General features: G+C 66.8%; 50 protein-coding genes and 7 pseudogenes (1 of these 57 running past the window's edge). 20 read left to right on the top strand and 37 right to left on the bottom strand.

Annotated elements, in window-relative coordinates; genetic code table 11:
* From dnaA to F1642_RS08755, 7 genes and pseudogenes are all read left to right on the top strand, one after another.
* Positions 1-612: the final stretch of a chromosomal replication initiator protein DnaA gene (dnaA, locus tag F1642_RS08780; RefSeq protein WP_194886022.1), read on the top strand. Its footprint begins 750 nt before the window's first position; 612 of the gene's 1,362 nt are visible here — the last part of the coding sequence; its start codon lies off the left edge, out of view; it ends in the stop codon at positions 610-612.
* An 84-nt stretch (positions 613-696) separates the two neighbouring features.
* Positions 697-1,815: a DNA polymerase III subunit beta gene (gene dnaN, locus F1642_RS08775; RefSeq protein ID WP_046000572.1), complete on the top strand. Its 1,119-nt coding sequence runs from the start codon at positions 697-699 to the stop codon at positions 1,813-1,815.
* Positions 1,812-2,888 (top strand): DNA replication/repair protein RecF, encoded by a 1,077-nt coding sequence (recF, locus tag F1642_RS08770; protein ID WP_194886021.1) that lies wholly within the window; start codon positions 1,812-1,814, stop codon positions 2,886-2,888. The genes dnaN and recF overlap by 4 nt, the downstream gene beginning before the upstream one ends.
* Positions 2,873-3,139 (top strand): annotated as a pseudogene (locus F1642_RS16510) (LysE family transporter); the annotation flags it as partial. The gene recF and the pseudogene F1642_RS16510, both read left to right, overlap by 16 nt.
* 73 nt (positions 3,140-3,212) lie before the next feature.
* Entirely contained in the window at positions 3,213-3,527 is a 315-nt protein-coding gene (locus F1642_RS16505; RefSeq protein ID WP_370582839.1) for a LysE family transporter, read from the top strand.
* 93 nt (positions 3,528-3,620) lie between these two features.
* A pseudogene (gyrB, locus tag F1642_RS16125) lies at positions 3,621-6,057 on the top strand (DNA topoisomerase (ATP-hydrolyzing) subunit B).
* Positions 6,058-6,230: 173 nt separating this feature from the next.
* Positions 6,231-6,968 carry an outer membrane protein gene (locus F1642_RS08755; protein ID WP_194886020.1) on the top strand — a complete coding sequence of 246 codons (738 nt, stop codon included), beginning with the start codon at positions 6,231-6,233 and terminating at the stop codon, positions 6,966-6,968.
* Positions 6,969-6,977: 9 nt separating this feature from the next.
* Here F1642_RS08755 and pdeM read toward each other — a convergent pair whose 3' ends face one another.
* The 7 genes from pdeM to F1642_RS08720 all read right to left on the bottom strand — a co-directional run bounded on the left by pdeM (position 6,978) and on the right by F1642_RS08720 (position 15,590).
* A complete protein-coding gene (gene pdeM / locus F1642_RS08750) occupies positions 6,978-7,676 on the bottom strand; it encodes a ligase-associated DNA damage response endonuclease PdeM (RefSeq protein ID WP_194886019.1) in 699 nt (232 codons plus the stop codon).
* A complete protein-coding gene (locus F1642_RS08745; RefSeq protein WP_370582838.1) occupies positions 7,673-10,048 on the bottom strand; it encodes a ligase-associated DNA damage response DEXH box helicase in 2,376 nt (791 codons plus the stop codon). The genes pdeM and F1642_RS08745 overlap by 4 nt, the downstream gene beginning before the upstream one ends.
* Positions 10,045-11,595 carry a cisplatin damage response ATP-dependent DNA ligase gene (locus F1642_RS08740; RefSeq protein ID WP_194886017.1) on the bottom strand — a complete coding sequence of 517 codons (1,551 nt, stop codon included), beginning with the start codon at positions 11,593-11,595 and terminating at the stop codon, positions 10,045-10,047. The genes F1642_RS08745 and F1642_RS08740 overlap by 4 nt, the downstream gene beginning before the upstream one ends.
* Positions 11,592-12,584: a ligase-associated DNA damage response exonuclease gene (locus tag F1642_RS08735; RefSeq protein WP_194886016.1), complete on the bottom strand. Its 993-nt coding sequence runs from the start codon at positions 12,582-12,584 to the stop codon at positions 11,592-11,594. Before F1642_RS08735 ends, F1642_RS08740 begins: the two co-directional genes overlap by 4 nt.
* A 59-nt stretch (positions 12,585-12,643) precedes the next feature.
* Entirely contained in the window at positions 12,644-13,534 is an 891-nt protein-coding gene (locus F1642_RS08730) for a DMT family transporter (RefSeq protein WP_194886015.1), read from the bottom strand.
* A 124-nt stretch (positions 13,535-13,658) separates the two neighbouring features.
* Positions 13,659-13,958 (bottom strand): HU family DNA-binding protein, encoded by a 300-nt coding sequence (locus F1642_RS08725; RefSeq protein ID WP_194886253.1) that lies wholly within the window; start codon positions 13,956-13,958, stop codon positions 13,659-13,661.
* A 147-nt stretch (positions 13,959-14,105) separates the two neighbouring features.
* Positions 14,106-15,590 carry an AMP nucleosidase gene (locus tag F1642_RS08720; protein WP_045982293.1) on the bottom strand — a complete coding sequence of 495 codons (1,485 nt, stop codon included), beginning with the start codon at positions 15,588-15,590 and terminating at the stop codon, positions 14,106-14,108.
* A 94-nt stretch (positions 15,591-15,684) separates the two neighbouring features.
* Between F1642_RS08720 and F1642_RS08715 the strand changes: the two genes are divergently transcribed.
* The 3 genes and pseudogenes from F1642_RS08715 to F1642_RS08705 all read left to right on the top strand — a co-directional run bounded on the left by F1642_RS08715 (position 15,685) and on the right by F1642_RS08705 (position 18,779).
* Entirely contained in the window at positions 15,685-16,536 is an 852-nt protein-coding gene (locus F1642_RS08715; protein ID WP_194886014.1) for an SDR family oxidoreductase, read from the top strand.
* 49 nt (positions 16,537-16,585) lie between these two features.
* Positions 16,586-17,811: pseudogene (locus F1642_RS08710) on the top strand (UbiH/UbiF/VisC/COQ6 family ubiquinone biosynthesis hydroxylase).
* Between the two features lie 55 nt (positions 17,812-17,866).
* Positions 17,867-18,779: pseudogene (locus F1642_RS08705) on the top strand (glutaminase).
* Positions 18,780-18,783: 4 nt separating this feature from the next.
* On the opposite strand, the pseudogene F1642_RS08700 reads toward F1642_RS08705, so the two are convergent.
* Both F1642_RS08700 and F1642_RS08695 read right to left on the bottom strand, forming a co-directional pair.
* A pseudogene (locus F1642_RS08700) lies at positions 18,784-20,206 on the bottom strand (UdgX family uracil-DNA binding protein).
* Positions 20,203-21,439, bottom strand: a pseudogene (locus tag F1642_RS08695) (putative DNA modification/repair radical SAM protein). Before F1642_RS08695 ends, F1642_RS08700 begins: the two co-directional pseudogenes overlap by 4 nt.
* 151 nt (positions 21,440-21,590) lie before the next feature.
* On the opposite strand from F1642_RS08695, the gene F1642_RS08690 reads away from it, so the two are divergent.
* The 3 genes and pseudogenes from F1642_RS08690 to F1642_RS08680 all read left to right on the top strand — a co-directional run bounded on the left by F1642_RS08690 (position 21,591) and on the right by F1642_RS08680 (position 24,273).
* Positions 21,591-22,181: an outer-membrane lipoprotein carrier protein LolA gene (locus F1642_RS08690; RefSeq protein WP_045982343.1), complete on the top strand. Its 591-nt coding sequence runs from the start codon at positions 21,591-21,593 to the stop codon at positions 22,179-22,181.
* A 90-nt stretch (positions 22,182-22,271) separates the two neighbouring features.
* Positions 22,272-23,514: pseudogene (locus F1642_RS08685) on the top strand (MFS transporter).
* An 84-nt stretch (positions 23,515-23,598) separates the two neighbouring features.
* Positions 23,599-24,273 carry a 5'-nucleotidase, lipoprotein e(P4) family gene (locus tag F1642_RS08680; protein WP_052715241.1) on the top strand — a complete coding sequence of 225 codons (675 nt, stop codon included), beginning with the start codon at positions 23,599-23,601 and terminating at the stop codon, positions 24,271-24,273.
* Here F1642_RS08680 and F1642_RS08675 read toward each other — a convergent pair.
* The 5 genes from F1642_RS08675 to F1642_RS08655 form a co-directional block, all read right to left on the bottom strand.
* Positions 24,270-25,700: a sulfotransferase gene (locus F1642_RS08675; protein WP_194886013.1), complete on the bottom strand. Its 1,431-nt coding sequence runs from the start codon at positions 25,698-25,700 to the stop codon at positions 24,270-24,272. The two genes, F1642_RS08680 and F1642_RS08675, sit on opposite strands and share 4 nt — an antisense overlap.
* A gap of 139 nt (positions 25,701-25,839) precedes the next feature.
* Positions 25,840-26,115, bottom strand: a complete 276-nt coding sequence (locus tag F1642_RS08670; RefSeq protein ID WP_194886012.1) for a hypothetical protein — start codon at positions 26,113-26,115, stop codon at positions 25,840-25,842.
* 34 nt (positions 26,116-26,149) lie between these two features.
* Complete coding sequence (locus tag F1642_RS08665; RefSeq protein WP_194886011.1) at positions 26,150-26,890, bottom strand: hypothetical protein; 741 nt, start codon at positions 26,888-26,890, stop codon at positions 26,150-26,152.
* An 82-nt stretch (positions 26,891-26,972) separates the two neighbouring features.
* Complete coding sequence (locus F1642_RS08660; RefSeq protein ID WP_194886010.1) at positions 26,973-29,546, bottom strand: rhamnan synthesis F family protein; 2,574 nt, start codon at positions 29,544-29,546, stop codon at positions 26,973-26,975.
* Positions 29,547-30,158, bottom strand: coding sequence for a hypothetical protein (locus F1642_RS08655; protein ID WP_194886009.1), 612 nt, complete (start codon positions 30,156-30,158; stop codon positions 29,547-29,549).
* Positions 30,159-30,237: 79 nt separating this feature from the next.
* Here F1642_RS08655 and F1642_RS08650 point away from each other — a divergent pair, with 79 nt between their 5' ends.
* From F1642_RS08650 to F1642_RS08640, 3 genes are all read left to right on the top strand, one after another.
* Positions 30,238-31,173, top strand: a complete 936-nt coding sequence (locus F1642_RS08650; protein ID WP_139598255.1) for an NAD-dependent epimerase/dehydratase family protein — start codon at positions 30,238-30,240, stop codon at positions 31,171-31,173.
* Positions 31,174-31,265: 92 nt separating this feature from the next.
* Positions 31,266-32,405 (top strand): UDP-galactopyranose mutase, encoded by a 1,140-nt coding sequence (glf, locus tag F1642_RS08645; protein WP_194886008.1) that lies wholly within the window; start codon positions 31,266-31,268, stop codon positions 32,403-32,405.
* 28 nt (positions 32,406-32,433) lie between these two features.
* Entirely contained in the window at positions 32,434-33,171 is a 738-nt protein-coding gene (locus F1642_RS08640) for a CatB-related O-acetyltransferase (protein WP_194886007.1), read from the top strand.
* A gap of 6 nt (positions 33,172-33,177) precedes the next feature.
* On the opposite strand, the gene F1642_RS08635 is transcribed toward F1642_RS08640, so the two are convergent.
* From F1642_RS08635 to rfbC, 8 genes are read right to left on the bottom strand one after another with little or no spacing between them, the layout of a single operon-like run.
* Positions 33,178-34,296 (bottom strand): hypothetical protein, encoded by a 1,119-nt coding sequence (locus tag F1642_RS08635; protein WP_194886006.1) that lies wholly within the window; start codon positions 34,294-34,296, stop codon positions 33,178-33,180.
* 42 nt (positions 34,297-34,338) lie between these two features.
* Positions 34,339-34,980, bottom strand: coding sequence for a hypothetical protein (locus tag F1642_RS08630; protein ID WP_255522291.1), 642 nt, complete (start codon positions 34,978-34,980; stop codon positions 34,339-34,341).
* Entirely contained in the window at positions 34,899-35,237 is a 339-nt protein-coding gene (locus F1642_RS15770) for a glycosyltransferase (RefSeq protein WP_255522290.1), read from the bottom strand. Before F1642_RS15770 ends, F1642_RS08630 begins: the two co-directional genes overlap by 82 nt.
* A complete protein-coding gene (locus tag F1642_RS08625) occupies positions 35,234-36,853 on the bottom strand; it encodes a glycosyltransferase (RefSeq protein ID WP_194886005.1) in 1,620 nt (539 codons plus the stop codon). The genes F1642_RS15770 and F1642_RS08625 overlap by 4 nt, the downstream gene beginning before the upstream one ends.
* Positions 36,854-36,886: 33 nt before the next feature.
* Positions 36,887-37,759: a glucose-1-phosphate thymidylyltransferase RfbA gene (gene rfbA / locus F1642_RS08620; RefSeq protein WP_046000549.1), complete on the bottom strand. Its 873-nt coding sequence runs from the start codon at positions 37,757-37,759 to the stop codon at positions 36,887-36,889.
* Complete coding sequence (gene rfbD / locus F1642_RS08615) at positions 37,756-38,616, bottom strand: dTDP-4-dehydrorhamnose reductase (protein WP_194886004.1); 861 nt, start codon at positions 38,614-38,616, stop codon at positions 37,756-37,758. The genes rfbA and rfbD overlap by 4 nt, the downstream gene beginning before the upstream one ends.
* The gene (rfbB, locus tag F1642_RS08610) at positions 38,616-39,653 is read right to left on the bottom strand and encodes a dTDP-glucose 4,6-dehydratase (RefSeq protein ID WP_046000547.1); all 1,038 of its coding nucleotides are present in this window, start codon (positions 39,651-39,653) and stop codon (positions 38,616-38,618) included. Before rfbB ends, rfbD begins: the two co-directional genes overlap by 1 nt.
* Positions 39,650-40,210 (bottom strand): dTDP-4-dehydrorhamnose 3,5-epimerase, encoded by a 561-nt coding sequence (gene rfbC / locus F1642_RS08605; protein WP_046000546.1) that lies wholly within the window; start codon positions 40,208-40,210, stop codon positions 39,650-39,652. Before rfbC ends, rfbB begins: the two co-directional genes overlap by 4 nt.
* 172 nt (positions 40,211-40,382) lie before the next feature.
* Here rfbC and F1642_RS08600 point away from each other — a divergent pair, with 172 nt between their 5' ends.
* Positions 40,383-41,369, top strand: coding sequence for a glycosyltransferase (locus tag F1642_RS08600; RefSeq protein ID WP_194886003.1), 987 nt, complete (start codon positions 40,383-40,385; stop codon positions 41,367-41,369).
* Here the strand turns inward: F1642_RS08600 and F1642_RS08595 are convergent.
* From F1642_RS08595 to F1642_RS08570, 6 genes are read right to left on the bottom strand one after another with little or no spacing between them, the layout of a single operon-like run.
* Positions 41,366-41,956: a hypothetical protein gene (locus tag F1642_RS08595; RefSeq protein WP_194886002.1), complete on the bottom strand. Its 591-nt coding sequence runs from the start codon at positions 41,954-41,956 to the stop codon at positions 41,366-41,368. The two genes, F1642_RS08600 and F1642_RS08595, sit on opposite strands and share 4 nt — an antisense overlap.
* Positions 41,953-42,777 (bottom strand): ABC transporter permease, encoded by an 825-nt coding sequence (locus F1642_RS08590; protein WP_045981879.1) that lies wholly within the window; start codon positions 42,775-42,777, stop codon positions 41,953-41,955. Before F1642_RS08590 ends, F1642_RS08595 begins: the two co-directional genes overlap by 4 nt.
* Positions 42,774-43,496: an ABC transporter ATP-binding protein gene (locus F1642_RS08585; protein ID WP_045981880.1), complete on the bottom strand. Its 723-nt coding sequence runs from the start codon at positions 43,494-43,496 to the stop codon at positions 42,774-42,776. The genes F1642_RS08590 and F1642_RS08585 overlap by 4 nt, the downstream gene beginning before the upstream one ends.
* Before the next feature lie 6 nt (positions 43,497-43,502).
* Positions 43,503-44,117, bottom strand: coding sequence for a hypothetical protein (locus F1642_RS08580; protein ID WP_255522289.1), 615 nt, complete (start codon positions 44,115-44,117; stop codon positions 43,503-43,505).
* A gap of 37 nt (positions 44,118-44,154) precedes the next feature.
* Positions 44,155-45,126, bottom strand: coding sequence for a YVTN family beta-propeller repeat protein (locus tag F1642_RS08575; protein ID WP_045981881.1), 972 nt, complete (start codon positions 45,124-45,126; stop codon positions 44,155-44,157).
* An 8-nt stretch (positions 45,127-45,134) separates the two neighbouring features.
* Positions 45,135-46,322, bottom strand: coding sequence for an ABC transporter substrate-binding protein (locus F1642_RS08570; protein ID WP_255522288.1), 1,188 nt, complete (start codon positions 46,320-46,322; stop codon positions 45,135-45,137).
* A 160-nt stretch (positions 46,323-46,482) separates the two neighbouring features.
* Between F1642_RS08570 and F1642_RS08565 the strand changes: the two genes are divergently transcribed.
* From F1642_RS08565 to F1642_RS16500, 3 genes are all read left to right on the top strand, one after another.
* Complete coding sequence (locus tag F1642_RS08565) at positions 46,483-46,989, top strand: DUF3280 domain-containing protein (RefSeq protein ID WP_046000541.1); 507 nt, start codon at positions 46,483-46,485, stop codon at positions 46,987-46,989.
* Positions 46,986-47,543 carry an SRPBCC family protein gene (locus tag F1642_RS08560; RefSeq protein ID WP_045981884.1) on the top strand — a complete coding sequence of 186 codons (558 nt, stop codon included), beginning with the start codon at positions 46,986-46,988 and terminating at the stop codon, positions 47,541-47,543. The genes F1642_RS08565 and F1642_RS08560 overlap by 4 nt, the downstream gene beginning before the upstream one ends.
* Before the next feature lie 66 nt (positions 47,544-47,609).
* Complete coding sequence (locus F1642_RS16500; RefSeq protein ID WP_194886001.1) at positions 47,610-48,473, top strand: YncE family protein; 864 nt, start codon at positions 47,610-47,612, stop codon at positions 48,471-48,473.
* Here the strand turns inward: F1642_RS16500 and F1642_RS08550 are convergent.
* The 9 genes from F1642_RS08550 to gfa all read right to left on the bottom strand — a co-directional run bounded on the left by F1642_RS08550 (position 48,448) and on the right by gfa (position 56,435).
* Positions 48,448-48,978 carry a PQQ-dependent catabolism-associated CXXCW motif protein gene (locus F1642_RS08550; protein ID WP_046000539.1) on the bottom strand — a complete coding sequence of 177 codons (531 nt, stop codon included), beginning with the start codon at positions 48,976-48,978 and terminating at the stop codon, positions 48,448-48,450. The genes F1642_RS16500 and F1642_RS08550 overlap by 26 nt on opposite strands.
* A complete protein-coding gene (locus F1642_RS08545) occupies positions 48,975-49,796 on the bottom strand; it encodes a quinoprotein dehydrogenase-associated putative ABC transporter substrate-binding protein (RefSeq protein ID WP_139598267.1) in 822 nt (273 codons plus the stop codon). Before F1642_RS08545 ends, F1642_RS08550 begins: the two co-directional genes overlap by 4 nt.
* Positions 49,793-50,455, bottom strand: a complete 663-nt coding sequence (locus F1642_RS08540; protein ID WP_046000537.1) for a c-type cytochrome, methanol metabolism-related — start codon at positions 50,453-50,455, stop codon at positions 49,793-49,795. Before F1642_RS08540 ends, F1642_RS08545 begins: the two co-directional genes overlap by 4 nt.
* 129 nt (positions 50,456-50,584) lie before the next feature.
* Entirely contained in the window at positions 50,585-52,387 is a 1,803-nt protein-coding gene (locus F1642_RS08535; RefSeq protein ID WP_046000536.1) for a methanol/ethanol family PQQ-dependent dehydrogenase, read from the bottom strand.
* Positions 52,388-52,556: 169 nt separating this feature from the next.
* A complete protein-coding gene (fghA, locus tag F1642_RS08530; RefSeq protein WP_046000535.1) occupies positions 52,557-53,390 on the bottom strand; it encodes an S-formylglutathione hydrolase in 834 nt (277 codons plus the stop codon).
* Positions 53,380-53,901, bottom strand: coding sequence for a GNAT family N-acetyltransferase (locus F1642_RS08525; protein ID WP_194885999.1), 522 nt, complete (start codon positions 53,899-53,901; stop codon positions 53,380-53,382). The genes fghA and F1642_RS08525 overlap by 11 nt, the downstream gene beginning before the upstream one ends.
* On the bottom strand, positions 53,898-54,530 hold the full coding sequence (locus tag F1642_RS08520) for an ATP-dependent Clp protease proteolytic subunit (protein ID WP_045981891.1): 633 nt from the start codon (positions 54,528-54,530) through the stop codon (positions 53,898-53,900). Before F1642_RS08520 ends, F1642_RS08525 begins: the two co-directional genes overlap by 4 nt.
* Positions 54,531-54,611: 81 nt before the next feature.
* Positions 54,612-55,742: an S-(hydroxymethyl)glutathione dehydrogenase/class III alcohol dehydrogenase gene (locus tag F1642_RS08515; protein ID WP_045981892.1), complete on the bottom strand. Its 1,131-nt coding sequence runs from the start codon at positions 55,740-55,742 to the stop codon at positions 54,612-54,614.
* A gap of 108 nt (positions 55,743-55,850) precedes the next feature.
* Positions 55,851-56,435, bottom strand: coding sequence for an S-(hydroxymethyl)glutathione synthase (gene gfa, locus F1642_RS08510; RefSeq protein WP_194885997.1), 585 nt, complete (start codon positions 56,433-56,435; stop codon positions 55,851-55,853).
* Positions 56,436-56,460 lie beyond the last annotated feature (25 nt).

Raw genomic sequence — 56,460 nt, 5'->3', positions numbered from 1 at the left:
CGCGCGCCCGCCGAGATCAAGGGCCTTGAGGAACGCATCAAGTCGCGCCTGTCATGTGGCCTGATCGTGGACCTGCACCCGACGACGTATGAGCTGCGCCTGGGCATCCTGCAGTCCAAGACTCAGGCCTTCCGCGCCCAGCAGCCCGACCTGGAGATCGGCGCGGGCGTGCTGGAGTTCCTGGCGCATCGCATCACCACCAACGTCCGCGTCCTGGAAGGCGCGCTGCAGCGCCTGTTCGCGCATGCAAGCCTGCTGCGCCGCGAGATCACGCTGGAGGTGGCGCAGGAATGCCTGGCCGACATCCTGCGAACCAACGACCGCAAGATCAACATCGACGACATCCAGCGCAAGGTGGCCGAGCATTACAACATCCGCCTGGCCGACATGATGGGTCCGAAACGCGCCCGCAACGTCGCCCGGCCCCGCCAGATCGCGATGTACCTGTCCAAGCAGCTGACCAGCCGCTCCCTCCCCGAGATCGGCCGCCGCTTCGGCGGGCGCGACCACACCACGATCATGCACGGCGTGCGCAAGATCGAGGAGCTGCTGGTCGAGGACAGCGCCATGGTCGAGGACATCGCCGTGCTGAAGCGGATGCTGGAAGCCTGATCACGAAAATCTTGTGACTGCCCGCGCGGGCGGCTACACATCAGGTCCGGCAGGGGCCGCAGAGCCATGGGACAGGGGAAACTGATGAAATTCTCGATCGAGCGCGCCGTTCTGGTCAAGGCCGTGTCGCAGGCCCAGTCGGTCGTGGAACGCCGCAACACCATCCCGATCCTGGCCAACGTGCTGATCGAGGCCACCCCCGAAGGCGTCAGCTTCCGCGCCACCGACCTGGACACCGAGGTCGTGGACCGCGCCGTGGCCCAGGTCGAACGCCCCGGCGCCACCACCGTCAGCGCCGTGATGCTGAACGAGATCGCGCGCAAGCTGCCCGACGGCGCCCTGGTCCAGCTGGCCAGCGACGACGCCTCGGGGCGGCTGTCGGTCCAGGCCGGGCGCTCGTCCTTCAGCCTGGCGACCCTGCCGCGGGCCGATTTCCCGGTCATGGCCACCAGCGAATACAGCGCGAACTTCAAGGCGCCTGCATCGGTGCTGCGCCGGCTGTTCGACAAGTCGAAATTCGCGATCTCGACCGAGGAGACGCGGTACTATCTGAACGGCGTCTACATGCACGTGGCCCAGTCCGAGGACGGCCCCGTCCTGCGCTGCGTGGCGACCGACGGGCACCGCCTGGCCCGGATCGACGCGCCCCTGCCCGCGAACGCGGATGCGATGCCCGGCGTGATCGTGCCCCGCAAGACCGTCGGAGAGCTGCGCAAGCTTCTGGACGACGACGAGGCCGAGATCGCCGTGTCGGTCAGCGAGACCAAGGTCCGCTTTGCCACGCCCACGATCACGCTGACCTCCAAGGTCATCGATGGGACCTTCCCTGATTACAGCCGCGTGATCCCGCAGGGCAACGCCCGCAAGCTGGAGGTGGACGCCGCCGACTTTGCCCGCGCCGTCGACCGCGTGGCGACCGTCAGCAGCGAACGTTCACGCGCGGTCAAGCTGTCGCTGGACGCGGACCGGCTGGTCCTGTCGGTCAACGCCCCCGATGCCGGCGCCGCCGAGGAGGAGCTGATCGTGGCCTATGCCGACGAACCGCTGGAGATCGGCTTCAACGCCAAGTACCTGCAGGAGATCGCGGGCCAGGTCGATCGCGACAACGCGGTGTTCCTGTTCAACGGCTCGGGCGACGCCGCCCTGATCCGCGAGGGCAGCGATCTCAGCGCGGTCTATGTCGTCATGCCGATGCGCGTGTGACACTGACGGCGCTGCGGCTGTCCCAGTTCCGGTCCTGGCCGCGGCTGGACCTGTCGCTGGACGCCCGCCCCCTGGCGATCCACGGGCCGAACGGGTCCGGCAAGACGAACATCCTGGAAGCACTGTCCATGCTGGCGCCGGGCCGCGGACTGCGCGCGGTGGCCGCCCCCGATCAGGCGCGGATGGGCCCCGATGCGGGCTGGCGCCTCCGCGCCACGCTTGGCGATCACGCGGTCGAGACCGCGGCGCCCCCCGGCCAGCCCCGTCATGTCATCCTGGACGACAAGCCCGTGACCCAGACCGCGCTGGCCCGGCTGGTTCGGGTCATCTGGCTGGTGCCCGCAATGGACCGGTTGTGGTCGGACGCACCCGAAGGGCGGCGGCGGTTCCTGGACCGGGTGACCCTGTCCCTGATGCCCGACCACGCGGACCTGGCGCTGGCCTATGACAAGGCCATGCGTGAACGCAACCGCCTGCTGCGCGATCAGATCGGCGATCCCGGCTGGTACCGCGCATTGGAGACGCAGATGGCCGAGGCCGGCGCGGGCCTGACCCGCAACCGCCGGGCGGCCCTGTCCGCCATCATGGCCGCGCAGGACGGCGGCACGGATTTTCCGGCCGCCCGCCTGACCCTGCTGGCCCAGGACGGCTTTGCCGACGATGCCGACCCCGCCAGCATCGCCGCGCGCCTGGCCGCGACGCGCCACCGCGACATGGCCGCCGGGCGGACGCTGACCGGCGCGCATCGGGCCGATCTGGGCGCCAGTTGGGGGCCGCAGGACATGCCCGCTGCCCAATCCTCGACCGGAGAGCAGAAGGCATTGCTGCTGTCGCTGATCCTGGCCAATGCGCGGGCGCTTTCGGACCAGCCGGTCCTGCTGCTGCTGGACGAGGTCGCGGCGCATCTGGACGCCGACCGGCGCGCGGCGCTTTACGACCGCATCACCGACCTGCCCGCCCAGACCCTGCTGACCGGCACGGGGCCGGAACTGTTCGACGCGTTCGGCCCGCGCGCGCGCAGCCTGGGCGTGACCAAGACCGACGGCGCCTCAGCGGCATGCGAGGCCGCATGACGCTGAGCGTGCAGGCGATCTGGCTGTATGCGGGCGCGCTGGCGGCGATCTGGCTGACGCCCGGCCCGGTCTGGGTAGCGATCATGGCGCGGGGCCTGTCGTCCGGTTGGGCGGGGGTCTGGCCGCTGGCACTTGGGGTGGCGATCGGGGACATGATCTGGCCTCTGATCGCCATCTTCGGCCTGACGCTGCTGGTGGGCGATCAGGCGGCCCTGCTGTCTATCCTGCGCTGGATCGCGGTCGCGGTCTTTCTGGGCATGGGCATCGGGCTGCTGCGCCATGCCGGACAGGCCGTGGACAGCGACAGCCGGCTGACCCGGCGTGGTGGATGGGCGGGCTTCAGCGCGGGGCCTGCTGGCCATCGCGGGCAACCCCAAGGCGGCGCTGTTCTATGTCGGCGTGCTGCCCGGTTTTTTCGACGTGGCGCGGCTGACCGGGCGCGATGTTGCGGTGATCGTGGGGATGTCGGGGGCCATTCCGTTCCTGCTGAACCTGGGCATGGGCGCCACGCTGGCCGCGCTGCGCGCCCGTCTGGCGACCCCCGCGGGGCTGCGGCGGATGAACCTGGCATCGGGCTGGCTGCTGATTTTCGTGGGGCTGGTGCTGGGTGCGGGCCAGATCTGGGCAGGCCGGGCATAAAACCCGCCGACGGGGCCGAAAAACCCAGCCAAAGCCGTGACTTTGCCCCTGCGAAGGCCTATATCAAGACATGACGAACAGAAAGCCCGACGCATGACCGACACCGCCGCCCAACCCGCTTTGTACGACGCCGATTCCATCAAGGTTCTCAAGGGTTTGGACGCCGTGCGAAAGCGTCCCGGCATGTATATCGGCGATACCGACGACGGGTCCGGCCTGCACCACATGGTCTATGAGGTCGTGGACAACGGCATCGACGAGGTCCTGGCCGGCCATGCCGACTTCGTGCAGGTCAAGATCCATGCCGACAGCAGCGTCAGCGTGCGCGACAACGGGCGCGGCATCCCGGTCGACATGCATGCCGGAGAAGGCGTCAGCGCGGCCGAGGTCATCATGACCCAGCTGCATGCGGGCGGAAAGTTCGACCAGAACAGCTACAAGGTGTCGGGCGGCCTGCACGGCGTGGGCGTGTCGGTCGTGAACGCCCTGTCCGACTGGCTGGAGCTGCGCATCTGGCGCAACGACAAGGAGCATTTCGTCCGGTTCGAGCGCGGCGACACCGTCAAGTCGCTGGTCGTGGTGGGCGATGCGCCGGGTGAGAGCGGGACCGAGGTGCGCTTCATGGCCTCGGCCAAGACCGTGCATCCGGACGGGACCTTCAGCAACCTGGACTATAGCTTCAAGACGCTGGAGAACCGCCTGCGCGAGCTGGCCTTCCTGAACAGCGGCGTGCGCATCATCCTGGAGGACGAGCGTCATGCCGAGGTCCAGAAGACCGAGCTGTTCTACGAGGGCGGCGTCAAGGAATTCGTGAAATACCTGGACCGGTCCAAGACCGCCGTCATGCCCGAGCCGATCTTCATCACCGGGGAGAAGGGCGGCATCGGCGTCGAGGTCGCGATGTGGTGGAACGACAGCTATCACGAGACCGTCCTGCCCTTCACCAACAACATCCCGCAGCGGGACGGCGGGCACGCACATGGCCGGTTTCCGCGGCGCCCTGACCCGCGTGATCGGCAAATACGCGCAGGACAGCGGCATCGCAAAGAAGGAAAAGGTCGACTTCACCGGCGATGACGCGCGCGAGGGGCTGACCTGCGTGCTGTCCGTCAAGGTGCCCGATCCCAAATTCTCCAGCCAGACCAAGGACAAGCTTGTCTCCAGCGAGGTCCGTCCTGCGGTCGAGGGGCTGGTCGGCGAGAAGCTGGCCGAGTGGTTCGAGGAGAACCCGACCGAGGCCCGTCAGATCGTGGGCAAGATCATCGAGGCCGCCTTGGCCCGCGAGGCGGCGCGCAAGGCGCGCGAGCTGACGCGGCGCAAGACGGCGATGGATGTCGCCTCCCTGCCCGGCAAGCTGGCCGATTGCCAGGAGAAGGACCCGGCGCTGTCCGAGCTGTTCATCGTCGAGGGCGACTCGGCCGGCGGGTCCGCCAAACAGGGCCGCTCGCGCCAGAACCAGGCCGTGCTGCCGCTGCGCGGCAAGATCCTGAACGTGGAGCGCGCGCGCTTCGACCGGATGCTGTCCAGCGACCAGATCGGCACGCTGATCACCGCGCTCGGCACCGGGATCGGGCGCGACGAGTTCAGCCTGAAGAAGCTGCGCTACCACAAGATCGTCATCATGACGGATGCCGACGTCGACGGCGCGCATATCCGCACGCTGCTCTTGACCTTCTTCTTCCGGCAGATGCCGGAGCTGATCGAGGGCGGGCATCTCTATATCGCGCAGCCGCCGCTCTACAAGGTCGGGCGCGGCCGGTCCGAGGTCTATCTGAAGAACGAGGCCGCGCTGGAGGATTACCTGATCCAGCAGGGCGTCGAAGGGGCATCGCTGCGCCTGGCCTCGGGCGAGGAGATCACCGGCAACGACCTGGCCCGCGTGGTCGAGGAGGCGCGGATGGCACGCCGCGTCCTGCGCGCCTATCCGACCCACTACCCGCCCCACATCACCGAACAGGCCGCGATCGCCGGGGCACTGGTTCCCGGCCGCATCGACCAGGACGCCCAGGGCGTGGCCACCGACATCGCCGCCCGCCTGGACCAGATCGCCGAGGAGTACGAGCGCGGCTGGCAGGGACGCCCGACTCAGGATGCCGGCATCCGCCTGTCGCGCACCCTGCGCGGGGTCGAGGAGAACCGCACCCTGGACGGCCAGATGCTGCGCAGCGGCGAGAGCCGCAGGCTGGGCGAGATGACCCAGGCCCTGCAGGATATCTATGGCAAGCCTGCGCGCCTGATCCGCAAGGATCGCGACCAGCCGATCCACGGCCCCCTGGGCCTGCTGCAGGCGGTGTTCCTGGAGGGCGAGAAGGGCCTGTCCCTGCAGCGCTACAAGGGACTGGGAGAGATGAACCCCGAGCAGCTGTGGGAAACCACGCTGGACCCCGTCGCGCGCACCATGCTGCAGGTCCGCATCGAGGACGTGGCCGAGGCCGAGGACCTGTTCACCAAGCTGATGGGCGACGTCGTCGAACCGCGCCGCGAGTTCATCCAGCAGAACGCCCTGAACGTCGAGAACCTGGATACCTGAACGGCCCATGTTGCCCAAAGGTCACTGTCCATGCCCGTCACCGCGTGCAGGGACAGGGGCCAATGCGCGTTTTAATTGATCTTGGGCCGATTCTCTGCGCTGGATTGACCGGACATCATTTGCAGATCGGGCGCAGCCGGTGGGCGTGCCCCAGCTTTTCAGGAGTATCCCCCATGCGCCTCTTTGCTCTCTCCTCCGTCTCGGCCCTGATCCTGGGGGCAGGCGCTGCCCTTGCCGGGGGCGTGGTGTCGCCCGTCGTCGACGTGGCACCGGTGACGGTGACACCCGTGGCGCCGATCGCCTCGGCCTGGGGTGGCGCCTATGTGGGCGGGTCGCTCGGCTATATCTTCGACACCGAGGATCAGGTGGGTTTCTCCGAGGTCATCGACGGCGAGGATGTGGGCCTGATCGGCGGGCTGGGTGATGTCGGCATCTCCGGCGCAACCGCAGGCCTGCAGCTGGGCTATCGCTGGCAGCGCGGCAACTGGGTCTTCGGTCCTGAACTGGGCGTCGAGTTCGGCTCGGTCGACGAAAGCATCGACATCGGCGATCCGCTGCTGGGCCGCGTCGAGAGCGAGATGAAGAACATCGCCACCCTGGTCATCAAGACCGGCTATGCGGTCAATCCGCAGACGCTGGTCTATGGCACCCTGGGCGTCGCCCGCGGTGATTTCGACTATACGCTGAGCACGGGCGACTTCTCGCAGACGCGCGGCTTCACCGCGACGGGTGCCGCGGGCGGCTTGGGCGTGGAGCGCATGATCAACCCGCGCACGTCGATCTTCGCAGAATACCAGTACCGCGATTTCGGCAACGAGCGGGTGGAGTTCTCGGACGGGGTCGACACCCTCTCGACCCGCGCCAGCATGACCATGAGCAGCGTCAAAATCGGCGCGAACTTCCGATTCTGATCCGACCACTCAGGATGACGGGGCCGGCCGCAATGCGTGCCGGCCCTTTTTCATGCGCGGCGACGCATGCCCACCGGCACCGGCAGGGCGCGCGCGCCGCAGGCGATTGCCAGCCCCCTGCGGCACCAGCGCGGCCAGCGCCCGGTCCGTGACCTCCAGCCCCCCAGTATAGGCACCGAACGCGGGCAGGATCAGATGGTCGCGGCCGACCAGGAAACACCGCCGACGCTGGCCCGCCAGCCGGATGCAGGGGTGGTAATGGCCCGACACGTCGGGCCCCTGACCCGCCTCGTGGCGCAGGATCAGGCCGTCATGCAGCTCCGCCGCGGTATCGCCGGGCAGGCGGGGACAGATCGCCCCGGGGTCGTGGTTGCCGCTGACCCAGATCCAGCGCCGGCCCTGGGCCATCGTGCGCAGCCGGTCGCAGACATCGTCGGGCAGCGCGCGCCCCGCCGCGTCGTCGTCGAACCCATCCCCCAGGCTGACGACCACCGCAGGATCGGTCGCTGCGATCTCCGCCTGAAGACGGTCCAGCGTCTCCAGCGTCTCATAGGGGGGCAGCAGGGCACCCCCACGCCGCGCCATGCGTTCGGATTTGCCCAGATGCAGGTCGGCCACGATCAGCCATCGCCGTTCCGGCCAGAACAGCGCGCCGGTAGCCCGCGCCTGCAACGCCTGACCGTCGAAATCAAAAGGGTGAAACGTCACGAAAGCCCTGCCTCTGCCATCAATGCCGCAGCCTCCGCCTCTGCCATGCGCTCGCGTCCCTGTCCCGCGATGGGCACGCGGCCCAGTTCCAGCATCAGCGGCGCGGCCAGGGGGGACACGCGCTCCAGCGTGCGGTGGTCCAGGCGGTCGGTGCGGTCCAGCATTTCCTCGATCCGGCCGAAATCCACAAGCCCCCGGCTGGCCTCGGCCGTGGTGATGCGAAGCATCAGGTGGTCCGGGTCATACTTGCGCAGCGTGTCATAGAGGATGTCGCTGGAAAACGTCGCCTGCCGCCCCGACTTGCGCGCGCCCGGCAGGTTGCGCTGGATCAGCCCCGCGATGGTCGCCACGTTGCGAAAGCTGCGCTTCATCACCGCATTGCTGGCCAGCCAGTCGCCCAGACCCTCTCGCAGACCGTCGCGGTCCAGCAAAGGCGCGGGGTCGGTCACCGGGTCCAGCGACCAGATCAGCAGCGCGTAATCGGTAGCCAGGAACCCCAGGGGGCCCAGCCCCGCCTCCTCCATCAGCCGCGTCATCAGCAGGCCCAGGGTCTGCAGCGCATTGCGGCCCGCAAAGCCATAGACCGCCAGATGCCAGCGTCCCTGGTGGGGGAACGCCTCGGTCAGCAGGGTGCCGGGGCGCGGCAGCGTGCTCACCCGCGCCTGCAGCGCCAGCCAGTCGCGGGTGTCAGCGGGCAGGCCGGCATGGGCTGCCGGATCGCCGATCAGCGCCAGAACCCGATGGGATAGTTGCGTCGATGTGGCCAGCTTCATGCCCGAGAATGTGGCGATGCGGGGCTCCTTGGAGGGCTGTTTCGTGACCTCGACCACCATCTCGCGCAGCGCGTCGTATCGCACCGTTTGTCCGCCGATCAGGAAGGTGTCGCCCGGCGCCAGGGTCGCGGCAAAGCCCTCCTCGACCTCGCCCAAGGGTGCGCCGCCGCGTCCGCGAAAGCGGACCTTCAGCATCTCGGCCTCGACGATGGTGCCGATGTTCATGCGCAGGTTTCGCGCCGCGCGCGGGTCGCGCAGGCGCCACCGCCCGTCGCGTTCCATCAGCCGCTGCCAGCGGTCATAGGCCCGCAGCGCATAGCCGCCGGTGGCTGCGAACGCGACGCAGTCATCGAAATCGGCGCGGGTGAGGTCACGATAGGGCCCGGCAGTGCGGACCTCCGCGAACAGGGCGTCGGCATCAAAAGGCCCCGCGCAGGCGGTCAGCAGGATATGCTGGCACAGCACGTCCAACGGCCCCGGCCCCCGATCATCGCCGTCCAGATCGCGTTCGCGCACGGCCTGCAGGGCGGCCACGCATTCGATCACCTCGAACCGGTTGGCGGGCACGATCCGCGCCCGTGACGGCGCATTATAGCGGTGGTTCGCCCGCCCGATCCGCTGGACCAGCCGCTTGACGTTCCGGGGCGCGCCGACCTGGATCACCAAGTCCACCGCGCCCCAATCGATGCCCAGATCCAGGCTGCCGGTCGCCACCACGGCGCGCAATTCGCCTGCCGCCATCGCGGCCTCGGTCCGGGCGCGGGCCTCGCGCGACAAGCTGCCGTGATGCAGGCCGATGGGCAGGTTCGCGTCATTCGCGGCCCACAGCGCCTGAAAGAACAGCTCGGCCTGGGCGCGGGTGTTGATGAAGATGATCGTGGTCGTGGCCTGCGCCACGGCGGCCAGCACGTCGGGCACGGCGTAATGCCCGCCCGCGCCCGCCCAGGGCGGGGCCTTGGCGGTGGGCAGCATGGCGATGTCGGGGTCGGGGCCGGGGTCGGCGTGGATCACGGTTGCGCCGCCCATGAAGCGGGCCAGCCGCGACGGGTCCTCGACCGTGGCGGAGAGGCCCGTGACCTGCAGGTCGGGCGCCAGCGCGCGCAGCCGCGACAGGGCCAGCATCAGCTGATCGCCGCGCTTGTTCTCGGCCAAGGCATGCAGTTCGTCCAGCACCACCCGGCGCAGGCCCCCAAAGATCGCGGGCGCCTGTTCATAGGACAGCATCAAAGCCAGCGATTCCGGCGTGGTCAGCAGGATGTCGGGCGGGTCCATGCGCTGGCGCGCGCGCTGGCTGGCGCGGGTGTCGCCGGTGCGGTCCTCGATGCGGATGTCCAGGCCCAGATCGGCGACCGGGCGCGACAGGTTGCGCGCGATATCCGCCGTCAGCGCCTTCAAGGGCGAGACGTACAGCGTGTGCATCCCCTTATGCGGCGCGGTCAGTTCGACCAGCGACGGCAGGAACCCCGCCAGCGTCTTGCCGCCCCCGGTCGGCGCGATCAGCAGGCTGTCCTCCTTGGCCTCCAGCAGGGCCATCTGATGCGGATGCGGCTGCCAGCCCTGCCGGGCGAACCAGTCCTGGAACGCGGGGGGCAGCGTCACGGGATCATGTCCTTCAGCGTCTGCAGCCGGTCGGCCTCGGCGGCGGGCTTGTCCCATCGGATGCGGCTGATGCGGGGAAAGCGCATCGCGACCCCGGATTTGTGGCGCGGAGAGGCGTTCAGCCCCTCGAACGCGACCTCCAGCACCAGCTTGGGTGCGACGGAGCGCACGGGGCCGAAGCGTTCGGTGGTGTTGTTCCGAACGAACCGGTCCAACTCGCGCAGTTCTTCGTCGGTGAAGCCGAAATAGGCCTTGCCCACAGGCACCAGCGCCGTCCCGTCCCATAGGCCGAAGGTGAAATCGCTGTAGAAGCCCGACCGCTTGCCATGCCCGCGCTGCGCATAGAGCATCACCGCATCCACCACCATCGGGTCGCGTTTCCACTTGAACCAGGGCCCGCGCGGGCGGCCGCCGACGTAAGGACTGTCGCGGCGCTTGATCATCACGCCTTCGATCACGATCGAAGGCGGGTCGGCGCGCAGGGCGGCCAAGTCGTCCCAGGTCCGGAAGGGCAGCAATGGCGACAGGTCGATCCGGTCGCTGCCGAAATCGGCGCCCTCCAGCACCGCGCGCCGCTCCTGATGCGGCAGGTCGCGCAGGTCGCGCCCCTGCCAGATCATCGCGTCATAGACCCTGAGGCCCGCCGGATGGCTGTCCAGCATCGCGCGCCCCACGACCTTGCGGCCCAAGCGTTTCTGCAGATCGCCGAAGGGCGCCACGTCGGCGCCGCGCCGCACCAGCAGCTCGCCATCCAGCGCACCGTCGAAGTTCAGCGCCTCCAGCAGGTCGGGAAAGGCCGCGCCCACATCCTCTCCGGTCCGGGAATAGAGGCGCCGGGTGCCGCCGTCGTTGATCGCCTGAACGCGAATGCCGTCCCATTTCCATTCCGCGATGTAATCGGCGGGATCGAAGGCGCGCAGCTGATCCAGATCGACCGGCGTGGACAGCATCACGGGCCGGAAGGGCGCGCGGGCCGCGTGTTCCGGGCGCGCACCCCCCGCGATCCAGTCGAACAGCGGCTGATAGGGGGGCGTCAGGCCGTGCCAGATCTCCTCGATGTCCTTGACCTCGGGGGGGCCCATCTCGGCCAAGGCCATGCGCGCCATGCGGGCGGACAGGCCCACGCGCATGTTTCCCGTGGCCAGCTTCAGGAAGGCCAGTCGTTGAGACGGACCAAGCCGGTCCAGCATCGCGGTGATCGCCGCAGGCAGCCCCGCGCGGCCCGTATCGCGCAGGAGCGCCACTGCGTCCCGCAGGGGCACGTCCTGATCCTGGTCGGTGTCCCACAGCAGCGCGATGGTCTCGGCCAGATCGCCCACGAAATCATAGGACATGGCGAACAGCTGTTCGTCCACTCGGCCCGCCATCAGCCCGCGCAAGAGGCCCGGCGTCACCGCCCTGAGCTTCAGATCACCGGTCAGCGCGGCCAGCGCATAGCCGCGGTCGGGGTCGGGCGTAGCCTCCAGGTAATGGCGCAGCAGGCGCAGCTTGGCGTTGCGCGCAGCGGTGAAGGCCAACCGTTCCAGCAGATGGGCAAAAGCCTTCATTCCGGCTCATCCTCGTATCCGATCAGGCGCAGGGGGCGGGACGCGAGGCCCTGCAGCGCGCACCAGCGCATCAGCCCGTCCTCGGTCCCGTGGGTGATCCAGACCTCCTGGGGGGCCAGCTCAAGAATGGTCTGTGTGACCTGCGGCCAGTCGACATGGTCGCTGATGACCAGGGGCAGCTCCACCCCCCGCTGCCGCGCCCGCGCCCGCACCGTCATCCAGCCCGAGGCAAAGCCGATCACCGGGTCGCGGAAGCGCTGGACCCAGGCACTGGCAAAGGCCGAGGGCGGCGCGATGACCAGCTGGGCATCGACCTGTTTCGCGGTGGCCGGAACCAGCGGACCCAGGTCGATCCCTTGTTCCACGTGAAAATCGCACAGCCGCTGCAGCGCGCCGTGGATGGCGATGGGACCGTCGATCCCGGCCTGTCGGGCCAGCGCGATGACCCGCTGCGCCTTGCCCAGGGCATAGGCGCCGATCAGGTGCTGGCGTTCGGGAAACTCTGCCATGCTGGCGATCAGCTTGGTCATCTCGGTCAGCGGGTCGGGGTGGCGGAAGACCGGCAGGCCGAAGGTCGCCTCGGTCACGAAGATGTCGCAGGGCACCGGCTCATAGGGGGCGCAGACCGGGTTCGGGGCGCGGCAGTAGTCGCCGGACACGACGATCTTGGGGCCGCGGTCGGGCATCACCGCGATCTGGGCCGAGCCCAGGATATGGCCCGCGGGGTGAAAGCTGACCCGCACATCGCCGATGCGGGCCACCCCTTCCGCGGCCTGGCGGGTGCCGGTGAAATCCTCGCCATAACGGATCGCCATGATGTCCAGCGTCTGCTGTGTGGCCATGACGGCCCCATGACCCGCACGAGCGTGGTCGCCATGCCCGTGCGTGATCAGCGCGCGGGGCACCGGGCGGACCGGGTCGATGTAGAAATCGCCGGGCGGGCAATAGAGCCCGGCCTCGGTCGGGTGCAGGATCTGGTCGGGACGCATGGCACCATCATTGCAGGGGTTGGCGCGGGTTCAACGCCGCCGATGGCCGCAGGGGTCCGTCAGCTGGGCGGCGGACGCTTGACCGGGGGCGCCTTGGACAGCTGCACCGCCAGGATGCCGGCCATGATGACCGCGACGCCGATCACGTCGCCCGCGCCCAGATCCTCGCCCAGGAACAGGGCGGCGGTGGCCACGCCGAAGAAGGGTGTCAGAAAATGGAATGTCGCCGCGCGCACCGCGCCGATGCGCCCGACCAGCATGAACCAAACCCAGGTCGCCACCAGCCCCGGCACGATCACCGTATAAAGGAACGCCACGACCAGGCGCGGGGTATAGGTGACGTCCCAGATCTCGAACCAGGGCGCGATCAGGCCCAAGGTCACGGCGCCGACCAGCATCTGCAGGCCCACGATCATCATCACGTTGCCGCCCGAGCTGGCTCCCCGCACCGTCAGGGTCGCCACCGCCAGCGCCAGCGCCGCGACGAAGCACATGACGATGCCGGTCAGGTCGCTGCCGCCCTGCAGGCGCGCGCCCATGATGATCGCCACGCCCACCACGCCCAGAATCAGGCCGCCCACGCCCATCGGGCGCAGGCGCTCGCCCATCAGGCTCCAGCCCAGGGCGGCCACCATCAGGGGCATGGTCGCGGCGATGATCGAGGCCAAGCCCGCCTCGATCCATTGCATCGCGGTCCAGTTGAGGCCAAGGTACAGCGCGTTCTGGCACAGCCCCAGGATCAGCACGGCGCGCCACTGCGCCCGCGTCAGGGTGCGCCAGGTCTGCCCCATGGCCAGCGCGATCATCACGCCCACCACGCCCGACAGCGCAAAGCGCAGGGCCAGCGCCATCAGCGGCGGCGCCTCGGTCACGATCATCCGGGTCGAGGTGAAGGCCGAGGCCCACATCACCGCGAAGGCCAGACCCATCAGCAACGCGCGAAGATCCATGGACCAGGCCTTTCTTGCAGGTGATGCAAAACGGCTAGCAGAGCACCGCCGTGGGGTGAAGACATAAAGAAAAGGGGCCGTGCCCGATGGCACGACCCCGATCCGTCATCGCAGCATCTGCGGATCAGCTGTTGACGCTGTCCTTCAGAGCCTTGGCGATGGTGACCTTGACCTGCTTGTCGGCCGGCTTGGTCATCATTTCCTGGGTCTGCGGGTTGCGGACCTGACGCTCGGGACGGGCGCGGCAGGCGATCTTGCCGATGCCCGGCAGGGTCACCGCGCCGCCGCTTGCGACTTCGCGGGTCACGATCGCCACGATCGCGTCCAGAGCGGCCGAAGCGGATTTCTTGTCCGAGCCCATTTCTTCGGCGATCGTCGCCACCAGTTGGGTCTTGGTCATCGGTTTTGCAGCAGCCGTAGCCATGGTCCGTCTCCTCTTGCCCTGTTGCACCGGGCCCACAAATTGCGCCTTTTGCGGCATATCGCCTGCTACACACGGTTTTGACGGGCAGATCAAGCCTTTTTCGCCCCGCGCGCGAAAACCCGCGTTTGCTGGTGTTTTGCCGCCGCGCTACAGGAACGCCGTCTCGCTGAAGGACCGCAGCTTGCGCGAATGGATGCGTTCCAACGGCATGTCGCGCAGCTTCTCCATCGCGCGGATGCCGATCAGCAGATGGTTGGCGACCTGCGTGCGATAGAAGTCCGTCGCCATGCCCGGCAGCTTCAGCTCTCCATGCAGCGGCTTGTCGCTGACGCAGAGCAACGTGCCGTATGGGACGCGGAACCGAAACCCGTTCGCGGCGATCGTGGCGCTTTCCATGTCCAGCGCGACCGCGCGCGACAGCGACAGGCGGTGGACCGGGCCGGACTGGTCGCGCAGCTCCCAGTTGCGGTTGTCGATGGTGGCGACGGTGCCCGTGCGCATGATGCGCTTCAACTCGTACCCGTCCAGTTGGGTGACCTCGGCCACGGCCTCCTGCAGGGCGACCTGGACCTCGGCCAGGGCCGGGATCGGCACCCAGACGGGCAGGTCGTCGTCCAGCACGTGATCCTCGCGCAGATAGGCGTGGGCCAGGACGAAATCGCCCAGGGACTGGCTGTTCCTGAGGCCCGCGCAATGGCCTACCATCAGCCAGACATGCGGGCGCAGCACCGCGATGTGGTCGGTCGCGGTCTTGGCGTTGGACGGGCCGACGCCGATATTGACCAGCGTGATCCCCTGCCCGTTCGCGCGTTTCAGGTGATAGGTCGGCATCTGCGGCAGCTTGGACAGCGGCACGATCGTGTCATGGCCGTCGGTGATCTGCTGGTTTCCGGGGGCGACGAAGGCGGTATAGCCGCTGTCCGGGTCCGACAGGACGCGCCGGGCAAAGGCCTCGAACTCGTCGACATAGAACTGATAATTGGTGAACAGGACGAAGTTCTGGAAATGCTCGGGCGCGGTCGCCGTGTAATGGGCCAGGCGCGCCAGCGAATAATCCACACGCTGCGCGGTGAACGCCGCCAAGTGCTGGCTGCCGTCGGGCATGGCGCCGGCCACGCCGTTCACGATGTCGTCGTTCATGGTGTTGAGGTCCGGCACGTCAAAGACGTCGCGCAGGCTGAAATCCAGAACGCCCTCCTGCGGGACGGCCAGATCGCTCTGGGCGGCGACCGCGAAATGGACAGGCATGGGCGTGTCCGACAGGCCGATGGTCACGGGTACCCCGTGATTCTTGATCAGCAGGCCCAGCTGCTCGGTCAGGTAATGCTGGAACAGGTCGGGGCGCGTCACCGTGGCCGCATAGACGCCGGGCGCGACCACATGGCCGAAGGACAGGCGGCTGTCGATCTTGCCATGCGTCGGGACGATCAGCCGCACCTCGGGGTAGAAGGCGCGATAGCGCGCGACGGGGGACGTGCCTTCCAGGATGGCGGTGAAATGGCCCAGCAGAAAGCCGGTCGCCTGGTCGTACAGCGCACGCAGATGGGCCACGGCCGCGGCCGCATCGGTAAAGTCGCGGGGCGCCGCGGCGTCGGGGGTCTGGACCGGCAGAAAGCGGGCGTCTGTCGTCATCGGATCTGTCCTTCTTGCTGCGCCGACCCTGCCAGCGCGGCAGGCGGCAGGCAAGCGTCTGGCGCAGCCACGCGCGCGCCGTTACGGTGCCGTCATGAAGATGCTCGTTTTCGGTCACGGCTACAGCGCCGGCTTCCTGACACCCCTGTTGACCGCCCGCGGCTGGCAGGTCACCGGCACCACCCGCGACGACCCTGACCGCGTCGCGGCCGCAGGCGCCGTGCCCCTGCTGTGGCCGGGGTCCGAGGATGCGCTGCGCACGGCCATCGCGCAGGCCGACGCGATCCTGGTCAGCACCGCGCCCGGACCGGACGGCGATCCGGTTCTGGCCGCGTTCCGCGACGACTTGGCTCGCGCCCGGCTCCGGTGGCTAGGCTATCTGTCGACCACTGGCGTCTATGGCGACCGCGACGGGGGCTGGGTCGACGAGGATTCGGTCTTGGACGGGTCGGGGCCGCGCGGTCAGGCCCGCATTACCGCCGAAGCCGCGTGGCAGGACCTGGCCCGCGCCCATGACCTGCCGCTGCACATCTTTCGGCTGGCGGGGATCTATGGTCCCGGTCGCGGTCCGTTCCAGAAGGTCCGCGACGGCACCGCGCGGCGCATCATCAAACCCGGCCAGGTCTTCTCGCGCATCCATGTCGAGGATATCGCCCAGGTCCTGCTGGCCTCGATCGACGCGCCCGACCCGATCGGCATCTACAACGTCTGCGACGACGACCCGGCCGCGCCCCAGGACGTGATCGCCCATGCGGCGACCCTGCTGGGCCTGCCCTTGCCGCCCGCGGTGCCCTTCGATCAGGCCGACATGACCCCGATGGCGCGGTCCTTCTATGGCGACAGCAAGCGGGTCCGGAACGACCGGATCAAGCGCGACCTGGGCGTGACGCTGCACTATCCCGATTACCGGACCGGGCTGGCCGCCCTGCTGGCCCAGGGCGCGTGAGGCCGCGCGCCGCATTGCCTTTGCCCACGGCCCGTGCAAGCTGCGGGCCATGACACAGGATTTCGACATCGTGGTGGCCGGGGGCGGGCTGAACGGCCCGACCTTGGCGCTGGCGCTGGCCCAGGCCGGGCTGCGCGTGGCCGTGGTCGATCCGCGCCCCGCGCGGGCGCGGTCGGGGACGGGCTTTGACGGGCGGGCCTATTCGCTGGCCATCGCCTCGGTCCGGGTGCTGAAGGCGCTTGGCCTGTGGGACCGGCTGGCCCCCGACGCCCAGCCCATCCACCAGATCAAGGCGTCCCAAGGCCAGCCCGGAGAGGGCGCGGGCCATTTCTTCCTGCATTTCGACAGCGCCGAGCTGGGCGAAGGCCCGGTGGGCCATATGCTGGAGGACCGCTTCCTGCACGCCGCCCTGACCGATGCGATGGAGGGCACGGTCACCACCCTGCCCGGCCTGTCCGTCACCGGCCAGGAAGCCGGCCCGGCGGGCGTCACCGCGATCCTGTCCGACGGGCAGCGGTTGACGGCCCGGCTGCTGATCGGTGCGGACGGGCGCGGGGTCGGGCGTGGCCACGCGCGCGGGCATCCGGCGCCAGGGCTGGGATTACGGCCAGACTGCGCTGGTCGCGGCCATCGACCATGCCCTGCCCCATCAGGGCATCGCGCATCAGTATTTCATGGCGACCGGGCCGCTGGCGATCCTGCCCCTGCCCGGCAACCGCAGCAACATCGTCTGGTCGGAAACCACCGCGAACGCCGCGGCCATCGCCGCCCTGGACGACGCCGCCTTCCTGGCGGTCCTGCGGCCGCGCTTTGGCGATTTCCTGGGCGATCTGTCGCTGGCCGGGCCGCGGTTCAGCTATCCGCTGTCGCTATCCCTGGCCGAACGCTATGCCGCCGACCGCGTGGCGCTGGTGGGGGACGCGGCGCATGGGGTCCATCCCATCGCGGGCCAGGGCCTGAACCTGGGCCTGCGCGACGTCGCCGCCCTGGCGGAGGTGCTGGTCGATGCCGCCCGACGCGGCGAGGATATCGGCAGCACGCTGGTGCTGGAGCGGTATCAGGCGTGGCGCAGACCGGATGCGACGACGCTGGCACTGGGCATGGACGGAGTGAACCGACTGTTCGCGACCGACAATCCGGCCGTGGCCGGGCTGCGCGGCCGCGGGCATGGGCGTGGTCGATGCACTGCCAGGACTGCGGCGCGGCTTCATGCGGCAGGCGGCGGGGCTGTCCGTGTCGCCGATGCCGCGGATGCTGGCGGGTCAGGCGCTTTAACCTTCCCCGGGCGGCGGTTTCGCGCCATAGGCTCTGCGCAGCATCGGGGGACGCCATGACGCTTGAACGCTTTCTGCAGGACCTGGACCGCGACATCCGCAAGGCCGCCGATTGGGGCAAGGTCGCCGACTATATCCCCGAACTGGCCGGCGTCGCCCCCGATCAGTTCGGCATCGCCGTGGCCCTGGCGGACGGACAGGTGCTGACCGCCGGGCAGGCGGATCGGGGATTTTCCATCCAGTCGGTCAGCAAGGTGTTCGCGCTGGCCTGCGTGCTGGGCCGCATCGGCGAACAGTTGTGGCTGCGCGTAGGGCGCGAGCCGTCGGGCGACCGGTTCGATTCGATCCTGCTCTTGGAACAGGAGAAGGGCCGGCCCCGGAACCCGTTCATCAACGCGGGCGCCATCGTGGTCACCGACCAGCTGCTGACCGGACGCAGCCCCCAGCAGACCCTGGCCCGAGATCCTGGGCTTCGTGCGCGCGGCGGCCGAGGATGACGACATCCACATCGACAAGGCCGTCGCCCGGTCCGAGGCGCGGACCGGCTATCGTAACGCGGCCCTGGCGCATTACCTGCGCAGCTTTGGCAATCTGCGCAATCCGCCGGACCATGTCATCGGCACCTATGTCCACCAATGCGCGATCGAGATGTCCTGCATCCAGCTGGCCCGCGCGGGCCGGGTCATCGCCGGGCTGTCCTGCGCGCCCGCGCTGCTGGCCCCGGTGAAACAGCGGCGCATCAACGCGCTGATGATGACCTGCGGGCAATATGACGGGTCGGGCAATTTCGCCTTCCGCGTGGGCATGCCCGCGAAATCGGGCGTGGGGGGCGGGCTGCTGGTGATCGCGCCGGGCAAGGCCTCCATCGCGATCTGGTCGCCGGGGCTGGACGGATGGGGCAATTCGCAGATGGGCACGCTGGCCGCCGAGCGGCTGGCCGAATTCACCGGTTGGTCGGTCTTCGGCTGACGCCTCAGGCCACCATCTGCACGGCCTGCGCCAGATCGGCGCGCAGTTCGGCCAAGGCCGCAGGCGCGCGGTCGGGCGGCAGGCGCAGGATCAGGCTGGGATGCCAGGTGATCAGGACCGGGCCGCCGTCGCGCGCCGGTTCGACCAGACCGCGGCGCGGCGTCAGCGGCTTGCGGTTTGCCGGTCAGCGCGAATGCCGCCGTCGCCCCCAGGGCCACGGTCAGGCGCGGCGCGACCATGCGGCGTTCCAGGTCCAGCCACCAGCGACACTGATCGACATGGTCGCGGTCAGGCGTCTGGTGCAGGCGGCGCTTGCCGCGCGGGGTGAAACGGAAATGCTTGACCGCATTGGTCATCCACGCGCGGTCGGGGGCCAGCCCGGCCTCGGCCATGGTGCGGTGCAACAGCTGGCCCGCCGGGCCCACGAAGGGCAGGCCCGCCAGATCCTCCTGATCGCCCGGCGCTTCGCCCACCAGCATCAGGCGGGCGGCAGGATCACCCTGCCCCCAGACGGTCTGGGTGGCCGCATGACACAGCTCGCACCGGGTGCAGCGGGCAGCCTGGGACGCGGCCTGCTCCAGCGTGTCGGGGGTGCTGTCGTCGGGCTGCTGGCGCAGGCGGGCGGTGATCCTGGGCGCAAAGGCCGGCGCATCGGTCGCACCCGCGTCGCGCATCGCCTGAACCCGGCGCGGCGCATCGGCCAGCATGTCGGGGATCAGCCGGGTTTCGGGCAGGTTCTTCCAGTATTTCTTGGGCATCTCGGACCGCATCGCATTGGTCTTGATGCGCGCGGGGTTGAAGATGTTGGCGAAATAGGTCTGCCACAGGTCATGGCTGGCATCGTCGGGCAGATCGGGGCGCGGGGCCGGGTCGTCATAGGCGATGGTGTCGCCGTCGAACCGAGCGGTGCCTTCGGGCGTGGCGATCAGCCAGTCCATGTCGGCGAACCGCTTGGCAAAGAACGGCGTCCCGGCCTCCAGGATCGGGTGTTCGGGTTCGAACCACGCACCGAAGGCCCGGCGCGGCCCGTCCGAGGGCAGTTCGTGAAACCGGACAAAGGCGTGCATCTTGTGGATGTCGCGGCGCACCGATTTCGCCATGCGCGACAGGCGGTCCATCAATGGATCGGCGGGATTGGACAGAAAGCGCCGATCGCCCTGTGCCCGCATCAGCGCCCCGTACAGCAGCGACCAGCGTTCCGGGTCCAAATGGCTGGCGACCTGACGGGCCAGTTGCAGGAACTCCTGTGTGGCGATCACCGGATGATCGCCCGGCGGCGGGGCCGGGTCGGCGCCGAACAGGTCGGGGGGCGTGTCAGGGTCGGCCCAGGTCACGTCCTCCATCGGGACGCGTGCGCTGGCCAGATCGCGGGCGGTCTGACGCCAGGCGTCAAAGCGTCCGAACCGCGGCAGCGGGACCCGGATCATCCGAACAGGGACAGCTGTTCAGGCGGCGGCGCAAAGCGCGCCCGCAGGCCGGCGCTGTCGGTCAGTGCGCCCGGCGTCCAGTCGGGCAGCGTGACGAAGGGCTGGGCCTTGGACATGATTGCGCCCATGCGCAAAAGGTCCGCGTATCGCAGCACGCCGTTCCGGCGCGCGGTCAGGATGCGGCCCACGGTCTTGGTGCCGAAGCCCGGCACCCGCAGCAGCATCTCGCGCGGGGCGCGGGCGACATCGACGGGGAACTGCGCCCGGTTGGCCAGCGCCCAGGCCAGCTTGGGGTCGATCGCCAGGTCCAGGTTGCCGGACGGATGCGCCGACCCGATCTCTGTCGCGTCAAAGCCGTAAAAAGCGCATCAGCCAGTCGGCCTGATACAGGCGATGTTCGCGCATCAGCGGCGGTTTGATCAAGGGCAGCATGGCGGACGCGTCGGGGATCGGGCTGAAGGCCGAGTAATAGACACGCTTCAGCTGATACCCCGAATAGAGATTGGCCGACGTGTTCAGGATGTCGACGTCGGTGGCCTGATCCGCCCCGACGATCATCTGCGTGGACTGCCCGGCGGGGGCAAAGCGCGGCGGCCGCTTGCCGGTATGACTGCGGTCCTTGGCGGCCTCGCGGCCAAGGCGCACGTCGGCCATGGTGGCGCGGATCGTCTCGGGGCGCTTTTCTGGGGCAAGGTGGCGCAGACTGGCATCCTGGGGCAGTTCGACATTCACCGACAGGCGGTCCGCGAACAGCCCCGCCTGCGCCACCAGGTCGGGCGAGGCGTCGGGGATCGTCTTGAGGTGGATGTATCCCTTGAACCCGTGTTCGATCCGCAGCATCCGCGCGATGCGGACCATGTCGCCCATCGTCTGGTCCGGGCTGCGGATGATGCCCGACGACAGGAACAGCCCCTCGATCATGTTGCGGCGATAGAATTCCAATGTCAGCCGGACCACCTCCTCCGGAGAGAACCGGGCGCGTTCGACGTTGCTGCTGACGCGGTTGATGCAATAGGCGCAATCATAAATGCAGAAATTCGTCATCAGGATCTTCAGCAGGCTGATGCAGCGTCCGTCCGGCGTATAGGCATGACAGATCCCCGTGCCCCCGGCCGAGCCGATGCCCCCCGACCGCGAATCGCGTCGCGTCGTTCCGCTGGACGCACAGGAGGCGTCGTATTTCGCGGCGTCCGACAGGATCGCCAGCTTGTCCTGCAAGGTGCGCTGTGCCATGCCGGGAAAGATATGTTCCCCATGCGTTCTTCGCAAGGCGTCGGGCATGAAACAAATGATGCGGAACCGTCACGGACGCGCGATGGTTGGCTGCGCGTTCATCCGTCAGACGTGATGTGCATCGCAACAGCGAAAGGATATGATCGGGACCATGAACATACGCACCCTCGCCCTTGCGCCCGCCCTTCTTGTCGCCATGGCCTTTCCGGCCTTGGCCGAACGCATTCCGCTGTCCGAGATCTCGCGCTATCTCAACAGCCTGACCACGGTCACGTCCGAGTTCACGCAGATCAACCCGGACGGCACGGTATCGACGGGGACCGTCTATATCCAGCGTCCCGGCCGGGTGCGGTTCGAATACGACAACGACCCGACGCTGGTTCTGGCATCGGGCGGCAACGTGGCGATCTTCGACGGCAAGTCGAACGGCGGCCCGCAGCAGTATCCCTTGTCCCAGACGCCGCTGTCGATCATCCTGGATGCCAACGTGAACCTCGGCCGCCAGGGCATGGTCACCGGTCACAGCGAACAGAACAACGGCACCGTCGTCACCGCGCAGGACCCGCAGCGGCCGCAGAACGGCACCATCCAGATGGTGTTCACCGCGCCAACCGAGCTGCGCCAGTGGGTCGTGACAGACGATACCGGCCAGAAGACCACCGTGATCTTGGGAGAGATGTCAAAGGGCGGAACGATCCCTGCCTCGCGGTTCTCGATCCAGTCCGAGGTGCAGCGCCGCTGACCGGCGGCGATTGCATCCTGACAATTGCGTGATTGACGCGCCCCCATGCCGGGGGCAACGCTGCGGCCGACCCCATCCAAGGCTGCAGCCATGCCCCATTCCCGCATCCTGACACCCGTGCTGATCGGCGGATCGCTGATCCTGCTGATCAACTTTGCACTGCGCGCCAGCTTTGGCGTGTTCCAGATTCCCATCGCACAGGATTTCGGCTGGCCCGCGGGCCGAGTTCTCGCTGGCCATCGCGATCCAGAACCTGGCCTGGGGCATCGGCCAGCCGATCTTCGGCGCGATGGCGGAACGATGGGGCGACCGGTGGGCGATCATCGTCGGCGCGATCCTCTACAGCTCCGGCCTGATCCTGACCGCCTTCGCCACGACCCCGGCCAGCATCCAGCTGCTGGAGATCATCGTGGGCTTCGGCATCGCGGGCACCGGGTTCGGGGTGATCCTGGCCGTGGTCGGCCGGGCCGCCAGCGACGACAACCGCAGCCTGGCCCTGGGCATCGCCACCGCCGCCGGATCGGCGGGACAGGTCTTCGGCGCACCCCTGGCCGAAGGGCTGCTGGCCTTCTATCCGTGGCAGTCGGTCTTCATCATCTTCGGCGTGATCGTCCTGTCGACGATGCTGTTCCTGCCGATGCTGGGCGACGGCAGGCCCGCGACCCCGTCGCAGCTGGAGGACAGCATGGGCACCGTTCTGCGGCGCGCGTTCCGCGACCCGTCCTTCATGATGATCTTTGCGGGGTTCTTCTCCTGCGGCTATCAGCTGGGCTTCATCACCGCGCATTTCCCCGCGATGATCACCGAGATGTGCGGCCCCATCGACCCTGCCGGCATGCTGGCGGGCCTTGGCATCGCCACAACGTCGGCGCTTGGGGCGATCGCCATCTCGCTGATCGGGCTGGCGAATATCGGCGGTGCGATCCTGGCGGGATATCTGGGCAAGCGCTATACCAAAAAATACCTGCTGGCGGGCATCTACACGCTGCGCACCATCGCCGCCGCGGCCTTCATCCTGACGCCGATGACGCCTGCCACGGTGGTCGTGTTCTCGCTGGTCATGGGGGGGCTGTGGCTGGCCACGGTGCCGCTGACCTCGGGTCTGGTCGCCTATATCTATGGGTTGCGCTACATGGGGACGCTCTACGGGTTCGTGTTCCTGTCTCACCAGCTGGGATCGTTCATGGGGGTCTGGCTGGGGGGCAAGCTATACGACGCGTCGGGCGACTATTTCCTGGTCTGGTGGATCGGCGTGGGCATCGGGGCCTTCAGCGCCCTGATCCACCTGCCCGTCCGCGAGGCGCCCTATCGCATCCCCGCGCCCGCCATCTGACGCCGCGGCGCAGACCACCGGACCGTCATTTGACCCGGCGGCGCGCGCGGCATAGCTATGCTGCGCGCGACCAAAGGACAGATCATGCAGCCCACCCGCACGCCTCACGACCACGCCATCGCCGTCCGCTATCAGCAGGCCTCGGCCGAGGTGCGCGCCCTGCAGCGGCAATGCTATGCGCTGGCGACCCTGCGCCTGCGTGCCGCCGTTGACCAGGCAGGCGGCGGCGCCGGACTGGCGATCCTCAGCGACATCGACGAGACGATCCTGGACAACAGCGCCGTCATGGCGGCCGCAATGCACAACGAGGGGATGTTCCAGAACATCGACACCTGGCTGTTGTGGGAGCGCGAGGGCAACCCCCACCTGATCCCCGGCGCGGCCGAGTTCTTTGCGCTGGCCGACAGCCTGGGCGTCACGATCTTCTACGTCTCGGACCGATTCGAGGAGAACAAGCTGGCCACCATCGCGACCCTGTCGCGTCTCGGCCTGCCGCAGGTCTGCGCCGAACAGGTCCTGCTGTTCGGTCCGCCCAAGGCCGCCCGCCGCGCACAGGTCGAGGACGGGCACCGCATCGTGCTGCAACTGGGCGACACGCTGCACGATTTCCATGGCGCCTTCGCCGGGGCGGCGCTGGAGGATCAGCACCGCCTGACCGAAGACCACGCCGACCGCTTCGGCCAGGACTGGATCGTCTTTCCCAACGCCGCCCACGGCACCTGGATGGAGGCCGAGCTGCGCCCCTGGCAGCGCGACTAGGGCCGCAGCCGCCGCGCCACACGCGACACCGCACGCAGCGGCGCCGTCACGCGCCACGAGGTGCTGGCCAGCAGCTCTGCCTCGCGGGTCGCACCCCAGCGCTGCGCGGCATCGCGTTCTGCACGGGCCGTGGCCAGGTCCTCGCGCAGCCGCGCGCCTTCGATGGCCATGGCCTCGGCTTCGGCGTTCAGGCGGTCACGCTCCCTGCTGCGTTCGGCGGTGACACGTTCCACGCGTTCGGCAAGGTCGTCCAGCCGGTCCGCCATGGCGTTCGGGTCGTCCAGTGCGATGGCCAGCCGCAGGCGCTCCTGCATCTCGCGTTCGCGCTGTTCGGTCAGCTGTCGCAACTGGACCGACGCAACGTGCTGGCGCCGCTCCATGACCTCAAGACGCTCTGCCTGTTCGGCGATCTGGGCGTCACGGCGGTGGGCCTCCTGCCCTGCACGGCTCAGGTCCCGGCGCGCCTGGGTCAGGTCCGCCGTCAGGCTTTCGACCCGGCCCGACAGATGTGCCACCTGACGGGCACGATGCACGGTCCGCAGGGCCAATCCGTCGAACAGCGGCCCGCTGGCATCCAGCGCCGACCGCAGGCGGTCAAGGTGATCGTGATCCTGCGACGATTCTCCCTCATCGACCCATGCGCCCAGGATCTGCTGCAACTCTGCCACCACCGGAGGCAGGGGCTGTCCGTCGGGACCGGTCGCCGATGCGCCGCGGAAATGCTGCAGGTCACGGCTGAGGAAATCGTCCACCGCGGCGCCGGCCTGATCCGGGCCCCGCGGCCAGTCCAGGTCCAGCGCGTCGGCGATATGGCGGGCCACGGCGCGCCAGTCGTCCATCAGCGCCTCAAAGCTGGTGAAGCAGCGCGGCAGTGCGCGGCTGTCGGCCTCGGCGTCCAGGACGTGGCGCGACCACAGCACCAGCCCGAACTCGGGCTCGTACTCCGCCCACCGGGCCAGCGACGCGGCGACGTCCCACGCGGCACGGTGCGTGTGCACGATCCGGACCTGCGCGCCGAAGCGGTCCAGCGCGGCGATCCAGAAGGGCAGCAGGCGGCAGATCCGCGGGTCTTTCATGACGAACAGCGCCGCATCGCCGTAATCCGCCTGCAGCACCTCGACGGCCTCATCCAGCAGGGTGGCCGCCTCGGGGGTGTCGAACCATGCGGCGGGAAAGCGGCGCGGGTCCCACCAGGTGAAGCCAGCCTGCGCCAGCAGACGGTCGTTCAGCCCGGTGATGCGGTTCGATTCGAAGAACCCCTTGGCGTTCATGTCCGAGGGCGCCATCAGGTCCTGCGGCAGCGCCGCACCCAGATGCCCCAGCACACCCGCCAGCGCCGAGGTTCCCGACCTGTGCATGCCCAGCACGATCAGGGCGGTTCTGACCGGCGGCACGGTCAGGTCGGTCTGCGGGCTGGTCGAGGTCATCTGATGCGTCTCCGGTCGGGGTCAGAGGCAGCGCGCCCCTCCTCCCAAAGGGGGTCGGTCTGCCTGGCGGGCAGGGACCGACTGTCTGCGTGACGGTCTCCTGCCCATCGCAAATGCCTGCAAGGCGTTCAAGAGAAAGTTACTTCTCCTTGGCCTTGTGTGAAGCCTCAAGCGTCGCAACCCGGGCGCGCAGCGCTATCAGTTCATCATTCAGGCCGAAGACAAGACGCAAAAGATATTGGTCCATTGCCCAAGGCGTGGGATGCTCAACTGGCCGGGGAGGCGTAGTGAAGTCCAGTTCTGGCTGCCCGTTTCGTGCGAGATGCTCGTTCAAGGTTGCGATATCATCTCTGCGATCATCCAGAAGCGTCTTCAATGCATCCTGACTGGGAAACAACTTGTCGATGGTCGACAAAGGTTGTTCAGTCTCAGCATCACGCCGAAGAAGATTAGCCACCTTGTCGTACTCTGAGGGGCGCATTGAAATGGGATGCTTGCTGTTGAAAAACAGCCTGCGCCGCAATCTCTACTGCAGACGGAGACACGTTCTCATTAATAGGCCGTACCCCTGCGATTTGATTATTAACCAGAAAATGTTCGACAACATCGCCTATGGCGTCGAAGTTGAACACCTTCAACTTATCGGAAAAAGCATCGTGCCACGGCTTTATGTCGTCAGCAAACCGTATCGATCGTCCTCCGAAAACCGGCATCCAGCTCTCGAAATCACGGACCCTGCCATCGTATGACTTATGCTTTAGGCCCCACTGCGAATAGGCGCTGATCGCCCACTTGTCGTGACGGCGGACGTAGCATTGTATTTCGATCTCGTGCCCACTCTCGGCGATCTTCTGCAACGCCGGGAGCACCATCCCCGAGCGGGGTGCCAGCCACTCGTTGCTCCAAATCGCCTTGGTGACGCCGTCACGATCGCATTGTGACAGCGCCTCCGACAAAGCGGCGAACATCTCGCCGTTAGCGGTGAGAGGATCGCGGGCATTGGCGAAGAAGATGTCAGAGCCAGACCGCTTCTGCCAATCATGACGGTTCAACCCTCCACCATGCTCCAGCATGAGTCCAAGATAGGCTATTCCCTGATCAGCAAGAATATCGCGCCCTGAAAGAAGGGTCTCTTGGATGGAACTGGACCCAGTTTTGCCGTGACCAATATGAACGATCAGCTTGACCATGACGTCTCCTGCTTAAGTGTGGTCCAAGGCTTGTCCTCAGATCCCACACACATATTCGTTTGAACGAAGGCGCGGCGCCGGGTCAGACCCGCTCCTCATCATCCTTGTGCAGAAACACCGAATCCAGCCCCATCCGCGCGGCGATGGCGGGCCACAGGCGCTCGATCAGGTGGTACTCGGTGCCGTCGGTCGGGATCGGTTCATTGGGCCAGGGGTGGTCCTCTCCGAACAGGTCCAGCATCTGCCGGGCGACATCGGCTTTGGTCCAGAACATGTTGCCCACCGGGAACAGCAGCGGGTTCTGCGGCATCGGTCCCGGAAAGCGGTCCGCGATGCCCGCCAGCAGACGCCGCGAATCGTCCCAGGGCACGAAATGCGGCTCGAACGGCGCGACCAGGCCCACGTCGGGGTCGGCGATCCGACGGACGGCCCAGGACAGCATGTCCTGGTCGCCCAGCAGGATGCGATGCAGGAAACGCCGCCAGACATCGCCGTGCGAGGTCGTCTGGACCGACTTCTTCTGATGCAGGTGGCACCAGATGCGATCGTCGCCCGCCAGGCCGTCGCGCCCGAACAGCCGCAGGAAGGGCAGGATGTCCCGGCCCTGGTTGGGCACCAGCTGCGTCTGGATGGTCAGGCCGCGGTCGGCACCCATCTGGCGGATCCGGTCGGCCTTGGCCTCGGTATCGGTGGTCACGACGATGCGCGAGGCCCGTGCGAAGGCCGCCTGATCGCGCAGGTCGTCGTCCAGATCGTCGATGTAGAACGCATGGACGTGGATGGCAAAGTCCGCCACCCCGGCGTCGTCCGGCGCGATGGCCCGATACTCCTCCAGGCGCAGGCGGCGGTGCATCCAGTTGTCGGATGCGGCGACGGTCGTGCGCGCGTCGTCCACGTCGCGCCACAGCAACCGGCGGCCATAGCGGAACAGCTTCTCGCGTTCCTGCCGGCGCAGGGGGCGGTCGGCCTCGGACTTGGTGAACAGCAGCGGGATGTCGATCCGGCTTTCGCCGAGGACGAAGTTGCGCTGCTGCACCAGGCGGTCGTGCAAGGCGCTGCGCATGCGGTGGAACAGTCGCGGCCCGCCGTCATCGGCGGCGGGCTGGTCCTGGTCCGGCGTTCCCGTCTTGCGGGGCAGCGCCAGCAGGGCCCGGACCGCGGCGGCCGGGTCGGCATAGGGGGTGCGCGTGATCCGGTCGGATCCGCGATACCGGTCGTCGGCAAAGCCTGTGGCTCCGTCGAAGCAGACCATCGTCTGGCCGCGCCGCACCGCGTCGAAGACCACGTTCGGCAGCGGGTCCAGCCGCGAGGACAGGAACATCGAATCCGCGGCGTCCATCACGTCCAGATACAGCGGCCCCGCCGGCAGCATGAACAGGTTGCCGTCCGGCCGGTTCGCGCCGACCTGGCGGAGGTGATAGTCGAACCAGACGCCGAACCCCATGTCCTGGTGGTTCCGGCCGTCGCCGATCCAGACGAACACGGTGTCGGGGTCCGCATCGGCGCAGATCTGCGCCGCCTGCACGAAGATGTCGGTGCCCTTGCGCCACTGGACATGGCCCGCGCCGCAGACGATGCGCGCATCCGCCAGATCACGGCCCAGGGCCGCGGAAATCCTGCGCCGCGCCTCGACCCGGCGCCGTTCGGTGACCTGCCCGTCGATCAGCGGATGCTGGGGAATGATGGTGCTGTCAGTCGCGGTGTCGAAGTCGACATCCGCAAGGCGCCCCTGCCAGCTGTCGCGGACATGTTCGGAGGAGAAGATCAGCAGATCCGCAAAGGCCGCCATGTACAGGGACTTCCACGACGGGAACGTATAGTCCGAATATTCATGGATATAGGCTGCGAACGGCACCTGCTGTGCGACCAGCGGATGGATGAACGGCGCGCATTCGACGGAATTCAGGATCGCATGGTCGATCCGGCGGAACACGTCGGCGTTCAGGTAGGGCATCTCGCGCAGCGGGTTCTGGGTCACCAGCGCGCCGCAGCAGTGCGGCAGGAACTGGTCCAGCAGGTCCCCGCCGCGCAGGGCGGCGACCGCGACGTTGTGGGTCCGGCTTGCCTCGCGGACAAGATCGCGCCCGACGACGGGCGCGCCGGTGCGCGACATCTCGTGGACGCAGATCAGGACGGTGGGCAGTTCGGGCCGAAACACCTGCTGGCCCCGGTGCAGCCCCTTGCGCAGATCCGCAAGGGTGCGGCGCCCACCTTCGACCGATCCGAAGCGCAGATAATGCATCAACGGGTTCATCCCCGCCGCCTCGATGTCGGGATACCATTCCAGATAGGCCGACATCGAAAAGTCCGAGATGGCCGCATCGACCGGAGCGCCCAGCAGGATCGCCTCGAACGCCAAGTGCAGGGCATCGGGATGCCCGGCGTCGATCGCCGCGCGAATGCCCGGGTCCGTGACCAGCCTGTCCAGGGCACCGTCGATATGGGGCGCCTGTCGGCGCAGGAGACTGTAATATGTGCCGTTGCGGCCTTCGGCCTTTCCGCAGTCGACGAAATGGCGCAGCAGCGCGGCATCGTCACCGTCGATTTCGGGATAGGTGCGGGCGTAGAATGCCGGGTCGAAGCGAAAATCAGGGCGTCGGTCCGCGATCCCGGCGCGACCGGCAATGGCCGTCCAGATGTCGTTCAGTTGTGGCATTCAGGCTCCTGCAAAGGCGGCGGCAAGAAAGGCAAAGCGCCGGTCGTCCGACATCGACCGGCCACAGAGATCGCGTGACAGCGACATCAGCAGCGGACTGCTGGCGATGATCGGAGCAATGCGGAATGCGGTCACGGTTCCGTCCGCCTGCGCCGACCAGGCGACGGGGGCATCGCCGGAAAAGGCGGTCTGTTCGTCCTGCGGTTGACGATAGCGCAGGGCGCACAGATGTTCGGCAAGAAGCCGCTGACAGAGGCAGGCGCAGTCGGCCAACACCTGAAAGGCAGATGGCCGGGGGGTCAGGTGGGTAAAGCGCAGAACGGTCCCGCCGACCCGACCCGGCCCGGGGTGCAGCGCGGTGGCATCGAATGCTCCCACCGGCCCGGCAAGCACAAGGAAGTCGTTTTCTTTCAAAAGCTCGGCAGACAATGCCTGTGCCTGCTGGCTTGCCTTCGCGTGTAGGATCAACACTATGCCTGCTCCCTCGGGGTGACCTGTTCCGCCGACGCGGTGCTGTCCAAAGACCCGGATTGCGGTGACCGTACAGGGCTTATGGCCAGCCCTGCAGTTGTTTGCAATGCAGCATGTTTCCGGTATGGGTGATCGTGCCAAGGCCACGTTGCGCCGCGCATGTCAGTCACGATCAGCCCGCGTTTCGACGGAATACCGCGACAATAACGGATTATCATTCATGAACCGAACCCTAGTGATCGGCGGCTGCGGCTTCATCGGATCTCATATCGTCGACGCGCTTGTCGCCCGCGGACACAACGTCCGCGTGCTGGACATGAAACCCGAAGCCTTCCGCCCCCCCCTGCCCGGGGTGGAATACGTCAAGGGCAGCTTCTCATCCGAGGATGTCCTGAAGGTTGCTCTGCGCGATGTCGATTCAGTGATCCACAGCGCCAGCACGACGGTGCCCGCGACCTCCAACCTGAACCCGTGCGCCGACATCGAGGGCAACCTGATCGCGACCGTCCGGCTGCTGCACGCGATGCGGGCCCGCAACATTCACAAGCTGGTGTTCCTGTCGTCGGGCGGCACCGTCTATGGCGTGCCCCAGTGCGAGGAGGTGCCCGAAAGCCACCCCCTGCAGCCGATCAGCTCTTACGGAATCGTCAAGGTCGCCATCGAGAACTATCTGCACATGGAGCGCAAGCTGCATGGGCTGGATTTCGTCGCCTTGCGGGCCTCGAATCCCTATGGCCCGCGCCAGGGTCATGCAGGCCTGCAGGGCATCATCGGCACCTATCTGTGGAAGATCGCCCGCGGCGAACAGATCGAGGTATGGGGCGACGGCAGCGTCATTCGCGATTTCATCGACGTCCGCGACCTTGCGGCGCTGTCGGCGATCGCCCTGGAATCGCCGATCAACGGTTGCTTCAATGCCGGTTCGGGCGAAGGCGCATCGGTCAAGCGCATCGTCGAGCTGACGGCACAGATCACCGGGCGGGATCTGTCGCCGCTCTATCGACCCGGCCGCGGCTTCGACGTGCCCAGGATCATCCTGGACATCGCGCGCATTCGAAAGGCGGTCGGATGGAACCCCACCATCCCGCTGGAGCAGGGCATGCGCGACAGCTGGGACTGGATCTGTCAGCAGCAGCAGGTTTCAGCCGTCGCCTAGGCGGCGGCCTGTTGGCCTGCCCTTCCCGGCACGCTATAGCATCGGCCAAAGCATGACGGACTGTCGACCATGCGCAAAGGCGGGGCGGGGCAATGAGAATTCTTCTGGTGGGTGCGGGACTGTCCGGTGCCGTGATCGGGCGGGAGCTGGCCGAGGCCGGGCATGACTGCCGCATCATCGACGCGCGCCCCCATATCGCCGGCAATTGCCATACCGAACGCGATGCCGACACCGGCGTCATGATGCATGTCTATGGCCCGCACATCTTCCATACCGACGACGAGGGCGTGTGGGATTACGTCAACCGCTTCGCGCGCTTCATGCCGTTCCAGAACCGGGTCAAAACGACCGCGCAGGGCCGGGTCTATTCGCTGCCGGTGAACCTGCTGACGATCAACCAGTTCTTCGGCACCACCCTGCGCCCCGAGGAGGCGCGCGCCTTCATCGACTCCAAGGCCGACACGACCATTACCGATCCGCAGAGCTTCGAGGAGCAGGCCCTGCGGTTCGTGGGCCCGGAACTCTACGAGGCCTTCTTCAAGGGCTACACCGAAAAGCAGTGGGGCTGTTCGCCGACCGAACTGCCGGCGTCGATCCTCAAGCGGCTGCCGGTGCGGTTCAACTATGACGACAACTACTTCTTCCACCGTTTCCAGGGGATGCCGCAGGACGGCTATACCGCGATGGTCGCGGCCATCCTGGACCATCCGCGGATCACGGTCGAACTGGGCACGGAATACAGCGCCGAGATGGCGGCAGAGGCCGATCACGTCTTCTGGTCGGGGCCGCTGGACGGATACTTCGACTATCGCCTTGGCCGCCTTGGCTATCGGACGCTGGATTTCGAACGCTTCAGCCATGACGGCGACTATCAGGGCTGCGCGGTGATGAACTACGGCGACCGCGACGTGCCCTATACCCGCATCACCGAGCACAAGCATTTCAGTCCCTGGGAGAGCCACCAGGGTTCCGTCTGCTATCGCGAATACTCCCGCGCGGCAGAGCCGGGCGACACGCCATATTACCCGATCCGCCTGGTCGAGGAGAAATCCCTGCTGGAGCAGTATGTCGACCTGGCCCATGCCACCCCCGGCGTGACCTTCGTGGGCCGCCTCGGCACGTATCGCTATCTGGACATGGACGTGACGATCAGAGAGGCGCTGGAGACGGCAAATCAGTTCAACACGCATCAAGGCCAAGGCCGGCCAATGCCCGCAATGGTCGGATTCTGATCATATCGCAGGTCACTAGAGGCGCACCATGCATCGTATCAAGCTGAACCCGCGCATCCGACACTTTATGGACGATTCCAACATTCACCCCAATCTGGGGTGGGACAGCATCAAGGCAATCGCGTTTGACAACACGCTGCAGGTATCGGTGTGGTCGCGTCACTCAAAACCGGGACCGAACGTAGTCGCCCTGTCTTCCCTAGGATACATGAGTTACACGAACTCTCCTGCCGTACGCATTAGAACCGGTGCGTATTGCTCGATCGCGCCGGGATCGGCCGTCATGGGGGATGCCCACCCCATCGATCGCGTGACGACACACCCGCTAACTTATGGAAAATTCTATCAGGAAGCTGCCCGAAAGCTTGGTGCGGTATCCATGAACATGGTGTCACCCTTTCAAGGCAGACCGGCACCGGTGATACTTGGCAACGACGTGTGGATCGGTGGAAACGTCACCTTCGCTGGTGGGGTCAGGATCGGTACGGGCGCCGTTGTGGCAGCGAGAAGCGTGGTCACCAAGGATATACCGCCCTATGCCATCGCCGGCGGCGTGCCCGCGCGCATCCTGAGATACCGGTTCCCGGATGATGTAATCACAGCCCTGCAGGAAACGCGCTGGTGGAATTACCAGCTAAATGACATCGCGCAGTTCGATTTCAACGATCCTATGACGTTTTGCGCCACATTCATGGAAAAGCGGGACAGCATCACGCCGCGTCGGGACAAGTACGTAACGGCAGCGGAACTGCTTGCATTGGCCTGAGCGGTTCTAGGCCGCAGGTATTTCTAGGTTGGCTAGCCACTCACGCTCCGCCTCGGTCAACCGTGATCGACCGCCTATGGCACGCAGGCCAGCCAACGCAGCCCGCGCGGCTTCGAGTTCGGGCACGGGCCGCAGCAACGCCATGTCTTCCAGATCTGGATAAAAGCGATTAACACCTGATAACGTCGACAGGTCATCAGCGACGGGTCGGAACCGCTCGACCATCATGTCGCGCATAGTCTGACCGAACACCTCCACCTCCCTGTCCTCGACGTGGTCAACTTCCTCGCGCATCGCTATCAGCCAAGCAACCATAGACCGCGCCGATTCTTGCGGCAGTTGATGCAGCGCAAGCCGCGCGATCTCGGCGAAGGCCGAAGGCACGGACGGGTTCATCATTCCAGGCATGACCGCCATGTCAGGGATGGGAATTCCTGTTCGTGACATGAAATCGACTACGGATCCTCCACTTTTCTGGATATCCGAGAAATTGCGCAGTACGAGTTCGGCCCCTTCGAAGCCCCCTTCAAGCCAGCCGCGAACCAACTTTGCTTGTTGGAAATGCGCAGTCTCAAGATAGGCATTCAGCGCCCCGGCGCGCAGGGGAAGCATCTTCTCGCCGAATTTCAGCCGCTGGCGGTGCCACGATGACAGATAATCATCGGGTCGACGGAGGCTGCAGTACAATTTGACGTCATGGGACCGAAACCGGTTATGAATCCGTTTTACGCTTTTCCGCTCCTTGGTCATTCCTAGAAGGGCAAAGACCTCAGAGCACAGGACCATCGTCTCGGGCTGGATAGCATCCAACTGGTTCTTGATCATTTCGAACATCTGCAGGCCCGAAGGGGCATGCGGATAGTAGGGAGGGACGCCGTGGCCATCCTCCTCGTTCTTCAACCTCAGGGCCAGTGCATTATGAGGTTCGATCACGTTCAACGTCTGTCCGCGGAGGTCTTCGTCACGTCCGGTAAGGCTCAGACGAATTGCACGGGCTGCGGCCTGTGATTCGACACCGGGATAGAGAACACCCTTGCGCAGCAATGCAAGCCAGTTGCGGGCAAAGTAGTGCTGAATGGATGTCGATCCGGTCTTGAAATGACCGATGAACATAATGGTTTTCATCTGGAACTGCTTTTGCCAACAGAGGGTGTCATTCGAATGCCATCAAACGCGCTCGATGGCCGGGCGAAACCCCAAGCCTTTGATGATCGCGCCATAGATCTGGCGGCGCAGGGAGGAGGGCACGTCGCCGCGGCGCATCTGGCCGCGGACCCCATAGGCATAGGCCAGCACGCCCATCAGGCCCATCTCGCGCCGGCGCCATGAGGTTTCGTTGCGCGCCCCGTACTTGAACTTCCAGAGGCTCTTGTCGTCGACCAGGCCGAAGTTGACGCCCCGGTTGTCGGGCGTGTCGTGGACCACGACGCTTTCGGGCACGAAGATGCCCGGATAGCTGCGCGCGATGCGGCGGGTGTATTCGGCATCATCGAACCAGATGAAGTAATCCGCGATCGGCAGGCCGTGTTCGCTGACGGCCCAGCGCGGGATCATCACCGACACGAAGGACGCGCTGTCCACCAGCGCCCAGGCACTGCCCGGCCGCACGAAGCGTGCCCAGTCCCACACGGTACGCGGACAGTTCATCTCGCACAGCGATCCGTCGATCCACTCGACCCGCGAACAGGCAAAGCTGGGGCGCCAGCCGTTATCGGCCTGGAAACCCGTCAGGGCCCGATGCAGGGATTGCAGGGCGTCCGGTCGGGGATAGGCATCGTCGTCCGACACCCAGAAATACTGCGCGCCCATCTGGTAGGCTGCCTTGATCCCGGCATGAAACCCCCCGCCCCGCCGACATTCGCCGGCAGCCGCAGGTGGCGGATGGTCGGGTCGCCGTCGGCCCGCGCCTGCACCAGCGCCGCGGTGTCGTCGGTCGAGGCATTGTCCACGACCAGCACGATGTCGGGGCGCAGGGTCTGCGCCGCCAGCGCGTCCAGCACCGCCATCAGCTTGCCCGAGCGGTTGAAGGTGACGATGACCGCAGCCGTCTTGTTCAGGACGCTCATGCCGCGTCCCCCTGGGCCAGACGGCGATAGACGGGCATCAGCACCTCCTCGGCGGTCGGATCGGCGGTCAGACGCGTCCACGCAGCCTGCAGGGCGTCCTTGTGTCGCGCCAGGGTGCCTGCATCGCGCCACATCGCGTCGACTGCGGCCACGGTGCCCGCCACGGCCGCACGCGGCGCCAGCGGCACCAGCAGGCCGTCGGGCAGCACCTCGTCCTGGGATCCGACGCGGGTCGAGATGGGGATGCAGCCATGGGCCACGGCCTCGTAGCAGACCAGCGCCAGACCCTCGTTGTTCGAGGGAAGAAGCAGGATGTCGGACCGTTCCAGCAGGGCCGGAATGTCGGTATTGCCGGGCAGCAGGTCGACCTTGGACGACAGACCGTGCTTGCGCAGAAGGCGCGTCAGCGTGCCGTCATAGGGACCTTCGCCGACGATGGTCGCGGTCAACGTGATGCCGTTGCGCCCGGCCCAGGCATTCAGCGCGCGCAGGGCCTCGACCACCACGACCGGCCGCTTCTGATAGAACAGCCGCCCGATGAAGCAGGCATGCAGCGCTTTCTGTCCCGCCTGCAGGCGCAGCGGCGGCAGCGCATCGTTGTTCTTGCGGTCCAGCATGCGGCCCAAGACGACCTTGCCCGCCGGGGCATGGAAGCGGTCGCGGAAATAGCGGACCAGCTCTCCGCTGATGACATGCTGCATGTCCAGATAGTTGGACCACACGCCCGAGATCCGCGGATAGCCGCCATTCGCGTATTCGACGATATGCGTGCTGTCGATCGTCTGCACCCACGGCAGGTGCATGCGCAGCATGGTCAGGCTTTCGTACAGCGGCGTGCAATGGTGGATGTGCACGGCGCGGATGTTTTCCGCCATCGCCAGCCGCTGGACATAGCGCGGCCACAGGTGGTGCGGCAGATAGCGATCCAGCCGGATGAAGGTCAGGTCCGGATGGTCGGGCAGCTTGTCCGCCAGCCGCTGCACGGCCGGAACCGACGCCACGACGAACACCCGCAGCCCGGCCGCCAGCGCCCAGCGCATGGTGTCGAAGCCCAGCTTCTCGGCGCCGCCCATCTCCAGCCAGTGCATGCCGATCAGGATGGCGGGACGCTTGTCGCTGTCGGGCGCCACGGGTGCGGGCAACAGGGCCGAGCCGTCGCCCAGGGGCATGGCCGTCTGGTCCGTGCGTCGGTCGGCCTGGCGCTTGCGGGCCATCTCGGCACCATAGCGCACCTGTTCGTACCACAGCGGGCTGGCCCGGAACAGCGCGCCCAGACCGCGCATGGGCCTCCAGGGCGCATCGATCTGCTTGATCTCTCCGGGCAGGGGCAGGCGCGGGATGGCCAGGCGGATGGTCACCTGCGGCGCGCCGTCATAGGCGCCCTGCCGGGTCAGGGTGCCCAGATAATCCGCACCCAGGTCCTGGGGACGCGGATTGTGCGGACCCTCGATCACCTCGGGGGCGGCCCAGATCGGGTTGTTGCCCTGCGACAGGATGAAGAACAGCTGCTGCGTGGGAAACAGCAGCTCATAGATCGCACGGGCCTCGGCGATGCCGGCGGTCAGATGGGCCACCAGCGCAGGATCTGCGGGCGTGTGCGAGGCAAGGTCGGACATGGGCGAGGTCAATCCGTCTGTCGGGAGGAAGGGTCAGTCGATCAGACGCAGCAGATAGGCCCCATAATCGTTCTTGGCAAACTTTGCCGCACGCGCGCGCAGCTGGTCAGGCGATATCCAGCCGGCCTCGAAGGCGATCTCCTCGGGGCAGCCGGTCTGCAGACCCTGGCGGTTCTCCAACGTGCGCACGAAGTTGCCCGCATCCAGCAGGCTGGCATGGGTGCCGGTGTCCAGCCAGGCAAAGCCGCGGCCCATGCGTTCGACGGTCAGCGACCCGTCATGCAGATAGCTTTCCAGAAGGGTCGTGATCTCCAGCTCTCCGCGATCGGAGGGCTGGACGGCGCGGGCCCGTTCCGGCGCGGTGCCGTCCAGGAAATAGAGCCCCGTCACGGCATAGTCCGACGGCGGCACGGGGGGCTTTTCGACGATGGCGCGGGCCCGCATCTGGTCGTCGAAATCGACGACGCCATAGCGTTCCGGGTCCGACACGCGATAGCCGAAGACCGTGCCACCCCCGTCGCGCGCATCTGCGGATGCCAGCAGCTCCGGCAGACCGTGCCCGAAGAAGATGTTGTCGCCCAGAACCATCGCGGACGGTGCGCCCGCCAGGAAATCCTCGGCCAGGATATAGGCCTGCGCAAGGCCGTCGGGGCTGGGCTGCACGATGTAGGTGAAGCTGATTCCCCACTGGCTGCCGTCGTCCAGCAGGCGGCGGAACTGATCCTGATCCTCGGGGGTGGTGATGATCGCGATCTCGCGGATGCCGGCCAGCATCAGGACGCTGATCGGATAGAAGATCATCGGCTTGTCGTAAAGCGGCAGCAGCTGCTTGGACACGCCCATGGTGATCGGATACAGCCGGGTGCCCGATCCGCCGGCCAGAATGATGCCCTTGCGCTGTGTCATGCCTTGTCCTTCAGTTGATCCAGAACGCGGGTCAGCCCGGCCCGCCAGTCGGGACGCGCGATCCCGAAATCCCGCGCGATGCGTCCGCAATCCAGCCGCGAATTCAGCGGGCGCGCGGCGGGTGTCGGATAGTCGGATGACGGGATGTCCGCCACCTGCGCGGCCAAGCCCGCCTGCGCCATGATCTGGCGCGCGAACTCGGCCCAGGAGGCGTCGGGCGTGCCCGCGAAGTGATAGATCCCGCCCGTGGTGTCGGGCCTGTCGCGCATGACGCGGATCATCCGCAGGCAGGCGGCCGCGATGTCGGCGGCAGGCGTCGGCCCCCCGATCTGGTCGGCCACTACGGTCAGGCGGTCGCGCTCCGCGCCAAGGCGCAGCATCGTCTTGACGAAATTCGCGCCATGGGCGGAGAACACCCAGGAGGTCCGCATCACGGCCCAGACTCCGCCCGCGGCGGCCACGCCCTGCTCTCCGGTCAGCTTGGTCGCGCCATAGACGCCCAGGGGTGCGGTGGGCGCATCCTCTGCCCGCGGCTGGTCGCCCGATCCGTCAAAGACGTAATCGGTCGAGATGTGCAGGAACGGGATGCCCAGATCCGCGCAGGCCCGCGCAATCGCGGCAGGCGCGTCGGCATTGACCAGGCGGGCGGTGTCCGGGTCCGTCTCGGCCCGGTCCACGGCGGTGTAGGCGGCAGCATTGATGACCGCACGCGGACGCGCCGCACGGATCAGGGCGGCGCAGGCGGCGGGGTCGGTCAGATCGGCCCGGTCGCGGCCCGCAAAGGTCGCATCGGGCGCCAGCGCGGCCAGTTCCCGCGCGACCTGGCCGGTGCGGCCAAAGACCAGCAATCTCTGCATCAGGCCGTCCCCAGACGCTTGCCCACGCCGTCGCGGTCCAGCAGCGGCTGCCACCAGTCGCGATTGGCCAGATACCATTCGACGGTGCGGCGCAGCCCCTCCTCGACCGTCACGGACGGGCGCCAGCCCAGTTCGGTGCGGATGCGGGTCGGGTCGATCGCATAGCGGCGGTCATGGCCCGGACGGTCGGTCACGAAGGTGATCAGGTCCGCATGCGGCGCGCCCGTCGGGTGCAGCTCGTCCATATGGGCGCAGATGGTTCGGACCAGGTCGATGTTGGTGGCCTCGTTCTCTCCGCCGATATTGTAGCTGCGGTTCAGCTGGCCCTTTTCCAGGACCAGCAGAAGCGCATCGGCGTGATCCTCGACATAGAGCCAGTCGCGGATGTTGCCACCGTCGCCATAGACCGGGATCGGCTGGCCCGACAGCGCCTTGAGGATCACCACAGGCACCAGCTTTTCTGGGAAATGATAGGGGCCGTAATTGTTCGAACAGTTCGTCAGCACGACGGGCAAGCCATACGTTTCGGCCCACGCGCGGACCAGATGGTCGGACCCCGCCTTGCTGGCCGAATAGGGGCTGCGCGGGTCATAGGGCGTAGTTTCGGTGAACTGCCCCGTCTCGCCCAAGGATCCAAAGACCTCGTCGGTCGAGATGTGGTGAAAGCGAAAGCTGTCGGGGCGCCCTTGGGCCGTCCAATAGGCGCGGGCGGCCTCCAGCATGTTGAACGTGCCGATCACGTTCGTCTCCACGAAGGCCGCAGGGCCGTCGATGGACCGGTCCACATGGCTCTCCGCGGCCAGGTGCATGATCGCGTCGGGGCGGTGCTGCGCCAGGATGCGGTCCAGCGCCGCGCGGTCGCGGATGTCGGCCTGCTCGAACGCGTAGCGGTCGGACCGGGCGGCCTCGGCCACGTTCTCCAGATTCGCGGCATAGGTCAGCGCGTCCAGGTTCACGACATGATGCCCACGTGCGATCGCCAGGCGAACGACGGCAGAGCCGATGAATCCGGCGCCGCCGGTGATCAGGATCTTCATGCCTGCTCCTCAAAGACGAAGGGCGATTTCAACTCTGCCAGCGGCTGCGCATCCCGATCCTTGTCGGACAGCAGCGGATCGGTGACGTCCCAGTCGATGCCGACGCTGTCCCAAGCCACCGCACCGTCCGACGCGCGGTCATAATGGGCTGTGCACTTGTAGACGATCTCGGTATCGGGTTCGCGGGTGACGAAGCCGTGAAGGAAGCCTGCGGGAATCCACAGCTGGCGGCCGTTCTCGAAGCTCAGTTCGGTCCCGAACCATTGGCCATAGGTCGGGCTGCCCATGCGCACGTCCACCGCCACGTCGAACAGCCGGCCACGCCCGCAGCGCACCAGCTTGCCCTGCGCGAAGGGGGGCGACTGATAATGCAGACCCCGCAGCGTGCCGGTCTGCGCGGACATCGAATGGTTGTCCTGCACGAACTCGGGCAGCACGACCCCGGCATCGGCCAGCGTCCTGCGATTCCAGCTTTCCGAGAAGAAGCCGCGCGCATCGCCATGACGGGCCGGCGTCAGCAGCAGCACTCCGGGCAGCGGGGTTGTTTCGATCTGCATCTTTGCCTCGGGCGGTTGTCCTGCACGATGTCTAGGGGCATCGACGCGCCTTGTCAGCCCCGTCCGGCACGGAAAACCAGCATGGGTGGCGGTTGCTGCACAAATGCCCTTCGTGGTATCGCGCGGTCGGACCCGGCCGCAGCCTGCCGGCAGATGACATGATCGGCACGCCATGGCCCATACCCGACCCTCGATCGCCGCCGTGGTGGTCACGTACAACCGGCTGGACAAGCTGACCGTCACGGTCGCGCGCCTGCTGGACCAGCCGGTCGATCACGTGATCGTGGTCGACAATGCCTCGACCGATGGGACCGCCGACTGGCTTTCGGCGCTGGACGACCCACGCCTGCGCGTCCATCGCAGCACCACGAACCAGGGCGGGGCGGGCGGGTTTTCCGTCGGCATGCAGCTTGCGCGAGACGAGGCGCAGGCCGACTGGACCGTGGTCATGGACGATGACGGTCGCCCCGCGCCTGGCGCCATCGACGCCTTCCGGGCGATGGATCTGTCGGAATGGGACGCGATCGGCGCCGCGGTGCATCACCCCGACGGCCGCATCTGCGAGATGAACCGCCCCTATCGCAACCCGTTCTGGAATCCGGGGGCCTTCCTGCGCACCCTGGCGCGGATGCCCCTGGGCCGCGGCCGTGCCGGGTTCCATCTGGGCGACGGTGATTACGGAACCGGGTCACCGGTCGTGCCGGTGGACATGAGCAGCTTCGTCGGCCTGTTCCTGTCGCGCGCGGCGCTGCAGCGGGCCGGGCTGCCCGACCCGCGTCTGTTCATCTATGGCGACGACCAGCTGTACACGCTGCAGATGCGCCGTGCCGGGCTGCGCCTCGGGTTCGCGCCGCAGGTGCGGTTCGATCACGACACCACGGCCCTGCAGGCGCAGGGTGGTGTCGTGCTGCGCCCGATGTGGAAGGTGTTCTACATGTATCGAAATGCGCTGATGGCCTACCGGGTGGCGGCGGGACCGTGGTTCTGGCCGCTGGTCCCGGTGCTGCTGCGCAAGTGGCGCCGCAAGGCCGCGGATTACGGCCCCGACGCCGCCCTGTTTCGGACCATCCTGGATCAGGCGGTGCGCGACGGGCTGGCGGGCCGGCTGGACCGCAGCCATGACGACATCCTGCGACTGTCGCGCAGCGACGCGCCCTAGTCCAGCTGGCCTGCGATGGCACGGCCCAGCGTGAAGATGCGCTGTTCCAGGATCACCGGCGTCTCGCATACATAGGTCAGCGACTGCTGGCGTTCGGTGAAGATACGCTGATCCCAGTCCAGGGCCTTTTCCTCGGCGTCGATGGCGTCGAAATCGGGGGCATCGGCGGCCTCCATTTCGGCCATGCGGGCGCGGCGTTCCTCAATCCGTTCGGACAGGTCCACCTGCGACCGGCCATAGCGCGCGATGCCCGCGATCAGCGCGCTGCGGTCACTGTCGATCCGGTCGAAGATTGCCTGCATCAGTGCGACCAGATGCGTGTCTGGGGCCTCGGCTCCGAATTCCGCGATCTCCGTCTCGGCCTCCTCGATCGGCAGGCGGCGCTGTTCCAGGCGTTCGGCCAGGCGGGCGATGTCGGGATCGCGGGCAAGGGCCAGCGTTTCGTCGTCCGGGATGGGGCCCGTCCAGACCTGACCCATCGACAGATGCGGCTGCTTGCGCTGGATGCAGGGCCAGTCGGGATCGGTCCCCGCCGCGCCGAAGGCGGGACCGGCCAGCAGCGCCAGGGCCAGGGTGATGCGGATCATGCGGGACCTCCTTTCCGCCGGGCCCACAGGCCCTTTTGCGGATCATACATGAAGACCGCCGCGCCGAAGAACCCCGCCAAACATCCTAGGACCACCGCCAGGGCGGTCCAGTTCACCTGCATGTACAGCGCAAACCGGATCAGCTCGACCGCGTGGGTGAAGGGATTGACGGCGCAGATGTCGTGCAGCAGCGGGCTGCTTTCGCGCATCCGCCACAGCGGGTACAGCGCGGACGAGGCAAAGAACATCGGGAAGATCACGAAGTTCATGACACCCGCGAAATTCTCCAGTTGGCGGATCGCGCTGGACAGGAACAGACCCATCGCGCCCAGCATCAGCCCCGACAGGATCAGCGCCGGGATCACGGTGACATAGCCCCAGACGGGCGGGCGGATGCCCCACCAGTATGCGATGGCCAGGAAGGTGAAGACCTGGATGATCGACACGATCACCCCCGCGATCAGCTTGGATCCCAGCAGGTACCAACGCGGAAACGGGCTGACCAGCAGCGTGCGCATGGCCCCGGTCTCTCGGTCGTAGACCATCGACAGCGACGACTGCATGCCGTTGAACAGCTGGATCATCGCGACCAGGCCGGGGGTCACGTAGACCTCGTACAGGACATAGGTCTGATAGGGTGGCGTGATCGACAGACCCAGCACGGCGCGGAACCCGGCGGCAAAGATGAACAGCCAGACCAGCGGGCGCACCAGTGCCGCCAGGAAGCGCCCGCGCTGGTTGACGAAGCGCAGCGTCTCGCGGCGCGCGATGCCCAGAAAGGCGGTCAGCCAGCCGCGGGGGCGGTCGGTGGGTGCGGTCATGGCGCGACTCCGGTCAGGTCCAGGAAGGCGCGCGTCAACCCGTGCGGCCCGGCGATGTCGGCGGCGCGACCCTGGCGCAGCACCCGGCCGCGATGCAGGATCACCAGGTCGTCGGCCGGGTCGATCTCGTCCATGATATGGGTGGCCCACAGGGCGGACACGCCGTCGCGGGCGATCAGGCGGCGGGTCAGGGCCAGCACCTCGGCCCGGGACTTCACGTCCAAGCCCACCGTTGCCTCGTCCAGCAGCAGCAGGTCGGGGCTGTGGATCAGCGCGCGCGCGATCTCGGCGCGGCGCGACTGGCCGCCGGACAGGGCGGTGACGCGGGTGTCGGCCTTGTCGGCCAGATCGACCTGGCCCAGGACCTGGTCGATGCGTGGCCGCGCCAGCCTGCCGGGTATCCCGTGCAGGCTGGCGTGATAGATCAGGTTCTGGCGGATCGTCAGGTCGGCATCCATCGCGCGGCTTTGAAAGACCACGCCCAGACGGGCCAGCGCCTGCGACGGTTCGCGCCGCAGGTCGTGCCCCGCCACGCGGATCATTCCCGACCGGTTGTTGTAGAGCCGCGTCACAAGCGAGAACAGCGTGGTCTTGCCCGCGCCATTCACCCCCAGAAGGGCGGTGAATCCGCCGCGCGGCACCGTCAGCGACACGTCGTCCAGCGCCTGCACGGCACCGAAATTGTGGCTGACATGGTCGATCTGCAACGCGGCGGTCAATGAACCCTACTGGATGTTGAAGACGGCTTGCAGACTGTCGCCCGAAGAACCCGGCACTGACAAGGTGTATCGACCGGGCAGCACCGCGACAAAGCTGAGGACCGCCGTGCCGTCGGCATCGAATTCGATGCTGTGCACGCCCATCGGCCGGATCTCGGTGTCGCCGATGACGATCTCGTTGATCCAGATCGCGCGGAAGAAGTCGCCGCCCGACAGGGCCAGCTCCTGACTGCCGTCGGCCACGATATTGATGCGATAATAGCCGCCCGACTTGATCGTGTATTCGCCGCCCGCGACGGGCTGGCCGGATGCCAGCGTCAGGGGCGCCAGGTCGGTGCGGTTCTCTCGCGCCAGAAGGCCAGAAAAGCCATAATCGAACATGCCGGTCGCGTCATAGGTCCCCTCGGACGGGGCCTCCTCCTCCTCGTCGTCATCATCCTCGTCCGCCTCGACGGCCTCGCCCGATTGGGTGCCCGCCTCGGCGGGTTCGCCCACAACGGCATCGCCGCCGGGTGCCTGCTCGGCAGAGGCGTCGGGGACCGCGGCATCCTGGGCGGTAGCGGGCACCGCCAGGATCAGGGCCAAGGCGGCACCGGACATCAGTTTCGTCAGCGTGGTCATGGAATCTCTCCTCCTCAGGATATGCAGGGATGCCGGATCAGTCCGGGGCGACGACGACACCCCAGGGCTGCTGCCCCACGGGAACCGAGCGGACGACCTCGTTGGCGGCCACGTCGATGATCGACACGTCGTTGGAATTGCCGTTGGTGGTATAGAGGTATTTCTCGTCCGGGCTGAAGGCCAGCTGCCAGACCCGCTGCCCGACCAGCAGGTAATCGGTCACCTCGTCGGTGGCAGCGTCGATCACGGCGACCCGGTTGGCCGGCCCCAGGGCCACGAACAGCTTGGACCCGTCGGACGTCACACGCGCGCCGACCGGCTGGATCGCCTCCGGCAGGACGCCGGGGATGTCGAAACTGATCTTCTTGGTGATCGTCTGCGTGGCCGGGTCGATCACGCTGACCGTGCCGCCGATCTCGGACGTCACGTACAGCTTGGTTCCGTCGGCCGTGTACTGGGCAAAGCGCGGGCGGCTGTCGACCAGCACGTTGGCGGTGATCTGGAACGTCTCGGTGTCGATGAAATGCGCCATGTTCGTCGTTTCCGACGTGTTGATCACGACCTTGCCATCGGGGCTGACGCCCATGCCCTCGGGCTCGACGCCGACCGGCACCTCGGCCAGCATCTGGTGGGTCTTGGTGTCGACCACGGTGACGATGTTGTCGTCCTCGTTGGCGATGAACAGCGGGTTGCCCGACGGGTGCAGCACGAACAGTTCCGGGTCGGGACCGGACGGCAGGGTGTGCATCTCCTCCATCGTCTCGGGGTTGAAGACGCGCACCAGGTTGTCGTCCGACGCGCAGACATACAGCTCGGTCCCGTCGGGGCTGATGGTGATGCCGCGGGGGCGGTTGCCCACGGGATAGGTTCCGATGACCTCGAACGTCTCTCCGTCCAGGACGGTGACGTCGTTGCTGCGTTCGTTGGTGACGAAGACGCGGTTCGCCAGGGCGGGTCCGGCGGCAAGCATCAGCGCAAGCCCGGTGGTGGCACTCAGAAGATGTCGCATGCGGCCTCTCAGAATTGGCATTGGGTTTCGGGGCGGTCGACGCCCAGCGTGTCCAGCTGGCTGGTCTGATGCAGGTACTGGTCCTGCGGGCTGACCGAGGTGGTCAGCACGCCGGTGGTCAGCAGGATGGGTTGGCGCACCTGGTGGTCCCAGTCGCGCACTGTCAGGGCTTGGCCCTTGAACCCCGCGACGTCGAAATCGGGGGACAGGATGAACTCCGTCAGCGCGGCGGGGTCGCCGGAATTGGTGCGGGTCGCCGCCTCTCCAACGATGCGCAGCGACAGCCAGGTCTGGTAATCCTCCTCGCGGATCGGGCGGGCGGCCAGCTTCTCGAAGCGGTTCTGAAACTGGGTGCCGCCCCAGGCCTCCATCGCCGGGTGCCAGCTGCGCGGAACCAGCCCGGCGGATCCCGCCACTGGGCGCGCGTCCCAGGTCAGATAGGGCAGATAGGCGGCGAAGACGTCCGCCTCGTCCGCGGCAATGACCACATCATGGTCCGCGGCGCGCTGCGTAAAGACGGGCATCTGCGCCTGGACCTGCACGTGACCGCTGTCAGTGCGGCGCGCGCCGCCGGTATCGGTGTATTCACGCTCCTCGACGATTTGGGCGCCGAACTTGGCGGCGCTGGTGCGCCAGGCCTGGGCCAGGGCCTGGTCCTCGGGGTGGCTGCCGTGGATCAGGAACCAGCGGGGCCAGTTCTTCCACATCAGGAACTGCGTCATGGCGTCGGTCAGCATCGCACGGCTCGGCGCGACGTGGATCGTGTTGAACCGGCAATCGGTCCCGCGCAGGTTGTCGCCGCGCGCCATCGCATTAAAGACCATCGCCCGGTCCCCCGCCTGATCGGCCAGGGCCAGGGTCGTCGCGTCATCGGCCAGAAGCACGATGAACTGCACCCCCTCGTCCAGCAGGCGTGCCATCTCGGCCTCGGCGGTCTCGGGGGTTGCGGCGACCTCCTCGGCCTCGAAGTCCTGGCCCATGAAGCGGCCGGTGGTGTCGTTATCCTCGATCGCCAGGCGCGCGCCTGCAAAACCCAGATCGGCGGGCATCAGGTCCAGCCGCGAGATCGGCGGCAGGCCAGGGTCGTCGACCCGCAGCACGGCCGTGCGGATCTGCACCGGGTCCGGGGTCTGGGCCGCGACGGGCTGGGCCAGTGCCACGGCACCAGCCAAAAGTCCCATGATTCCTTTGAACATTTCGTCTCTCCCTGCAGGCATGGTGGGGGGTGATCCGGAATGCGGCAAGCCGGTTATTGTTCCCGTTTCGTCCGGGAACTTTTCCCTCAACCCAAAGTCGGGGGCGGCTGCACCTTTTGTCTTAATGGACGCCTGCCCGACCCCGGCGCATGGTCAGGGGATGACCCGTTTCAGCCTGATATCGGCCTTGCTGCTGGCCCCCATGGCCGCCCTTGCCCAGCCGGCACCGCCCCCGGGGACCGCGACCTGGTTCGGCCTGCATTACATCGACACTTCGACCGAGGGCGCCATCAACGGCGTCCGCGCGGACGAAACCGCGCGCATCGCCATGGTCGAGGATTTCATCGCAGAAGACCTGACCGGACGCGGCTTTGCCCTGACACCGCCCCCGGCCGAGGCGGTGGCGGGCATCCTGAACCCGGTCCGGTCGAACGGCGCCGATACCAAGATCGCCCGCGGGATGGGATCGGACTATGCCATCGCCGGAGAGGTGCAGAAGGTCTCCAACCTGATCCAGTCGGTCAATCTGACCCTGCGCGATGCCGAAACCGGAGAGACCGTGCGCGCCGGATCGGTCGAGATCCGCGGCAACACCGATGACGCGTTCCGGCGCGGCTACAGCTATCTGCTGAGAAATGTGATCTTTCGGGAGGAACGGAAGGAATGAGGACGACGACAGTTCTGGCGGGCGCGCTTGGTGCGGTGCTGGCCCTGACGGGGATGGCGGGGGCGCATGGCCCGTCGCGCCTGAAGACGGAAAAGACCGTGACGCTGGATGCCACCCCCGCCGAGGTGTGGGAGGTGATCGGCCGCTTCGACGACATGAGCTGGCATCCGGTGGTCGCATCGACCGCGATGACGCCCGAGGGCGCGGCGGCGGACGTTCCCGACGAATCGACCCGCGTGCTGACGCTGAACGGCGACGGGGCGCCCACCATCACCGAACAGCTGATGGCCATCGACAACGACAAGATGATGTACAAGTACATGATCACCGAGGTCGACACGGCGGTCCTGCCGGTGACCAACTACTCCTCGACGCTGCAGGTCAGCGACAAGGACGGCAAGGCCGAGGTCCTGTGGAAGGGCGGCTTCTATCGCGGTTTCCCGAACAACGAACCCCCGGCCGAACTGAACGACGATGCTGCCATCGCGGCGGTCGACGGCGTCTATCAGGCCGGGCTGGACGCCTTGGCGGAACGCTTTGGCCGCGTCGAATAGGTGCGGGGTGCTTTCCTGGCGCTGCTGCTGACAGGGTCCCCGGTCTTGGCCGGGGATCTTGCGTTCGTGACCTCGCAGAACGCCGATGCGTTGTCGGTGATCGACCTGGGGACGGGCGCGATCGTCGCGACGGCCGACATTCCAGATGCCCCTGCGCCTGTAGCCTATGACCCGCAGGCCGGGCGCGTCTATGTCATTGCCGCCGACAGCGGACGCCTGCACGTGCTGGACGAAGACGCCTTGCCCTTGGCCCATCGGGACCTGGGCGCCGGGGCCTTCGGATTGGCCGCGGCGGGCGATGGCGGGGTCTTCGTCACCGACTGGTACGGTGCGCGGCTGACGCGGCTGGACGCCGACCTGCAGCCGGTCTGGAGCGCGCCCACCGGCGACGCGCCGGCGGGCGTGGCGACCGACGGTATGGGCCTGGTGGCCACGGCGGATCGTGATGCGGATCAGATCAGCATCTTTGACGCAGGGACGGGCGCGCTGCTGCATCGCGTGGCGACGGCCGGGGCGCATCCCTTCGGCGTGACCTTCCATGACGGGCGGCTGTTTTCGGCGGATGTGCAGGGGGATATGGTGTCGGTCATCGATCCGGTCGCAGGGCAGCTGACGGGCCGGGTGCCGACCGGCAGCCATCCCTATGCCGTCGCCTTTGCCGAGGGGCGGGGTTTCGTCACCGACCAGTATGACGGCACCGTCACCGTGTTCGACGCGGTTACACTGGAGCCGGTGGGGACCGTCACCGTGGGCGATTATCCCGAAGGAATCGCAACCTTGCCCGACGGCAGCGGCGTCGCCGTCGCGAACTGGGATTCGGACACGCTTACGATTCTGGACGCAAAGACGCTGGTGGTGACGCACAGCATCGACATGCCGTCAGGTCCCCGCGCCTTCGGCAGCTTTACGGGGCGACAGGCTCCACGGTGACCAGCGGCTGGCCGGCTTGTTCCCAGGCATCCGTGCCGCCGGGGAACCAGATCACCGGGTCAAAGCCCCATTCGACCGCCCGCCGCGCGGCGTTCCAGCTCATCCAGCAGTCGGACCGGCAAAAGATCACCACGGGGCGATCGGGATCGCCGGCCTTGGCGCGGGTCAGCCCGTCGCGCAGGCGCGCCTCCTCGGCTGGGGACAGGGCTTCGTACCCTGTGTCCCACAGCCATTCGGCGCCGGGAATCGAGCGGTGGGGCGGCTCGTTCCAGATCGTCCCTTCTGGAAGGCCCGCGGGCTTGGCCTTGGGCCGCGGCAGCACGTCCAGAAACGCCGCCTGCCCCTGCAGGGCGATGGCCTGACCCACATCGATGACCTGCGCCCCGGCCAGCGTCGCAGGAACCGGAGAGCGATAGGGTTCGCCGTGATAGGTGTCGGGCTCAGGCACGGTTTCGGCCCGCGCCGCGGGTGCCAGCAGCAGCGCCAGCACCAGCAGCCGGATCACGGCAGCACTTCCTTGCCATAGTCGTCGACCAGCGGCACCCCGGCATCGTGCAGGATCTGGTTGATGCCGTCCTGATTGCGACGGATCAAGCTGTTCAGCTCGCGCTTCCATTCCTGCTCCTCGGGGCGCACCCCCATGGTGATGCGGAAGAACAGGCGCGGCGACGCCTCCTCGTGCAGCAGGGGCGTGAATTGCAGGTCGGGGTCGTCCTTGACGCGCGGTCCGGCCAACGGGCCCCACAGCACGGCGGCGCCCGTCGCACCGCTGCGGACATCCTCCAGCAGATCGCCCATCGGATCCTCGACCCGGCGGTCAACGAACAGATCCGCGCCGCGCATGTTGGGCGCCAGACCCGCCCGCGCCAGATGCGTGGCAGGCGGCGTGCCCGCCACGACGCCGATGCCGACCTCCTTCAGCGCCGGGTCGCTGAGGCGGTCAACCTTGGCCAGCGGACCGTCCCTGCGCGTCACGATGCCATAGACCGAGGTGTAGTAGTGGTTGGTGTTCTGGACCAGTTCGTCCCCTTGGGCATAACCGATCACCACGTCGCAGTTGCCCTCCCGCAGGGTGCGCTGCACGAAACCCATGCCCGACGGGAACCAGAAATAGGTCACCGGCAGTCCAAGCTGCTGGCCGAAGAACTCGGCCAGCTTGTTCTCGAACCCGCTGCCGTCGCGGCTGGACATCGGCGCGTTCGCGGGGTCGGCGCAGACCCGAAACTGGGTGGTGGAGCGCAGGTCCGCCACTTGGGCCGCGGCCGGGGTGGACAAAACCCCCACCGCCAGCACCAGCCCGGCAAGGCGTCCTAGGGCCGTCAACTGGACATGCAGGAATCTTCCTGCGCGGTATAGTCTTCGGACTTGTCGGCGCGTTCCGCCGGACGACCGCGACCGATCTCGCCGGTGCCATGCGCCAGCAGATAGACATAGATGTCGTCGATATAGCACCAGACGTTCTTGTTGGTGCCGAAGGCCGGCATGACCGAGTTCGTGCCCTGCCGGCCCGACGCCACGGTCTGCATGAAGTCGTAATAATCCATGCGCAGCACCGATTCCTTCAACGCAGGGGCGTAGGTCGACCCCTCGCCGTCAGGACCGTGGCAGACATGGCATTCCGCGTGATAGCGGCGGAAACCGTTGAAGGTCGCGAAATCGACGACGCCATCTTCGACCTTGAAGGTCGGAATGCCCTCGTCATTGCGCCAGCGGCCGTCCAGTTCCTCGACCGGGGTCATGTCCTGGCCGTTGGGCAGGACATGGGCGCCTGCCGCTGCGGTCTCGGTCCCTTCGGCGGCTGCGTCGGCTGCAGGTTCGGCGGCTGCGGCATCGGCGGGGGCCTCTGCCGCGGCATCACCCGACACGGCGGCGGCCGCACCAGCGCCCGCGTCCGCCGGGGGCGTCGTTTCGGTCTGCGCCCAAGCCATGCCGGCCAAGGACGCGCCCAGGACCAGCGCCGTGAGGCTGGTGATGGCTTTCATGTCGGAAGTCCTCCCAAAGTCGTCTGTCTCCTCAGACGGTTCCGCCCCAGTCTAGTGCTGGGGCGGCGCCGTCATAGGTCACGCTTGCGTATGCGGAACGAAAGTATGAGACGCCCCGCGGCCGGCAGATCAGTCCGGCAGTTCGAACACGGTCAGCTGACCGCCCAATTCGGTATAGTCGCTGAGGGCCGCATAGCCGCCCACGGCACCCAGACCGTCATTGGGATTGGTCAGACCGGCCGCCAGACCGATGCCGGCCCATCCGCCGACACCCGACAGAACCGCGACATACTGCTTGCCGTTGTTCTCGTAGGTCATCGTGTTGCCGATGATGCCCGACGGCGTCTTGAAGCTGTAGAGCTCCTCGCCCGTCTCGGCGTCGACAGCCTTCAGGTAACCTTCCAGCGTGCCGTAGAAGACCACGTCGCCCGCGGTCGCCAGGGCGCCCGACCAGACCGAGAACTGCTCCGGCAGCGACCACTTGATCTCGCCCGCGACGGCGTCCCAGGCGATGAAGTTGCCCATGCCGCCATGGCTTTCGGGGGCCGGATACATCGACAGCGTCGCGCCGACATAGGGCTGACCCGCGGTATAGGCGACGCGGAAGGGTTCATAGTCCATGCAGACGTGGTTGGTCGGCACATAGAACAGGCCGGTCTTCGGCGAATAGGACGCCGGCTGCTGGTCCTTGGATCCCAGCGCCGCCGGGCAGACGCCAGTGGTGTTGGTGTCCTCGCCGTTCTGGGCGGTCGAGTATTCCGACACGACCAGAGGACGGCCGTAGGTCTCGGAGTCCTTGTTCATATCGACTTCGGTCGCCCAGTTGACGGCCGGGTCGAACTTTTCGGCCACCAGCAGTTCGCCCGTCTCGCGGTCCAGCGTGTAGCCGAAGCCGTTGCGGTCGAAGTTCACCAGCAGCTTGCGCATCTGGCCGTCGATTTCCTTGTCGACCAGGATGTTCTCGTTCACGCCGTCATAGTCCCATTCGTCATGGGGCGTCTTCTGGTAGAACCACTTGGCCATGCCGGTATCGGCGTCGCGGGCCATGATGGTCATGGACCAGCGGTTGTCACCGGGACGCTGCGACGGGTTCCAGGTCGACGGGTTGCCGGTGCCGTAATAGATCAGGTTCAGGTCCGGGTCATAGGAATACCAGCCCCAGGTCGAACCGCCGCCGATCTTCCACTGATCGCCTTCCCAGCTGTTCAGCGAGCTGTCGGCACCGATGGGCTTGCCCAGGTGCATGGTGGTTTCCGGATCGACCAGCATCTCCTCGTCGGGGCCGGTCGAATAGGCCTTCCAGACCTCGGACCCGTCGGCCAGGCTGTAGGCGGTGACGCGGCCGCGCACGCCGTATTCGCCGCCCGACACGCCCACGATCACCTTGTCGCCCACGGGCAGCACGGTCGCGGTGTTCGTCTCGCCGATGGCCGGATCGCCGGTCTTGACCGACCACTTGACCTCGCCGGTCTTGGCGTCAAGCGCCACCAGCGTCGTGTCGGCCTGGTGCGACAGGATCAGTCCGTCTGCATAGGCCGGACCGCGATAGACGGTGTCGCAGCACATGACCGCGATGACCTCGGGATCCTGCTGGGGCGTGTAGCGCCACAGGATCTTGCCATTGTCGTTCAGGTCCAGCGCGAAGATGTTGTTCGGAAAGGGCGTGTGGACATACATCACGTTGTCCACGACCAGCGGCCCGCCCTCGTGTCCGCGCAGCACGCCGGTCGAGAAGGTCCAGGCGACACGCAGATCGCCGACGTTCTCACGGGTGATCTGGTCCAGTTCGGAATACCGGGTGTTGGCATAGTCACCGGTCTGGATGGCCCATTGTCCGGCCTCGGCGGTCTCGGTCAGGACGCTTTCATTCGCGTAAGCCGATGCGCCGGTCAAAAGCAGCGCGACAGCCGCGCTGTTCAAGAGATGTTTCATCGAGTGCTCCTCCGCTCCCTGGATAAGCGCCGCGGATTTCCTCCCCCCGCGGCATTCCATGTCCAAGTAGTTGGTCGGGCACCCCCTTGCGTCAATCGCGGCCCCTGCCCTTTGCCCCTAAAGTCTTATGGGAAAACGGCAGGGGCATCGGGAATGTTCGGCAATCGGTTCAGACCAGCCGTTCGGCATGCCAGAAGACATGGTCGGCCATGAAGCTCTGGACGAAGAAGTAGCTGTGGTCATAGCCCGGATGCATGCGGAACTGACCGGGCTGGCGGCGTGCCATCATCGCGTGGGCCAACGATTCGGGACGCAGCAGGTCCAGGAACTGGTCGTTGGCGCCCTGGTCGATCAGCACCTCTCCGGGATAGCCCTTCTCGGTCATCAGCAGCGTCGCGTCATGGGCCCGCCACGTGGCGCGATCCTCGCCCAGATAGGCCGTGAACTGCTTGCGGCCCCAGTCCGATTCCGTCGGGTTCGCGATCGGAGAGAAGGCCGACACCGACTTGTAGCGGTCGGGATGGGTCATCGCGATGGTCAGCGCGCCGTGCCCGCCCATCGAATGGCCGGTGATGCCCATCGCATCGCGGTCGATGGCGAAATTGTCGGACACCAGTTCGGGCAGTTCATGAACGATGTAATGCCACATCTGGAAATGCGGCTTCCACGGGTCCTGCGTGGCGTTCACGTAAAAGCCCGCGCCCTGGCCCAGGTCATAGGCCTCGTCGTTGGCCACACCCTCGCCGCGGGGCGAGGTGTCGGGAAAGATGATGGCGATGCCGGCCTCGTCGCACCACTGCTGGGCGGCGGCCTTGGTCATCGCGTTCTCATGGTTGCAGGTCAGGCCGGACAGGTACCACAGAACCGGTACGCGCCCGTGTAGCGCCATCTCCGGCAGGTAGACGGCAAAGGTCATGTCGGTGCCGGTGGCCTGCGACTTGTGGCGATAGACGCCCTGGGTGCCGCCGAAGCTGCGGGTTTCGGACAGGGTCTCAAGGCTCATCGGGCTCTCCCTTCAGGGTGTGGAACATGACCAGCCCATCGACCGGTCCAAGCTGGGGATGACGAAACGCCCCCGGCAGCCGGCCGACAATGGAAAATCCGGCCTTCTGCCACAAATGGACGGCATCGGCATTGGTCGACACCACGAAATTGAACTGCATCGCGGCGAATCCCTGCGCGGCGGCCCAAGATTTCGCATGTTCGACCAGCCCGCGGGCGACGCCCCGCCCCCGCGCGTCCGGATGGGTCGCAAAGGACGCGTTGGCGACATGCGACCCGCCTGCGGGGCGGTTCGCGCCCACATGGCTTGTCCCCAGGATGCGGCCGTCCAGCACCGCGACGAAGGCCGTGAAGGGATGCGCGAACCAGTCGGCGATCGCCTCGGGGCGGGTGATGTCGCGGGGGATGCAATAGGTCTCTCCGGCACGATAGACGGGCTCCAGGATGGCCCAGATCGCATCGTGATCGGCGGGGGTGGCCGGGCGGATGGTCAATCCGCCCCCTGCCGTCATTTCAGGTCGTCCGCGCTGCGGATCACTTGGCCCAGCAGGCCGTAATCCAGCGCCTCCTGCGTGTTCAGCCAGAAATCGCGCTGCGTGTCCTTTTCGATCCGCTCGACCTTCTGACCGGTCGCCTCGGCGAAGATCTGGTTCAGGCGATCGCGCATCAGGCGCACCTGTTCCGCCTGGATCATCATGTCCGAGGACGTGCCGCCGATCCCGCCCGAGGGCTGGTGGATCAGGAAGCGGGTGTTGGGCAGGCAGTAGCGGTTTTCCTTCTTCGCCGCGACGAAGATCAGCGCGCCGGCGCTGGCGACCCAGCCCGACCCGATGGTGCGCACGGTGGGACGGATGAACTTGACCACGTCGTGGATCATGTCGCCCGATTCCACATGTCCGCCGGGGGACGAGATCAGCATGTTGATCGGCTTGTCGCTTTCCTCGGCCAGGGCCAGAAGGTGGGCCACGGTGCGCTGCGCCAGCTTGTCGTTGATGGCGCCGGCGACGATCACCGTGCGCGACTTGAAGTACAGCTTGCCGATCTTGTCGCCTTCGGGCAGGCCCAGCCCGCCCTCTTCCTTGTGGCGGCGGTCGTCTTCTTGCGGTTCGTCGTCGTCATCGTCCAGCCACTGGTGACGCATCGGCCTGCTCCTTGTTCTCTCTCTCATGGCGACGGCGGGACCGGGGCCCCGCCGTTCTTTTACCTAAGCAGCCATGAAGGATCAGTAAAGGACGACCGAGCGGATCGATTCACCGTGATGCATCAGATCGAAGCCCTTGTTGATGTCGTCCAGCGGCATCGTGTGGGTGATCATCGGGTCGATCTCGATCTTGCCGTCCATGTACCAGTCGACGATCTTGGGCACGTCGGTCCGACCGCGCGCGCCACCGAAGGCCGTGCCCTTCCAGACCCGGCCGGTGACCAGTTGGAACGGGCGGGTGCTGATCTCGGCGCCCGCCGCGGCCACGCCGATGATCACCGACACGCCCCAGCCCCGATGGGTGCATTCCAGCGCGTCGCGCATCACCTTGGTGCTGCCGGTCGCGTCAAAGCTGTAATCGGCGCCGCCGATCTGGTCGAAGGGGGTCTTGGTCATCTCGACGATGTGCTGGACGATGCCGCCGTCGATTTCCTTGGGATTGACGAAATGCGTCATGCCGAAGCGTTCGGCCATCTCGCGGCGGTCGTTGTTCAGATCGACGCCGATGATCATGTCCGCGCCCGCCAGCCGCAGGCCCTGCACGACGTTCAGGCCGATGCCGCCCAGGCCAAAGACCACCGCCTTGGCGCCGATCTCGACCTTGGCGGTGTTGATCACCGCGCCGATGCCGGTGGTCACGCCGCAGCCGATATAGCAGATCTTGTCGAAGGGTGCGTCCTCGCGGACCTTGGCGACTGCAATCTCGGGCAGGACCGTGTGATTGGCGAAGGTCGAGCAGCCCATGTAGTGATAGATCGGCGTGCCATCCAGCATGCTGAAACGGGTCGTGCCGTCGGGCATCAGGCCCTTGCCCTGGGTCGCGCGGATCTTGGTGCACAGGTTCGTCTTGCCCGACAGGCAGGACGCGCATTCGCGGCATTCGGGCGTGTAGAGCGGGATGACGTGATCGCCGACCTTCAGCGAGGTCACGCCGGGGCCGACCTCGACCACGACGCCCGCGCCCTCATGGCCCAGGATGGCGGGGAAGATACCTTCCGGGTCGTCGCCCGAACGGGTGAATTCGTCGGTATGGCAGATACCGGTGGCCTTGATTTCGATCATGACCTCGCCGGCCTTGGGGCCTTCCAGGTTGACCTCCATCACTTCCAGCGGTTTGCCGGCCTCTAGGGCCACGGCGGCACGGGTTCTCATGACTATTCTCCTGTTCCCTCACGGGCTTGTCGGTCGGGCGTTTCAGTCAGGTCTAAGGGGCCGACAAGCGGCCCCTTGGCTGTTCTTCCAGTCTAATGCGCATCCCCGTCAAGCGGGCAGCGCACCGGAGCGCTTGGCGATGCTGGTGGCGATCGCGTCCATCAGCGGCGGGGACAGTGCGTCATAGGGCTCCAGCCCCAATTCGCGCAGGCGCGAACGGATGCCGTCCATGCGGCTTGGTTCAACCCCCGATTCGATGACGGAGCTGACGAATGCCGCGAATTCCGGCGCCGACCAACCCTGTTCCCCCGACAGTTCGGTATGCACGAAGTCCAGCCCGTAGAACGGATGGTCCTTGTTCTCGATCCGGCCGTACATATGCACGCCGCACTCGCGGCAGCGCTGGCGCTGGATTGCGGCCCCAGCGTCCACGACCTCCAGCTTGTCGGCGCCCTCCAGGACCTCGACGGAATCGCGGGACACCACGGCGATCTGGCTGAACACCGCATCGTCGGGTTTCCAGCACTTGGTGCAGCCGCAGACATGGTTGTGGGCGGTCTGCGCGCTGACCCGGACCTTGACCGGGTTGGTCGCGCAGTGACACGTCAGGACCCCGCCCGAGAAGCCCGGGCTGCCTTTCGCGATGCCGTGATCGACGGCAGGGTGGATATGCACCCCCTGAGTGCTGGTCATCATCCCCTCCTCTGGCTGACCGGTG

This window comes from Paracoccus sp. NBH48 (assembly GCF_015390265.1).
In the GTDB taxonomy this organism is placed as follows: domain Bacteria; phylum Pseudomonadota; class Alphaproteobacteria; order Rhodobacterales; family Rhodobacteraceae; genus Paracoccus; species Paracoccus marcusii.
This window is presented reverse-complemented; position numbering and strand designations above follow the sequence as displayed.

What these genes read in the sequence shown, in the direction of transcription:
- dnaN (WP_046000572.1), top strand. Translation starts at nt 697, where the DNA reads ATGAAATTCTCGATCGAGCGCGCCGTTCTGGTCAAGGCCGTGTCGCAG.
- F1642_RS08755 (WP_194886020.1), top strand. Translation starts at nt 6,231, where the DNA reads ATGCGCCTCTTTGCTCTCTCCTCCGTCTCGGCCCTGATCCTGGGGGCA.
- F1642_RS08740 (WP_194886017.1), bottom strand. Translation starts at nt 11,595, where the DNA reads ATGAAGGCTTTTGCCCATCTGCTGGAACGGTTGGCCTTCACCGCTGCG.
- F1642_RS08735 (WP_194886016.1), bottom strand. Translation starts at nt 12,584, where the DNA reads ATGCGTCCCGACCAGATCCTGCACCCGACCGAGGCCGGGCTCTATTGC.
- F1642_RS08730 (WP_194886015.1), bottom strand. Translation starts at nt 13,534, where the DNA reads ATGGATCTTCGCGCGTTGCTGATGGGTCTGGCCTTCGCGGTGATGTGG.
- F1642_RS08725 (WP_194886253.1), bottom strand. Translation starts at nt 13,958, where the DNA reads ATGGCTACGGCTGCTGCAAAACCGATGACCAAGACCCAACTGGTGGCG.
- F1642_RS08720 (WP_045982293.1), bottom strand. Translation starts at nt 15,590, where the DNA reads ATGACGACAGACGCCCGCTTTCTGCCGGTCCAGACCCCCGACGCCGCG.
- F1642_RS08715 (WP_194886014.1), top strand. Translation starts at nt 15,685, where the DNA reads ATGAAGATGCTCGTTTTCGGTCACGGCTACAGCGCCGGCTTCCTGACA.
- F1642_RS08690 (WP_045982343.1), top strand. Translation starts at nt 21,591, where the DNA reads ATGAACATACGCACCCTCGCCCTTGCGCCCGCCCTTCTTGTCGCCATG.
- F1642_RS08680 (WP_052715241.1), top strand. Translation starts at nt 23,599, where the DNA reads ATGCAGCCCACCCGCACGCCTCACGACCACGCCATCGCCGTCCGCTAT.
- F1642_RS08675 (WP_194886013.1), bottom strand. Translation starts at nt 25,700, where the DNA reads ATGACCTCGACCAGCCCGCAGACCGACCTGACCGTGCCGCCGGTCAGA.
- F1642_RS08665 (WP_194886011.1), bottom strand. Translation starts at nt 26,890, where the DNA reads ATGGTCAAGCTGATCGTTCATATTGGTCACGGCAAAACTGGGTCCAGT.
- F1642_RS08660 (WP_194886010.1), bottom strand. Translation starts at nt 29,546, where the DNA reads ATGCCACAACTGAACGACATCTGGACGGCCATTGCCGGTCGCGCCGGG.
- F1642_RS08650 (WP_139598255.1), top strand. Translation starts at nt 30,238, where the DNA reads ATGAACCGAACCCTAGTGATCGGCGGCTGCGGCTTCATCGGATCTCAT.
- glf (WP_194886008.1), top strand. Translation starts at nt 31,266, where the DNA reads ATGAGAATTCTTCTGGTGGGTGCGGGACTGTCCGGTGCCGTGATCGGG.
- F1642_RS08640 (WP_194886007.1), top strand. Translation starts at nt 32,434, where the DNA reads ATGCATCGTATCAAGCTGAACCCGCGCATCCGACACTTTATGGACGAT.
- F1642_RS08635 (WP_194886006.1), bottom strand. Translation starts at nt 34,296, where the DNA reads ATGAAAACCATTATGTTCATCGGTCATTTCAAGACCGGATCGACATCC.
- F1642_RS08630 (WP_255522291.1), bottom strand. Translation starts at nt 34,980, where the DNA reads ATGGGCGCGCAGTATTTCTGGGTGTCGGACGACGATGCCTATCCCCGA.
- F1642_RS15770 (WP_255522290.1), bottom strand. Translation starts at nt 35,237, where the DNA reads ATGAGCGTCCTGAACAAGACGGCTGCGGTCATCGTCACCTTCAACCGC.
- F1642_RS08625 (WP_194886005.1), bottom strand. Translation starts at nt 36,853, where the DNA reads ATGTCCGACCTTGCCTCGCACACGCCCGCAGATCCTGCGCTGGTGGCC.
- rfbA (WP_046000549.1), bottom strand. Translation starts at nt 37,759, where the DNA reads ATGACACAGCGCAAGGGCATCATTCTGGCCGGCGGATCGGGCACCCGG.
- rfbD (WP_194886004.1), bottom strand. Translation starts at nt 38,616, where the DNA reads ATGCAGAGATTGCTGGTCTTTGGCCGCACCGGCCAGGTCGCGCGGGAA.
- rfbB (WP_046000547.1), bottom strand. Translation starts at nt 39,653, where the DNA reads ATGAAGATCCTGATCACCGGCGGCGCCGGATTCATCGGCTCTGCCGTC.
- rfbC (WP_046000546.1), bottom strand. Translation starts at nt 40,210, where the DNA reads ATGCAGATCGAAACAACCCCGCTGCCCGGAGTGCTGCTGCTGACGCCG.
- F1642_RS08600 (WP_194886003.1), top strand. Translation starts at nt 40,383, where the DNA reads ATGGCCCATACCCGACCCTCGATCGCCGCCGTGGTGGTCACGTACAAC.
- F1642_RS08595 (WP_194886002.1), bottom strand. Translation starts at nt 41,956, where the DNA reads ATGATCCGCATCACCCTGGCCCTGGCGCTGCTGGCCGGTCCCGCCTTC.
- F1642_RS08590 (WP_045981879.1), bottom strand. Translation starts at nt 42,777, where the DNA reads ATGACCGCACCCACCGACCGCCCCCGCGGCTGGCTGACCGCCTTTCTG.
- F1642_RS08580 (WP_255522289.1), bottom strand. Translation starts at nt 44,117, where the DNA reads ATGACCACGCTGACGAAACTGATGTCCGGTGCCGCCTTGGCCCTGATC.
- F1642_RS08575 (WP_045981881.1), bottom strand. Translation starts at nt 45,126, where the DNA reads ATGCGACATCTTCTGAGTGCCACCACCGGGCTTGCGCTGATGCTTGCC.
- F1642_RS08570 (WP_255522288.1), bottom strand. Translation starts at nt 46,322, where the DNA reads ATGTTCAAAGGAATCATGGGACTTTTGGCTGGTGCCGTGGCACTGGCC.
- F1642_RS08565 (WP_046000541.1), top strand. Translation starts at nt 46,483, where the DNA reads ATGACCCGTTTCAGCCTGATATCGGCCTTGCTGCTGGCCCCCATGGCC.
- F1642_RS08560 (WP_045981884.1), top strand. Translation starts at nt 46,986, where the DNA reads ATGAGGACGACGACAGTTCTGGCGGGCGCGCTTGGTGCGGTGCTGGCC.
- F1642_RS08540 (WP_046000537.1), bottom strand. Translation starts at nt 50,455, where the DNA reads ATGAAAGCCATCACCAGCCTCACGGCGCTGGTCCTGGGCGCGTCCTTG.
- F1642_RS08535 (WP_046000536.1), bottom strand. Translation starts at nt 52,387, where the DNA reads ATGAAACATCTCTTGAACAGCGCGGCTGTCGCGCTGCTTTTGACCGGC.
- fghA (WP_046000535.1), bottom strand. Translation starts at nt 53,390, where the DNA reads ATGAGCCTTGAGACCCTGTCCGAAACCCGCAGCTTCGGCGGCACCCAG.
- F1642_RS08525 (WP_194885999.1), bottom strand. Translation starts at nt 53,901, where the DNA reads ATGACGGCAGGGGGCGGATTGACCATCCGCCCGGCCACCCCCGCCGAT.
- F1642_RS08520 (WP_045981891.1), bottom strand. Translation starts at nt 54,530, where the DNA reads ATGCGTCACCAGTGGCTGGACGATGACGACGACGAACCGCAAGAAGAC.
- F1642_RS08515 (WP_045981892.1), bottom strand. Translation starts at nt 55,742, where the DNA reads ATGAGAACCCGTGCCGCCGTGGCCCTAGAGGCCGGCAAACCGCTGGAA.
- gfa (WP_194885997.1), bottom strand. Translation starts at nt 56,435, where the DNA reads ATGACCAGCACTCAGGGGGTGCATATCCACCCTGCCGTCGATCACGGC.